Below are 56,740 nucleotides of genomic sequence, written 5' to 3'. Positions count from 1 at the left end.
TCGACCTGACCCTCGATCCGGCCACCCAGAGCGCCTACTTCGGCGGGCAATACAACGAACCGGATACGTACGAGGCTTACGCCGGATACTGGACCAGCCCGACGCCCGGGCTGCTCTACATAAACTGGCGCCAGCGGCTTCCAGACAGTCCGAACCCGAACAACACCGCCTTCTACAACGACCCGCACCTGCAGGGCGTCATCGAGGCGGCGAACGAATCGGTCGACGCGACGCGCCGCCGCGAGCTGTACCGGCAGGCACAGCGGATCATCTCCGACCGTGCACTGACAATCGGCCTGTACACGCAGACCACATCCATCGCAGCATCCCCCGAGCTCCACGACGTGTGGATCGAGAAGTCTCAAGGCGAACCGGTGTTCGCCGATGCGAGGTTCGTCCGATGATCTTTGCCGAGAACTTTGCCGAGGCCATCGGCGAGACCATCGCCGACTCGGGACACGGCCCATCACCGACTTCTGCATCCACCGAATCTGGCGACACCGGGTATTCGTCCCATCGTCCGCGAGGCGTGCTCCGCTGGCTCGCGAAAGCGGCATCGGCGATCATCGTGCTGTTCGTGGCCGCATCGATCACCTTCCTGCTGCAGACCTTCGCGCCAGGAGACCGGGCAACTCTGCTCCTGAACCTCGCCGAGGGCACCGCGAAAGAACGGACCCCGGAGGAACTCGCGCCGGTGAACGCCGCGCACGGATTCGACGATTCGGTGTGGAAGCAGTATCTGCGCTACATCGGCGGTATAGCTCGCGGAGACTTGGGGACCTCCTACCAACTCCAGGAGCCGGTCACGTCGGTCATCACCGAACAAGTGGCGCCGACCCTCATCCTCACCGTTTCCGCGCTCGTCGTCGCATGGTTGTTCGTACTTGTTCTGACCACGCTGACGGCGGGACGACGTGGCGTGTGGGGTGCCATCGGGTCATTGATCGAGACGGTGAGCGCCGGATTGCCGCAGTACTGGGTCGGCTCTATCCTGCTCGTGGTCTTCGCCATCGGGGCCGGGTGGTTCCCGGTCGAGAGCGGGTCGGGCCTACCCGGACTTATCCTTCCCGTCTTGACCTTGGCAATACCACTCGCCGGGTTTCTCGGGCAGACAACGAGGGCCGAGTTCGAGCGCGCAATCGACCAGCCGTTCGTCTTGACCGCACGGAGCCGTGGCCTCAGCGATGTCGCAGTGCGGGCACGACATGTCCTGCGTCATTCCATCCTGCCTGCGGTCACGGTGTCCGGGTGGGCGTTGGGAGCACTGCTCTCCGGTGCGGTGATCGCCGAGACCGTGTTCGCTCGCGCCGGAATCGGTCAGACGCTCGTATCGGCGGCGTCCGCTCGGGATGTTCCACTCGTGAGCGGAATCGTCATCTTCGTGGCAGTCGTCTACATCGTCGCCAACTTGGTGGTGGACGCGCTGTACACACTCATCGACCCACGGATCGAGGTTCCATGACCGACACCGTTTCCCTGCCGGAGGCCCTTCGAACGCGGAATCCACTTCCCGCGGTCGAGCGCCGCAGTCTTCGCATACCGCCTGGTCTCGCCGCCGCCCTCGTCGTCATCGTCCTTCTGCTCGTCGCGATCATCGCGCCGACACTGCTCGCACCGCAGGACCCGCTCGCGATCGACTTGGACGAGGTCCTGGCCCCGCCGAGCCTCGCTCACCCGTTCGGCACCGACCTCAACGGGCGCGATCTGTTCAGTCGAGTCGTCGCCGGGACCCGGCAGTCCCTCGGAATCGGGTTCGGCGCGGTCACGGTCGCGGCGCTCATCGCCGTGTCCCTGGGGATCGTCGCAGGCCTGTCCAGCCGGGTCGCGGGCATGCTGGCCAACCGGTGGATAGAGGTCCTGTTCGCCTTCCCGACGATCCTCCTCGGGTTGCTGCTGGTGTCAGTCTTCGGCCCAGGGGCGACGACGCTGATCTTCGCGGTCGGCATCGGGATCGCGCCCGGTTACGCGCGCATAGTCCGAGGCCAGGTCCTCGCCGTCCGGACTGCACCGTACGTCGAGGCGGCCACGGCGCTTGGACACTCGAGAACTCGAATCCTGTTGCAGCACATCGCGCCGAACTCGCTGCGTCCGCTGATCGTCACGGTGACCCTCGGCGTCGGTCAATCGATCATCTGGGCGTCTGGCCTCGCCTATCTTGGGCTCGGCGTACCGCCGCCCGCTGCGGAATGGGGAGCGCTTCTCGACTCGGGCCGCACGTATATCACGGTCGCCTGGTGGCTGGAGATCCTCCCGGGACTCGTCATCGTGATCGTCGCCCTCGCTTTCACCACCGTGGGGCGTCACCTCGGCGCCCGAATGGAAGGAACTCGCCGATGAGTATCGATGTCAATCCCAGGGCCGCCGCCCAATCGGTACCCGATGCCCGACCTCTCGCCGAGGTCTCCGATCTGCATGTGTCGTTCAACGGCACCGAAGTCGTCAAAGGAGTGTCGTTCACCGTCGAGCCAGGACGGTGCCTCGCGATCGTCGGAGAGTCGGGATCGGGCAAATCGGTGACGGCGCGCACACTCGTCGGACTGGCGGGAAACGCCGCTGAGATCACCGCAGGCAGAGTCGAGTTCGACGGGCGATCACTCTTGGGACTGGGAGACCGCCAGTGGCGCAGCCTGCGTGGCCGCGAGATCGGTTTCGTTCTCCAAGATGCGCTCGTGTCTCTCGACCCGCTGCGCCCGGTGGGTCGCGAGATCGGTGAGTCGTTGGACACGCACAGACGGCGACGGCTCGGTCGATCCGCGCGGGCCGACCGGGCGGGAGAGGTCGTCGGCCTGCTCGACCTTGTCGGCGTCCCCGAACCCGATGTGCGGGCGCGACAACGTCCGCACGAACTGTCCGGAGGTCTCCGGCAGCGCGCGCTCATCGCATCAGGCCTCGCGAACGACCCTCGCCTTCTGATCGCTGACGAACCGACGACCGCTCTCGACGCCACTGTGCAATCGCAGATCCTGGACGTGCTCGGCGACGCCAAGCAGCGCGGCAACGGTCTGATTCTCATCTCGCACGACCTCGCGGTCGTCGGTCGACTCGCCGACACCGTCGCCGTGATGCGTGCCGGGGAGATCGTCGAGTACGGGCCCGCTCGGCAGATACTGACCGCGCCGACGCACGAGTACACCGAGGGGCTGCTGTCGTCGGTCCCGTCACGTGCGTCCAAAGGCACGCTGCTCACAACCGGGGCCCGGCTGCCCGAGAGGAGTCTCGACAACGTCGCACCTCCTGCTGTCCGCGTGCGCGACCTGCGAAAGTCATTCTCGGGCAAGAACGCCACGAGCAAGGCGGCGGTGCGGGGAGTGAGTTTCGACCTGCGGCCGGGCCAGACTCTCGGCATCGTCGGCGAATCGGGATCGGGCAAGACGACGACCGCCCGCATGGTCCTCGGATTGACCGAACCGGACTCAGGGACTGTGGAACTCGGCGGCCGTCCGTGGAGCGCGTCGACCGCCGCCGAGCGACGGTCTCGTCGGAGGGATATATCGGTCATCTACCAGGATCCGTTGAGTTCATTCGATCCGCGGTGGACGGTCGAGCACATCGTCGCCGATGCATTGCGCGGTACCGGTGTACGCGGCGCGGCTCTCGACGAACGGATCGGACGGCTGCTCGATCACGTAGGGTTGTCCGACGGCTTCCGCACTCGACACCCGCTGCGGCTGTCGGGCGGGCAACGGCAACGCGTCGCGATCGCGCGGGCGCTGGCGCCGAATCCGTCGGTGATCGTCTGTGACGAACCGGTCTCAGCTCTCGACGTCTCGATCCAGGCGCGCATCCTCGATCTTCTGGCGACCTTGCAGGCCGAGAGCGGCCTCGCCCTTCTGTTCATCTCTCACGACCTCGGCGTCATCCACCACATCAGTGACGACATCCTGGTGATGCGTGACGGCGAAGTCGTCGAGCACGGGCGCGCGGATGACGTGTTCGAGCGTCCCCGCCACGCATATACGAGGGAGTTGTTGGCCGCCGTACCTCGGATCGATCAGAAGTAGCCGTTGGCCGGGAGCGGCCGTCCGGTGAGGACGTCCGCCCCGACCGCCTGCGCTTTGAGCCTCGCTGGATTATGCAGGGTGATGGTCCGGATGTTCCGCCAGTGGCGGTCGAGGTCCTTGGCGCGGCTCGACGCAGATGCGCCGCCGACCTCGAACAGTACGGTTGCGGCGCGCGTACCGAGGTCGTCGAGTACGACTTTCGTCTTCGACACCGCCACGGCGGCCTCGTGAGCAAGTCGTGCGTCCGGCACACCGTGCACCGCGGAGTCGGCGGCCGCATCGAGCGTCTCGGCCGCGACGAGAACGGTGGCCTCGGCGACGAAGGCAAAAGACGCGAGTTCGCCGACCACCTGCTGCAGAGTCGGATCGTCGACGGGATCGGGGGAGTTCGCGTGCGAGAAGGTGCGCGTGCGTGAAGTGACGAGGGCCTTGGCGTCGGACACCACAGTGCGCAGAATGCCCGCGACGATGGCGTGCAGATACAACTGGACGAACGCACCGTGCGTCGAAGGCGGGCGATGGTCGCTGTCGGCGCGCCGCACGATCTCGTCCGGGCGCACGAGTACGTCGGTGAACAGTGTCGTCCCCGACCCGGTGCGCCGCTGTCCGAAACCGTCCCAGTCGTCGAGGATCTGTACCCCCGCCCGATCGGTGGGCACAACCACCGCAGTCGGGGTCGCGCCATCGGCCGCCCAGACGCAGACGAAATCGGCGAACAGCGTTCCGGTCGTGTAGAACTTCTCCCCGTTGAGACGGTAGCTGTCGCCATCCTGGGTGAGGGTCGTAGAGAAGTCCTGACTTCCCGCGGGACGTCCTCCTCGCTCACTCGTCGCGTTGCCGAAGACGTTCCCGTCGGCAACGAGGCGTAGGAGACGGTCGGCAGTCGGCCCGCTCTCGGACAGGAAGTCCTCGGTCAACCAGAAATGTGTCCGGTAGATGTGGGCGACAGTCGGGTCGGCTTCGGCGACATCGATGATCGCCGCGAACAACTCGCGCAGACTCGATCCGGCGCCGCCCCGTTCGACGGGCAGACGGAGCCGTCCGAACCCCGCGGCGGCCACGGCGCGGACTTGCTCGAACGGGTTGACGTCTGCGATCTCACGGTCGACCGCGCCACGCGCCAGGTCGGCGAGAATCTCGGAGAAGGCTGTCGGGGCGACGCTGTCGACGCTGGTCACGAGGGATCTCCTTATCGGTCGGGTCGAGACGGTTTAACCGCAGCCCGACCGTACGATCTCCATGTGGAGCCGTGAAGGCATTGAGGCGACGTGGGTTAAACGGGTACCACTGGACGGCGGCGTCCGCCTGCGGCGTGGAGGCGCCGGTACTCATGAGCCAGCGTGCTGAGCCATTGTTCTTCGCAGTTCCGGTCCGCGAGGACGAGGCCGCTCCGATCCATCCGTTCCGCCACAGTCGAGACGGTGACAGAGTCCGCCGTGTCGAGGGCGTACTGCACTTGCTGTGCCACTCGGGCGGCGCTCCCGTTCGCTTCCCGCATGTCGGTCGTCTCGTCGGGGAAACGGTGCGACAGGGCGAGGAGCCCGTCTCGGATGTCGACCATTCGGCGATAGACGAGGTAGTTGACATCTCGAATGCCCGTGCCCGGGGTGTGTGTCGTCGACACGAACGGTCGCAGGTCGAGCCATAGAGGCTCGAGCCGCCGGTAGAGGCGACGCGCGCGCCACTTGGTGCGGACACGGACTATTTCGGGGACCACCATCGGCATCGTCAGACCGATCATCATCAACACGGTTCCGGTCCCGGTCATCATCGGACTGGCGACCGGCCACGAGTGGAGGAGATCCAACCCGACCCGATCTCCTGCGATGGACACCGCGCGGTGCACCGTGAACGAGAGATAGCAGCAGGCTCCGGTCGCGGTCGTCGCCATGGCGACCCGGAAGACGGTAAGTCTCGTCAGGCGCGCGAACCGGATGCAGCACAGCGCGACCGCGATGAGTGCGGCGGCAACCATCAGGTGGTACACGAGCATCAGAGCGGCGGCCGCTCCACTGTCGCCCGCGTGCTCGTCCGAGAATCCGCGAGCCGTCTCGGGCACCGAGAGAACCGACCACAGTGTGACGCTGATCGCGAGCGCCGCGAGGACGATCAGTCGGCAGTAGCGGATCACCGTCCTCGCCCGCTCGGGTCGAAGGCTCCAATGCGCGACCGCCGTCAGGATCAGTGCACTCCATACGATCATCGTCGAGTTGATCAACAGTCGCGCCAGGTTCGTCGTCGACGAGAAGTGGTTGACCGCGTGGTACACGTGCGGCGCGCCGGCGAGGGAGGCGATGCCGCGTGCGATGAAGGCCGCCAGAATCGCGGTGATCGCTGGATCTCGGGGGCGGTCCCGTTGCCAGGAGAGGCAGTACAGAGAACTCAACCAGCATGCCGCGGCGGGTAGAAGGAATCCGGTCGTAACGTCTGCGTGCACGTCGGTCTATCCCTCCAGCAGCCCGAACGAACGCATCACCTGGAGAAGCTTGTGGTCAGGCGTCGCGTCGGCCCGCGTCGGTCGGGCCGGCTCCGATATGAACATCCCCAGTAGCGACGCCATCAGCTCGGCTTCCTCCTCGTCGGCGTCGGAGGAGTGAGAGTCGATGGCCGCCGACCGCCCCAGCGCGTTGGTCGACTCGTCCCGTCCGATCTGGCCTCGGTGGCCGCACAGTTGGTGGCTGAGTTCATGCAATGCGATGTGATCGCGATGGAATTGCGAGGTCTCCGATTCGTAGACGATGTAGTCGACGGTGTCGGTGCGGACCAGTAGACCGTGCATGTGGCGGTGTCCCAACCGCATCGGCGACATGACGATCTGCCTTCCGATGTGCGCGCTCACCTTCTCGCAGATCTCGTCCACACTCGAGCACCGCCACAACCCGGCGTCGGTCAACGTTCGCCGGCACGCCTGATACAGGTCTCCGTCGGGTAGGTGGTAGTTGGTGGTTCTCGTGCGTCGTCGAAGTCGCCGCACGTCACTGCTCGGGATGCTGCCGGGATGGGGAGTTCAAGGCGTCGCTGACCTCGGGAAGCCCCTGGAGACGTCGGACGTGATCGAGGACCGCGGCGACGGTGAGCAGGCTCTCGTTGTCGAGGCCGACGGCGCGGGTCGCGATCGAACGCACGCCGAGGTCGTCCATCTGGTCGGCATTCAAGATGTGCCCGGCGTCCTCGACATCCATCAGATCGGTGACCGGCACGCCGAAATGGCGTGCCAGAGCAACCTGCAGTTCCATGGACGGTCGGGACCGCTTCCCTGTGCGTAGTGCGGACAGGTACGCGCCGCTGACCCGGAGTTCGGGGTCGTCGGCCTTCAGTGCAGCGGCCAACTGCTCATTGGTCATCGTCCCGTCTCTCGCGGTCTTTCGGCGAATCAGTAGATTCAACTGTTCGGCGAATCCCTTCTTTGCTTGCGGAGAGCCACCCTCGATCATGGTTGTCAGTATGCTCCTCGTTTGGTGTGTCAGCAATAGGAAACCTTGTGAAAACACGGCGTTCACCTGCAGTTTCTGTGCTTCGGGTCACGTTGACGCTCTCCTCCGGATGCAGATAGCGTCAGAGTCGAATTCAACTGATAGTTGAATTCGTCACGCAGACGTCGCCGGACACCTCAGCCGGCTCGGGCCGCCCGACCGAATTCGTGTGGGCGGCGAACTGAACTCGATTCGGACGGATAACAGCCTGATGCTCGTTTCAATTCCAGCCATGATGATGCGCGGTGGGACCTCGCGCGGGATGTACTTTGTGAAGTCGGAACTGGCCAGTCCCGGTGTGGAACTCGACAGGGTCCTGCCCGCACTGATGGGCTCGCCCGGGCCGGGCCAGATAGACGGACTCGGCGGCGGGTCGACGACGACCAGCAAAGTCGCGGTCGTCAGTCGGTCCGCCGATCCGAACGTCGACGTCGACTATCTGTTCGCCCAGGTGGACCCGCTGTCCGGGCGGGTCGACTGGCGGCCCACGTGTGGAAACGTGCTGGCCGGTGTCGCGCCGTTCGCCATCGAACGCGGGATGGTCGTCGCCGGTCCGGAACGGACACGCGTCCGGGTGCGTCTGGTCAATACCAACGCTCACGCGGTGTGCACGGTGCCCACCCCGGGCGGCTCGATTCGGTACGACTTCGACGAATCCGCTGTCACGGCCATCCATCCATCCGTGCCCGTGCGAGTCGAGTTCCGGGGCTTCATCGGCGGTTCCACCGGGGCGTTGCTTCCGACCGGCAACGCATGCGACACCGTCGACGGAGTCGAGTTCAGCGCGGTCGACGCGGGAGTGTGCGCGGTGATCGTGCGCGCAGCCGACGTCGGACTGCAAGGCGACGAGCCCCAGGCCGAGATCAATGCGAACCCGATTCTGCTGCAGCGTATTGCCAATATTCGCGCGAAAGCAGCCGAACTGATGGGGATGGGCGATGTCTGCGACTCCGTTCTCCCGAAGGTGATGGTGACCTCGGTCGGTTCTACGGACCATGCGGACATTACTTCCCGCTACTTCGTCCCCGCCACCTGTCATCCGGCGCACGCGGTGTCCGGAGGGGTGTGCCTGGCGACGGCCGCACGAACCCCGGGCACAGTGGTCGCGTCCCAGATCGGCGATTGTCGGAACGAGTCCGGTGACTTCACTGTTGCGCATCCGTCCGGCAAGCTGTGTCTCAAAGTCGCCGGAGCCGGCACGGAGACCAGCGTGACGATCGATCGGACGGCGCGGAAGCTGTTCGACGGGCAGGTGTTCGCTTCCTTGCACGAGGTGGCGTGTTGAGAATGGCGTTCGCTGATCACCGGCGGGAGATCGACTGCGCGGCCGTTGTCCGCTGGCTGGTGTGTGTGACCGGCACCGCCATCATCGGTGAGGTGCTGTCGGCTGTCCACTGCCCGGCCGCATGGCTGATCGCCGGACTCGTCGTGTCGGCAGCGACTGCATTGGCATCCGGGCATGAGCTCACCCCGCATCGCCACCTGCTTCGGCCCGCACAGGGAACCATCGGAGTAGTGGCCGCCGCGCCTCTGGCGATGATCTCCGGAGGGGAACTGATCGGAAACCTCGGCGTTTCGCTGGGCACCGCGTTCGCGACTCTGGTCCTCTGCCTGTTCAGTGCGTTCATCCTGTACCGGATGGCACGGGAGATGGACCCGCCGACCGCCGTCCTGTCCACCCTCGCTGGAGGTGCCAGCGGAATATCCACGATGGCTCCAGAGCTGGGCGTCGATCATCGGTACGTGTCGATGTCCCAGTACTTCAGACTGGTGATAGTGACCTTGACTCTGCCTGCCCTGCTGGTCGTCGCAGGAGGCCACGAGGGGACGTCGCACGCCGACGATGCGAGTCTCACGCCATTCACGGCGCTACTGCTGGTCGTGCTGATCGTCGGCGTCGGGCACGTCGGCAAATGGTTACACCTGCCCTCGCCATTTCTCCTCGCGCCGCTGATCGTGACTCTCGTGCTCGGCGTATTCAGCGATGTGACACCTGTCCCGACCGGCGCAGTGACCGCGCTGGCGTACGTGGTGATCGGGTGGCAGGCGGGAGGGTCCCTCTCTCGCGCGAGCGTTCGCGCCTTCGGACGACTGCTCCCGGTGACTCTCAGTATTATCGCCCTGACGATCCTCGGATGCCTCGCGATGGCGTGGGCGATGTCCGCGACGATGTCACTCTCGTTCAGCGATGCGTACCTGGCCACGACGCCCGGTGGCATCTATGCCGCGCTGGCGGTGGCGCAGAGCGCCGGAGCCGGACCGATCGTCACCACTGCGCAGGTCGTTCGCCTCATCGTCATGCTGATCACGGCGATCGCCGTCGCCAGGTACTTCGCCCGGAAGCACGCAAAGGACGTCGACTCTGTCGCGTCGGCGGCGGTGTCGGAACGCCTCGTGCGATGAGCTGATCGCGGTGCGGTCCGGTCCGCTGCCGCGACCCGCACCTGTTAGCCGCGATGGACTGTGCGGTCCGCGAAGTCTCGGTACTCTCCAATCCGTAGTCTCGAACGCGTGCACATCCCCGCCGCGTTGGACGAGCAGCGTCGCCTCGGCGATGACTGGGCGCACTGGCTCGATCGGCTCCCTCGCCTGTGCGACGATCTCCTCGACGAGTGGCGACTGACACCGACGGGTGATCCGATGCACGGGTTCGCCTCCGTCGTCGTTCCGGTCCGAGGCGCTGACGGTGCGGCGGTTCTCAAGGTCGGGTTCGACGGTTCGCCCGAGACAGCTCAGGAACATCTCGCTCTCCAACACTGGGCGGGCGACGGGGCGGTCACGATGTTCCGGGCCGATCCCCGTCGCCGGGCTCTGCTGCTCGAGCGGCTTCACAGCCAGAATCTGACGCAGGAGTGGGACCTGCAGGCGTGTGAGATCGTCGCAGACCTGTACGGGCGCCTGCATCGTCAGGCTCCGCCTCGGCTGGCGCCGCTCTCCGGATTCCTGAGGCCGTGGCTCGACGCCCTCGAACGTGATGCCGCCGACGTTCCGATGCCGCCGCGACTGGTCGCGCACGCACTGGCGCGGGGGCGTGCCTTCGCCGACGACATGGCGTGCGACGGCGTGATGATCCACGGCGATCTGCACTACGAGAACGTCCTCGCCGCCGACCGCGAACCGTGGCTGGCGATCGACCCGCAGCCGATGTCCGGCGACCCGCACTACGAGATCGCTCCGCTCCTGTGGAACAGGTGGGACGAGATGTCGGGCTACCTGCGCGAATCGATCCAGCGACGCTTCTACACCACGGTCGAGGCCGCGGGCTTGGACGACGAACGCGCCCGCGACTGGGTCATCGTCCGCATGGTCCTCAATGCACACTGGACCGTCGTCGACGCCAAACGCTTGCATCATTCGCTCACCGACGCTGACCGGACATGGATCACCACCTGCATCAGCGTCGCAAAGGCGGTACAGCGGTAGAGGATCGTTTTACCTTCCGGTTGGTAAAGTTGATGCATGACTGCCGACACCAAGGAACGCATACTGCGCGGCGCGAGTGAGTTGGCGGCCGAGAACGACTCGATCCAGGGAGTGACGATCTCGTTGGAGTCGGTCGCTCGGCAAGCGGGACTGACTAAACCCGGCCTCATGTATCACTTCCCGACCAAGGAAGCGCTCATGATCGGCCTCGTGGAGTACGCGGCGCGACGCTGGCACGATCTGTTGCGCGAGCACTGCGACGCCGAGCCCGAGACCCTCACGGCCTTCGAGCGCACTCGCGCCTATGTGACCGTGTGGACCACCGCCGAGGTCTCGCGTGCCGACTACTGGATCTTCACCGATGCGCAGTACCACCCACGACTGGCACAGGAGTGGCGCCGCAAACTCAGCCCGTGGAACGACGTCGAAGGACTGCCGGGTGAGGTGAAATCGCTGCTGACCGCCGCGCGATTCTGCGCCGACGGCGCCTGGATGTCCGAGGCGACCGGCGTATTCCGTGCCGACGACCTCGCTGCCGTCCGCCTGCATGCTCTCGGTCTCGTCGACGCCGCCGAGGGACTCTCATGAGTGCACGAGGACTCCTCGCGGGCGCGATCGTCGCCGAAGTGGCCGCGACCCTGGCTCTGCGTGCGAGCGTCGATCATGTGGCGTGGACCATCGCGGTCGTCGCGGGCTACGTCGCAGCGTTCATCCTTCTCGGACTCACCCTGCGAGCCGGGATGGCCATCGGAGCCGTCTACGGGATCTGGGGTGCGTGCGGTGTCTGCCTCGTCGCAGTCCTTGGCATCCTCGTGTTCAACGAGACCCTCAGCGGTGCGGCGCTAGCCGGGATCGGGTTGATCGTGGTCGGGGTGCTCCTCATCGAGACTGATCCGCGGCGATCGGAGCCCGGTGTGCCCGAAGAGGTGGGCCTGTGACGTGGCTGTGGCTCGCGGCGGCCATCGTCAGTGAGGTCGCGGCGACGCTCAGCCTGCGCGCGTCCGACGGTCTCCGCCGACGTCGCTGGTTGATCCTTGTCGTCATCGGCTACGTCGCTGCATTCGGATCTCTCGCGATGTCCCTGTCGGCGGGCATGGCGATCGGCGTCGCCTACGGCGTGTGGACGGCCACCGGGATCGTGCTCGTCGCACTGTTGGCGCGGGCGATCTGGCGCGACCCGATCACCCCGCGGATGCTCCTCGGCATGGCGGTCATCATCGCCGGTGTGCTGCTCGTCGAACTCGGGTAGCGACTAGCGGCGACGGAAGTCGATCGGGAGGCCGTCGGCGGGGGTGGGGCCCGTGCCGTACTCGAGGTCGAGCCGGTAGTCGTCGGGGACGGACCACTCGAAGGCGAGCAGCAACTGGTGCATGATCGCCTTGACCTCCATCCCGCCGAAGTACAGGCCGATGCACTTGTGTGCGCCGCCGCCGAACGGCGACCATGCGAATCGGTGCACCTTGTCTTCACGCCGTTCCGGGGAGAACCTTTCAGGGTCGAACTTCGTCGGCTCGGGCCACCACTCCTCGCGCAGCATCGTGGCCCACGGGTGGATCGAGATCAGTGTGTCGGCCGGGATGTAGTGGCCGAGGATCTCGGTGTCCTCGATCGTCTTGCGGAACAGCATGCCGACCGGGGCGTTGAGTCGCAGGGTCTCTTTGAACGCCATATCCAGGCTCGGCAGTGCGTCCTGGTCCTCGTAGGCGAGCGTCGGCTTCCCGAGCGCAAGTGACTCCTTGCGCAGGCGCTCCTGCCATTCGGGGTTGCGCCCCAGGTAGTGGGTCAGCATCGACAACGCGATGGTGCTCGTATCGTGGGCCGCCATCATCACGAAGATCATGTGGTTGACGATGTCCTCGTCGTCGAACGTGTTGCCCTCGTCGTCTTCGCTGTTACACAGGACGGAGAACAGGTCGTCGCCGTCGCTGCCGCGTCGCGCCGGGATCTCCGAACGGAAGTACTCCTGGAGTAGTTCGCGTCCGCGCAGCCCGCGTGCCCATGTGAAGTTCGCGACGTCCTGTCGGATGATGGCCTGCCCGCCGTGGACCGCGGCCTCGAACGCGTCCTCGAGCTTGTGGTTCTCCGACTCGGACAGCGACGATCCGAGGAACACTTCGGACGCGAGAGACAGCAGAAGCTTCTTGGTGGTCGAGTACATCGCAAAGCCGTCGCCGACCTCCCACGTCGCGAGCGACTTCTCGATGAACGGATTCATCAGGTCGAGGTATCCGATGAGGCGGTTCTTGGCGAACGCCTGCTGCATGATGCGTCGGTGATGCATGTGCTCGGGCTGATCCATCAGCATGATTCCGCGGTGGAAGAACGGCCCGATCATCACCTCCCAGCCACGTTCGCTGGAGAACGCCTTCGTCTTGTTCATCCACGCGACTTCGACGGCATCGGGGCCGATGAGCGTCACCAGTTCGATGTTGAGCATGCGCGTCCACGAGACCGGTCCGAACTCTTCGAACTGCTCCATCGCCTTCGTCAACGGATCGCTGAGGAAATCGAACGTCGCGCCGATGAACGGTGCCCCGGCGGTGCCCATGACCGGCTTGAGTCCCGAACCTGCGGGTGGTTCGGCCAGTGGGGTCGGGGGGCTCGGGTAGGCGGCCGCCGCTCTGGCCAGCGCCGACTGCACCGTCTTGGTCGCTGTCCTGGTCAATTCTGTCTTGGTGGGCATCGACATCGCTGCCTCCGAACCTGTTTCGCCGAGTTGGTCCTTGGAACGTAACTAAAGTTACGTTCCAAGTCCAGGGAACGGCGGAACTCGCCTACCCTTCGGGAATCTCGCCCTTCCGATACCCGGGCAGGCGAGAGGCCGGGATGATCGCCGTCGCGCTGATACCGGCGAGGATCAGCAGCCCGTACTTCAACGTCGAGAGTCGTGAGTCCTCGTTGACCTCGATCGCAGCGTCGATCTGTTGAGGGCTGGCCGTCGTCTGCGTTGAGAGGGTCTCGCGCAGACCGTCGTTGCTGACGAAGTTGACGTTGTCGAGGTCCACCTGCGAGACGAGGTCGTCCGGCAGTTCGGGGTGCGAAGCGACCGACGAGGCGACGGCGAACCCGAGGATCGACACCAGGAGCGCGCCGATCGTCGCCGTTCCGACCGCCGACGCCAGGTTCTGGGTGGTGCCTCGGATCGATCCGACGTCGCCCGCGCGTGCCTTCGGCGCCGACGTGACGAGCACGTTGAACACGAGAGTGACCAGAGCGCCTTGACCGATGCCGAACACGATCAGGCCGATGATGGTCGACATCGTCTGCCAGTTGTTCGTCACGACGAACGCCAGCCACACCAGCGCGATGGTCGTGAGGATGAATGCGGCCGTGCCGATGATGCGCGGACTGTAGGTCTTGTAGACCCGGACCACGAGCATCGCCGTCACGAACACCGTCAAGTTGAACGGAATCATCGCCAGCGAGGTGTCGAACGGACTGCGACCCTGCACGATCTGGATGTACAGCGGCACAGTGAAATTGAGGGCCGCCTCCATCGCGACGACGATGAACATCGCGTAGACGGCTGCGCGTTCACGGGAACTGCCGAGGACAGACAGGTCCACCAGCGGGACCCGGCCGCTGCGCTGTCGCCGTCGCGTCCACAGGAAGAACGCCTGGCCGATGACCAGTCCGACGATGATGAGGACCGGGGCCGGGGAGACCCCCACGAGGTCGAACGGCGCGGCGTCGTCGGCGAAGAACACGCCCCACGCGTTCAGGTTGTTGAAGCCGACGGTCAACAAGACGACGGCGATACCGATCAGGACGGCGGCCACCACGTCGATGTCGATGCTGCGGTCACCGGTGTCGGGCCGCAACGTGAAGCTCAATGCGAACACGATCACCGCGAAGACCAAGACGATCATGAACACCGGGCGCCAGCCGACCAGGGAGCCGAGCGCGCCGCCGAGGAAGAACGCCGACATACCCGAGATGGCGCGCGCCGAGCCGAGTGACCCGACCGCGCTGGCCTGCTGGTCGCCCTTGTAGTTCTCGGCGATCAACGCGACGAGAGCGGGCACGATGAAGGCCGCGGACGCCCCGGCCACGGCTTGGCCCGCGATGGCCCACGTCACCGATTGTGAGACGATCATCAGCACCGACGAGCACGCGAATGTGAAGACGACGATCCGGAAGATCTTCACCCAGCCGACGCGTTGGCCGAGCTTGCCACCCAGCATGACCAGGGCGGCGACCGCGATGCCGTACGCGACGATCGTCGTGCTGACCGCCGTCGGCGCGACGTCGAAGTCGTCGACCATGCCGCCGATCGAGACCGGCAGTGCCGCGACGTTGAACGACATCAAGACCTGGGCGAAGAAGAAGCAGACGAGGGGGAGCCACGAGGAGCGCTCCGAGGTCTCGGGCGGGCGCGCTTGATCGGTGGTCATTGGTCGTCTCCGTTCGACCGGGCACTGTCGACGTTCGAGGCGAAGACATTGAGTCCAAGCGCTCGCGAGAGGTGGGCCGTTGCCTGCTGTCCGCGGATGCTGTTGCCCGCCGAGTCGAGGAGAGGGGAGAAGGTTCCGATGGCGCCCTTGCCCGGTGCGATGGCGACGATGCCCCCGGAGACTCCGGACTTCGCGGGCAGCCCGACCTCGAACAGCCAGTCGCCCGAACGCTCGTACAGCCCGGTGGAGGCCAGCACGGCGAGTGTGTCACGGCAGACGTCGGGGGAGACGACGCGCGCGCCCGTCACCGGGTTGATCCCGCCTGCCGACAGCGTCGCCCCCATCACCGCGAGGTCGCGGGTGGTGACCAGCAGCGAGCACTGGCGCGTGTAGACGTCGACGGCGTCCATCGGGTCGCCGGTGATCTGGTGGTAGCTCTCCAGAAGACGGGCCAGGGCCTTGTTGCGCTGGTTGTTCGCGATCTCCGAGCGATAGACGGCGCCGTCGAGCTCGATCGAGCGCCCGGCGAACCGGGACATGCCGGTGCGGATGTTCTCCCACTGCTCGACGGACGTGTCACCCGGCATGAACGATGTCGTCGCGATTGCACCGGCGTTCACCATCGGGTTCATCGGGTGGCCGTCGTTGAGCTCGATAGCCATCACCGAGTTGAACGAGAGACCCGTGTTGTTCACGCCGATATGCTCGCGGACCACGTTGTGTCCGAGGGCCTCGCCGACGAGTGCGTAGACGAAGGCCTTCGAGATCGACTGGATCGAGAACGCGACGTCGGCGTCGCCCGCGCTGTAGAGACCACCGGACGCGTCGGCGACGGTGATTCCGAACAGCGATGGGTCAGCGTTGGCCAGCTGTGGAATGTAGTCGGCGACCTGCCCGCCCTCATGCTCGGAGTAGCTCTCGTGCGCGTACTCCACGATGGTCTTGATCCGGTCGCCGGCAGGCATGTTTCCGGTCGAGACCCGTTGGGGCACTGGCTCGATGGCGGCGGCGTCGAGCGGTGGTAGATCAGGCCCTGTCATCACTCAAGGGAAACACACGTCGAGCCGCTTCGTTCGGTCACCGAGACTTCTGTCCGGCGCGTCAGTGCATGGTCGTCTCGACGGCCTGTTCGACGTCGTCGGTTCGCTGCGGTCGACGCACCAGAAGCGACAGGACGACGGCGAGGACCGCGAAGCCCGCTCCCCAGTAGAAGGCTTGGTGAATGCCGTGCGCTTGAGCCTGGACGGGGTCGACGCCGTCATTGATCTCGGCCGTCATTCCCCGCGTCATCACCGTGATGAACAGTGCGGTGCCCGCGGCTCCGGCGAGTTGCTGCAGGGTGTTCTGGATGGCGCTCGCATGCGAATACATCATGGGCGGCACCGAACCGAGTGCAGACGTCATCAGCGGAGTCATCATCGAACCGAGCCCCAGGCTCAGAAGCACGTGGATGCCGACGACCTTCCACTCCTGGTTGGTGAACATCGCGAACTCGGACGTCGCGGGCTCGGCGTTGAGCGTGGTCAGCAGGATCAGAGCGATGGTCACCAGAATCGCGCCGGGTGTGACGAGCGGCCGCGGACCGACCTTGTCGTAGAGCGCGCCGATGAAGGGAGCGATCAGTCCCATCACAAGACCGCCGGGCAGCAGAACCAGGCCGGTCTCCATGGTGCTCGCGTGCCACACGTTCTGCATGAACAGCGGCAACAGCATGATCGCGCCGAACAACGCCGCCATCGCGACCAACAGAATGATGATGCCGACGGTGAAGGTGCGGGTCTTGAACGGGCGGAGGTCCAGGAGCGCGGATTCGGTGGCCTGCAGGCTGATCTGGCGCCAGACGAACAGTGCGAGGCCGGCGACGCCGATGACGATCGGGACCCACGGCGGCACCGCGGTGTCGCCGGTCGCGGCCTCGCCGATGCTGTTGAGCCCGTAGATGAGGCCGGCGAACGCGATCACCGACAGCAAGACGGAGGCGAAGTCGAACGGTGCCTTGCGTGGAGTCGTGATGTTGCGGACCAACACGATTCCCAGGAGCAGTGCGACGACGGCGATCGGCAGCATGAAGTAGAACATCCACCGCCAGTCGAGGTGGTCGAGGATCGCTCCGGAGATCGTCGGACCGATCGCAGGCGCGACCGCGATGACGATCGAGATGAACCCCATCACGGTTCCGCGCCGATGCTCGGGGATGAAGGTCAGGACGGTCGTGATCATCAGCGGGATCATCACTGCGGTGCCCGACGCCTGGATGACGCGGCCGATCACGAGGATCCCGAAACCGGGGGATAGCGCGGCGAGAACGGTGCCCGCGGTGAACAACGACATCGCGGTTATGAACACCGCACGCGTCGAGAAGCGTTGCAGCAGAAAGCCGGTTGTCGGGATGACGACGGCCATCGTCAGCATGAACGCGGTGGTCAACCACTGTGCGGTGCTGGCGGTGATCTCCAGGTCCACCATCAGGACCGGGATGGCGACGCTCATGATCGTCTCGTTGAGGATCATCACGAACGTGGCGACCAACAGGAGCACGATGACGAGGTTCACCGATGCAGGCGGCGGTGCGGTGGGGGCCGCGGTCGAGTGTGCGGTGGAGTTTTCCTGGCTGGCCGCGTCGGGTGTGCGGTCGTCGAGACTCACGACGAGTCCTCTCGAATAGTTGTCTGCGTGCGGTGGCACGCGAGAAGCAGAAAGGGTTCCTGGAAAGAATCCATTGTTCGGACTACCAGTGTCAATCGGATTCTCCGGCGAGCGGCATGGCACGTCTGTGATGTGTCGAGGTCGCATCTGTGCCAGATCGGCGCGAGTCCCACATGCCCGGACTAACAATGGAAGCCGGGAGAAGCGTCGGCCGAATCGTGTCGGGTGGCGTGCGACGACACGCTGAGATAGGGAGTTTTGATTTCAATGCCAGAGAATTTCGACGGACAGGTCGTCTTGATCACCGGTGGTGCACGTGGCCAGGGACGGGCGCACGCGCTGGCGTTCGCCGCGCGGGGCGCCGACATCGTCCTGTGCGACCGCTGCGCGGACTCGGCTGCTGTCCGGTATCCGCTGGCGACCGAAGCCGATCTCGCCGAGACCGTCCGGATGGTCGAGTCCACCGGACGCCGATGCGTCTCGGCCGTCCTCGACACCGCCGACCGGACTGCGCTCGATGCACTCGTCGCCCGCGCCGAATCGGAGTTGGGCCGTATCGACACCGCGGTCGCGAATGCGGGCGTCTCGGTCGTGGCCCCCGTCCAGTCGATGAGCGACGAGATGTGGTCGGAAGTGATCGGCTCCAACCTCACCGGTGTGTTCAACACTGTCGCAGCCGTGGCGCCGGGGATGATCCAGCGCGGCTACGGCCGCATCGTCACCATCTCGTCGATGCTCGGCCGTGCGGGCAATACGAACATGGTCGGCTACGCGGCCTCCAAGTGGGGAGTCATCGGACTCACCAAGAGTGCCGCTCTGGACCTCGCGGGTCACGGGATCACCGTCAACGCCATTGCGCCGGGCAATATCTCGACGCCCATGGTGCACAACGACGGGCTCTACGCGATGATGCGTCCCGATCTCGAACATCCCACGCGTGATGACGTCGCCCCGATCTTTGAGTCGTTGCACGCGCAGCCGGTGCCGTGGCTCGAACCCGAGGAGATCACCCGAGTGGTCCTCTTCCTCGCCGACCAGGGCAGCGCGCACATTAGCGGCATCGTCGTACCGGTCGATGCCGGCAACGCCGCGCGCGTCACGGGCTGATCCGTCAGACGGTGCGGCAACGCATCCTCCGGTGAGTCGTCGCACCATCATTGCGTCTTAGCAGCCTCCGCGGAGGCTGCTAAGACGCAATGAGCAGGCGAAACGGTATCCGAGGTTGCGGCGCAAAAGCCGAGGCGGCGGTCTCTCCGAGAGTCCGGGATTGTTCTGTAGACGAGGGAGTCGCGGAGGGCGCCTGACAGTCGCCAAGGCATAGTTGGTGACGGGGCTCGTTTCGCGGGCAAGGCGTCCGCGGCGTGAACAGCACTCAGAGAGTGAGGTTGTGGTGGCTAATGGCAAAGTCGTGTACTTCGATTCGAACCGTGGGTTCGGTTTCCTCGCGGCGGAGGGCGGTGGGGACGACGTGTTCCTGCACATCAATGACATCAGCATCGACGAGAGCCTGCTGTTGCCGGGCGCGGTAGTGGAGTTCGACGTCGAGAGCACCGAGCGCGGCTCCAAAGCGTTGAATTTGAGCGTCACGCAGGAGGCTCCGGCGGGCGGCGATCCTGCAGCTGAGCGCGGATTCCGCCGGGACCGTGGCCGCAGCGATCGCAGTGAGCATCCGGGCCGCCGCGATGAGCGTGGGCCGGCCCGAAATCTCGGTGGTTCGCTGTCCGACGACATCACCGAGTTGTTGCTCGATGCGTCGCCCGACCTGGCTGCGCGCCAGGTGACAGCGATCCGTTCGCGGATTCTCGATTTCGCGACTGCCCGTGGGTGGTTGAACGACTGATCGTCGCAGGCCGGGCCCGTTGGCTTTTCATTTCGCCCAGGCGGGCGCGAACGTATGGGACCGTGCCGCCAGGACATCAGAACGCCCAGTGGTTCCCGAATCAGGAGCCATCGGACGGCGATGCTTCTGGAGGGGTCGCGCGTGCGCACTCCCACCCGTCCGGGATGGTTCCATCGACGAGGAAGTCGCGGAGGAACGCCCGGGAGCCATCGTCCATGTCGGCGTCCATGTGCGGGTAGATCACCGGCTCCTCTTTGCTGTTGTGATTGGCCAGCAACTCCAACATCGTGGTGCACTCGGCGATCAACTCGGCACGCCGCGGGGACTGGTCGACGTCATCGGCCGCCAACCGACGGTCGAGATCGGCCATCCGCCGCCACATCTCGCCGTGCTCACCGAGCATCACCATGATCGGCATCATCAATGGGCCATTGCGCAGCTGAGGGAAGACGAGCTCTTCTTCGAGATAGATGTGCCGTCGGAGTGCCTGCATTGCTTGCTTGAGTGGCGTCGACCAGGCTTGAACCGAGTCGCCGGGCTTCGAAGCAGTGAACGTCGCGATGCCGTCGTCAATGGCGTGATGCTCTTCGGTGAGTGCTTCGGCGAGAGTCGAATCTGACACGGTGCTCCCTCTTTTTTTGGATATTCGATCGGGGCGGGCGGGCGCGGTCTGCGACTCAGACGCGGGACAGTCGCAGGCGCCACGCCTCGGGACCCTGTTCGAGATATTCCACCCGGATGTGGCCGCCGCTGCGATCGGCGAGCTGGTGTAGCAGGGGGACAGGGTCGTGGTGGGCCACCAGGATCATGGACTCACCCGGGGCGACGGCGTCGAATGCGCCGAATACCGTTGCATGGCGGATGGCGTGCGGGATCTCGCGGACGTCGAGTTCGGGTTCTCCGTGATCGTGCTCGCCGCACGAGCATCCGCTTGAACCCGAAGCTTCGGCGGCAGGCGCGGCGGCGGGGAGATCGGTGATCAGGTCCGCGAGCGACACGGAGGCGTCCTCCGCGAGTGCAGGCAGGAGCAGGTCGCCGACATTACCGAAGAATGCTTCCGCCAGGACGCGCAGCGCGCTCACATCGACGGCAGTGTGCACGGCGTCCGATCCGGAGGCGTTGACTCGCTCGACCAGTTGAGTGAGCATCCGTGACTCTGCGGCGAGGCCGTCCACCAGGAGGCGTGCGTGGTCGACCGCCGCAGCTTCCGGGAACAGACGACGCTGAGCGACGTCGAGCCACGCACCCACGTTGTTCGAGGCGAACGCGGACGCCGCGGTGCGTGCCTCGTCGAGCCCCGCCCCGGACGCGGCGGCTCGTAGAACAGCCGAATCGACCGCCGACATGCGGCCCGTCAGTTCGGCGATCGCCTGCCGTTGCTGCTCGAGTGCGTCCGCGTCTGCGGCATTCGAGGCCATGGTCATGTCGTTGCTCGTCATTCCGAAGTGTCCTTCCGCAAGTGTCGGCTGTCTCGGGAGTTTCGTTGTAGCCGATTGCCCTTCCATTTAATACACTAATAGCCGTGAATAATAGTCCACGGCCGCTCGGACCTGATCCGACGCCGAACACCGCGCCCGATCTGACCGCTGCTCAGCGCGCGACACTGGACATGCTTCGTGGTGCGAGTGAACCCGCACGCGTTCGGGACGTTGCCGCGCGGTTGGGGCTGCACACCAACACCGTCCGCGAGCATCTCGACGCTCTCGTGGGTGTCGGTCTGGCGACGCGTATCCGGGCCGAGGCCGTCGGTCGAGGGCGGCCAGCGTGGAGGTACGCGGCAGTCGCGGCCGACGACGTTGCCGTGCGTGCGTACACCGGGATGGCCGTCGCGTTGGCCGGTCATCTGCGTCGCACGGCCGACGACCCCGCCGCGCAAGCGCTAGAGCTGGGACGGTCCTGGGGGAGTGACCTGGCGAGCGGACGTCCGCGAACCGGAGGCGACAGCCGGACGCAGGTCCTGGCGCACCTCACTGATTTCGGTTTCGCGCCGGTTGACGAGTCCACCACCATCGCACTCACGCGCTGCCCGCTGCTCGACGCCGCGCGCCGCTACCCGGACATCACCTGCCAGATCCATCGGGGTCTCGTCCAGGGGGCGCTCGACGCGCTCGGCGATACCCGCACGCGTCCGGTGCTGATTCCGTTCGCGGCGCGTGGTTCGTGCACACTGCGGCTCGATCACCTGCAGGTGCCCGAGCGCAACGAATCGTGATTCTCGAGCGCAGAGACCGATGAACACCGAGCGCAGCACAGCGACACCGAATGTCGTTCGGCTCGCGTTGCTGGCCTGTGGCGGTGCCGCCCTACTCGCCGGACTCGATGCCGCGTTGCTCCTGCTCGGTGTCGGCGCCCCGGTCAGCGTCGGGCGTCTCGCCGATGTCCATGGCTTACTCATGGTCTACGGCTTCGTCGGCACGTTGGTGTCTCTTGAGCGCGCCGTCGCACTCGGCAAGACGTGGGCGTTCCTGGCGCCGGTCGGGCTGGGTCTCGGTGGACTGGCATTGGTGCTGGTCGAGCCATCGGCGGTCGGTGGCGGCCTTCTTGTCTTCGGGTCCGTGGTGTTGGCTGCAACGTATGTGCCGCTCTGGCAACGCAATTCCGCGACTTCCGTGCTGTTGCAAGCGGCAGGCGCCGTGCTTGCGGCCGGCGGAGCAGTGCTGTTCGCGGCGGGTATCCCGGTCCCGTGGCTGTTGCCGTGGATGGCCGGTTTCCTGGTACTCACCATCGGAGGCGAGCGGCTGGAGTTGGCGCGTGTGGCGTTCGGCGTGAGCCACACCGAGACCGGTGCGTTGGTCACTTGCAGCGCTCTGATGCTTGCGGTTCCCGCATCCCTGCTGTGGTCGGTGGCCGGCTACCGCGTCCTCGGCGGGGCCCTCCTCATCGTGACCGGGTGGCTGGGCCGGTACGACATAGCCCGCCGGACCGTTCACGCCGCCGGATTGGCACGGTTCAGTGCCTACTGCCTGCTGGGCGGCTATCTGTGGCTGGTGGTCGCGGGCGGTGTCTGGCTCATCGGTGGACCGGTCCGGTCGGGCGCCGGGTACGACGCCGCTGCGCACGCGGTGTTCCTCGGATTCGTGATGTCGATGATCTTCGCGCATGCGCCGATCATTCTGCCCGCGGTGCTGCGTCGGCCGTTGCCGTACCACCCGATCATGTACGTCCCCGCCGGGTTGTTGCACCTGTCACTCGCGGTGCGGATCGTCGTAGGCGACGGCGCAGACCAACGCTGGGCGGTGGAGGCAGGCGGTATCGGCAACGTGGTCGCGATCCTCGCTTTCCTGGTCATCGCCGTGGGATCGGCGCTCTCGGCGCGCGGCGAGACCCAGGCGAAGCGGGAGGCCGGCACATGACTCTCCGGACCTGGAATCTTCGCGTCGGCGTCGTCGTGTTCATCTGGCTGTCGGCGCTGTTGGGAGTAGCTCTCGCAGGAGACGCCGTGACCGGCAGACCCTGGCTGATTATCCATCTGCTCGGCCTCGGTGCCGCCAGCAATGCGATCCTCATCTGGAGCTGGTACTTCACCGAGGCCGTTCTGCGGCTCTCGCATTCGGACCATCGCATTCTGCACGCCGCGCGGCTGACGATGTTCAACGTCGGAGCCGGCACCGTTGTCGTCTCATACGGGGTCATCAGCGTTCGGGAGGGCGAGGTCTCGGCCGGTCTGTGGTCCGCGGTCCTGGCCGGGGCGGTCGTCGCGTTCGCCGCGATCGCGTGGCACAGCATCGCGTTGCTGTGCCGCGTTCGGGCCGCGCTGTCGGCGCGGTTCGCGGTGATGGTGCACTTCTATGTCGCTGCAGGTGTCGCCTTGTTGGTCGGTATCGGGTTCGGTGCCGCTAGTGCCCGCGGTGACCTGCCCGGCGACTGGCCCGCCCGACTCGCCGTCGCGCATTCGACCCTCAACGTATTCGGGTGGGTCGGTCTCACCGTCATCGGCACGCTCGTCACCTTCTGGCCCACCATCCTCCGGACCCGAATGGCCGTCGGCGTCGAGGAGGCGGCTGCCCGCGGATTACCGCTGTTGTGCAGTTCGATCGCCGTGACCGTGGTCGGCGCGCTCATCGGGGTGCAGTCGGTGGCCGCGATCGGGCTGGCCGTGTACGCAGCCGCGCTGGCCTACGTGGTGTGGGCACACGCCGACGAGGTGCGTCGTAAACCGCCGACCAGTTTCGCTGGGCTCTCGGTGCTCGCCGGTGTGATCTGGCTGCTCGTCGCGCTCGTCGTCGGTGCCGTCGCCTACTTCACCGCGCCCGACTGGATCGCCGTACACGACCGGTTGAACGACCTGACGACCGCGCTCCTCGGCGGGTTCTTGGCGCAGGTGCTTCTCGGCGCACTCAGTTACCTCGTCCCGGTGGTCCTCGGCAGAAAGCCGTCGGCCACACAGGCCGGAACACGGATGCTCGACATCGCAGGTCCCGCTCGCGTCGGCGCAGCCAACGCCGGACTGTTGGTGTGGACGTTGCCCGGATCCGGCTGGCCGCACACACTTTCGGCAGCCGTCGCGGTCGTTGCGCTGGGGTCATTCATCCCGCTCGTCATCTGGGCGACGGTCGCATCGTCCCGCAGGCAGATCGCGGCGCGACCGCGGGCCACCGCTCGGCCCAGCGGAGTCGTCCTCGGGTCGATGGCCGCCGGGGTCGCTGCGGTCGTGGTGGCTGCCGCCGTCGGCGTGGCCGTCGATCCAGCTGCTGTCGGACTTCCGGCGCGCAGCGACGGCGCCCCGCCGCTGCGACCGGGCAGACCACTAGCGTACAAATCGGCATTACCGGCATGCGGTTCACACCGGGGCGCATCGAGGTTCCGCGCGGCAACCGGTTGGTGATCGACCTGGCCAACACTGGTACTGAAACCCACGATCTCGTTTTGGCAGACGGCCACAGCACTCCGCGTCTTGCGCCGGGGGAGAAGGCCACTCTGGACGCCGGGGTCATCGGCGGCGACGAGCAAGGGTGGTGTTCGCTGCCCGGGCACCGACAGATGGGCATGGTGCTCGACGTCGTCGCGACGGGCAGCGGCGGCCCGGCAACAGATCCGCCCGCAGATCACCACACGCCGTCCGCGACTCCAGACCTCGCGGCAGACCCGGGTCCCAGCTTCGTCGCTCGCGACCCGCGCCTTCCCGCAGCATCCCCGGAGACGTTGCACCGTTACAGATTCGACGTCCGCGATGTGCAACGGGAGGTGGCCCCCGCTGTCACCGTGACCGAATGGCCGTATGGGACGGTCGCCGCTGACGGCTCGTACAGCGGTAGCGCACCTGGCCCCACCCTGCGTGGCAAGGTGGGCGACACGTTCGAGATCACCTTGGTCAACAACGCGACAATGGGACACTCGATCGACTTTCACGCCGGTGCTCTGGCACCCGACGGACCGATGCGGACCATCGAGCCCGGACAGTCGCTCATCTATCGATTCACCGCCAAGCACAGCGGCGTCTGGCTCTATCACTGCTCGACGATGCCGATGTCGTTGCACGCCGCCAACGGCATGTTCGGTGCGGTGATCATCGACCCGCCCGATTTGCCGCCCGTCGATCAGGAATACGTGCTGGTGCAGTCGGAGATGTTCTACGGCGGCGCCGACGGTGCAGACCCCGCCGCGGTGGCCGACGACCGCGCCGATCTCATCGTGTTCAACGGCTACGCCAACCAGTACGACCATACGCCGCTCACCGCGAGAGTCGGTCAGCGCGTGCGTATCTGGGTGTTAGCGGCCGGCCCGAACCGGGGTAGCGCATTTCATGTGGTCGGTGGACAGTTCGACACAGTCTTCAAAGAGGGCGCTTACCTGCTGCGGCCTGGCAACGCGGAGTCGGGTGGGAGTCAGGTGCTCGACCTCGCACCCGCACAAGGCGGCTTCGTCGAACTGACTTTCCCCGAAGCTGGCCGGTATCCGTTCGTGACGCATGCGATGGCCGACGCCGAGAAAGGCGCCCACGGGATCGTGGTGGTCGAGTGACGGGCGGCAGGCCACTGCCTCTCACCTGCAACTTCGGTTCGAGGCCTGACCGTTGACCAGTGCCCCCAGTCGGGCTCGAACCGACACTGGGCGGATTTTAAGTCCGCTGCCTCTGCCAATTGGGCTATGGGGGCGCGATAGACAGCATGCCAGGTCGGTCGGATGCGTAGTGTCAACGGCTACCTGTTCTGACTGCTGAGGGAGATTCATCGTGACTGACATTAAGAAGGTAGTTGTTCTCGGTACGGGTGTTCTCGGATCGCAGATCGCGTTCCAGACCGCGTACAGCGGATTTCAGGTGACCGCCTACGACATCAACGACGAGGCGATCGCGACGGCGAAGGAGCGGTTCGCGGGGCTCGTCGAGACGTACAAGAACGAGGTGAAGGGAGCGGCGGACGGGAAAGCGGAAGCCGCACTCGACAACCTGGGCTACGCTACTGATCTCGCCGAGGCCACGGTCGACGCCGACCTCGTCATCGAGGCCGTTCCGGAGATCCTCGACCTGAAACGGAAGATCTACGCCGATCTCGGTCAGGTGGCTCCCGACAAGACGATCTTCGCGACCAACTCGTCGACCCTCCTCCCCAGCGACATCGCCCACGCCACCGGCCGTCCCGATCGATTCCTCGCAATGCATTTCGCCAACCGCGTCTGGTCGTCGAACACCGCCGAAGTGATGGGCACCAGTCAGACGTCGCCCGACATCTTCGACACCGTCGTCGAGTTCGCGACCGAAATCGGCATGGTTCCGATCCCGATCCACAAGGAGAAGGCGGGCTACGTTCTCAATTCGCTTCTCGTCCCGTTCCTCAACGCTGCACTCGACCTCGCTGCGGGCGACTACGCGGCGCCCGCCGACGTCGACAAGACCTGGCGCATTGGTACGGGTTCGCCGCTCGGACCGTTCCAGATCTACGACATCGTCGGCCTCAACACGCCGTACAACATTCTCATCCACGGCGGCGCCCACGAGCAGGAGCTCGCCGCGTGGCTCAAGAGCAACTACATCGACCAGGGAAAGCTCGGCATCGCGGCAGGCGAAGGGTTCTACAAGTACAACTAACGAGCCGTGACCAACGGAAGGAACACCTCGTCGACGATTGCCTTCAACGTCTCGTCGGGGACTGCCTGCAACCTCATCATCACCTCGTGTCGGTAGAGGCTGTACGGGACGGTACGGACCAACGGGGTGAGGCGGGCCGGATCGATCTCACCGCGTTCGACGCCGCGGTCGAGGATGTCGTCGGTCGCCAGACGCGAATGTCCGAGTAGGAGGTCGCGAACCTCGCTCGGCGTCGAGCCGGTCTCTGCGTAGTAGCCGCCCAGACTCGCGCTGAGCAGGACGAGGAAGTCGGACCGCTGACGGTTGGAACGACGCAGTGCCGCGAGCAGGTCACCGCGAACGCTGCCGGTGTCTGGGGTGCTCGTGTCCTCAGTGGCCCCGTGATGTCGAATGGTGGCCTGTAAGAGTTCGGCGCGAGTGGCCCATCGGCGATACAGGACCGGCCGACTGGTTCCGGCGCGCTCGGCGACCGCCTCGAACGTGAAGCCCTCGTAGCCGCGATCGGTCAACTGACTCCACGCCGCGTCGAGGATCGCCGTCTCCAACTCGGTGCCTCGGCGGCGCGTCGCCCTACCTTCATTAAGACTCACTTGCGCATCTTAACTCATGGCCGTAGTCTCGGCGGTGAACTTAAGATACGAAATTGAATCTAAGGGGATGTGTGGTGACGACGACGGTCAAGGACGAAGTCCCCGCTGAGGCGAAGCGTGTTGCCGTCGCCGTGATCGCGGGTCTCATCGCGCCGATCCTCGACACGACCATCGTGACCATCGCGTTCGACGAACTCACCCGGGATCTCGACGCGGGTGTCGACACCGTCCAGTGGACCAGCACCGCGTATCTCCTCGCGCTCGCCGTCGCTGTGCCACTCGCCGGATGGGCGGCCACCCGATACGGCTCGCGTCGCGCATGGCAGACCGGTGTCGTCGCGTTCCTTCTCGGCTCGCTCCTCTGTGCCGCCGCGTGGAATGTGCAGGCACTCATCGCGTTTCGCGTGATACAGGGATTCGGTGCAGGACTACTGTTCCCGTTGATGACCTCGATCCTCGTCGCAGCCGGCGGTGGCCGCGCCCTCGGGCGACTCGTCGCCATGGTGTCGCTGCCGACGGCACTCGGTCCCATCCTCGGCCCGGTGATCGGCGGTCTCATCCTGCACTGGCTCGACTGGCACTGGCTGTTCTTGGTCAACGTGCCCGTCTGTGTGGTCGCGCTGGCGTTCTCACGCCGCATCCCCGACGACCGCCGCGCCGACGCGCCCCGCCTGGATTGGATCGGGTTGCTGCTGATGGCCCCGGGCGTCGCGGCACTCCTTCTCGGATTGTCGAACGCGCACACCGGGATCGTCCACAACGCAGTCCTGGTCCCCGCGGCGATCGGCGTCGCACTGCTCGCCGTGTTCGCGGTGAGATCCATGAGGGCGAGAGGCGCGACCCTCCTGGACGTCGGTGTTCTCGCAGTGCGGAACGTCGCAGCGTCGTCGATCGGACTGTTCTTCTTCGGCCTCGCCACCTTCGGCGCGATGCTCGCACTGCCGCTCTACTTCCAGCAGGTGCGTGGCGAGACCGTCCTGGGAGCCGCGCTCATCCTCATCCCTCAGGGTGTCGGCGCGCTCGCGAGCCGGTCGATCGCCGGCCGGTTCACCGACAGTATCGGCGCACGGTCGGTCGCCGTCGCGGGCTTCGCCGTGGTCGCCGTCGCCACCGTGCCGTTCGCTCTCGCCGACGACGCGACCAGTCTCATCTGGCTCGGCGGGGCACTGTTCGTTCGTGGACTCGGACTGGGCATGCTTCTCAGCCCGGTCATGGCGTCCGCGTTCGTCGGACTCTCGAACGACTACCGGCATGACGCATCCATGGCGACCCGGACTTTTCAGCAGCTCGGCGGATCGGTCGGTACGGCGATGGTGGCCGTCGTGATCACGGCGGGGGCGACGGTCTCGGCAGGCTTCCGTGACGCCTTCTGGTGGACGGCCGCTCTCACTGTCGTCGGCGGCGTGCTCGCCGTGCTGTTGCCGGGTCGATCGTCGAGTGTCTGAAGACTTCGGCACTCGAGTTCGGCCCTACGCCGATACAAGGTGCCGAAGTTCTGGTCGGTCCGGAACAACCGGAGCACCCGGTGGTGAGCCTTTGCGAACGCCGATCCAGCGGAGGCTTGCATCATGCGGGTCGAGATCTGGACCGACATCAACGGCCCGTTCTGCTACCTCGGGAAGAAGCACGGACGCAGTCTTGCCCAGGCCGCCGACGGGGAACGACAACTCGGCGCAGCGGCCAACGAGGCGAGCCTGGAGTACGTGACGTCGGGGCGCGACGTGGGCAACTCCTTCGACATGCATCGACTGCTGCACTGGGCGGCCGAGCTCGGTCGCCGTGGCCTGGGGCGATCGCCCAGCGGTCCCAGAGATGTTGAACGCCGACGGCGACGCGTGTGGCCCCGACGGATGCGCTGTGCCCCAGTAACGGAGCAGTCGACGAGTTATGGGGCGGTCGCCAGATAGTCGGGGAAGCCGTACTGATCGTGGGGGCCGATGACGGCGAACTCGAAAAGACCATCGCCGGACGCGACGTGTTCGCCGTCGGTGAAGACGAATGTCGAGTAGTGATCGACAGGGCAGAACATCTTCATCGTCGGATCGAGTTCGGAGACCTTGTTCCGCAGGGCCTCGACCTTTTCGTCGCCCTGCCACATCCCGTGCCGCCAGTCCTGTTCTAACCCGTAGCCGGTGCCGAAGCCGATGTAGTTGGCCACCTGCGGCGTGCACCGCACGCTCGAGGCTGATCCGTCCGGCTTCACAAAGCGCAGTGTCGCACCCGCGGGTTCTCGTGTGCCGGAAATGAATTCGACGTCGTGCTCCACGCGGCCCAGCCATTCCGGCTCGCGCGTCGCGTCGTTCCAGACTCGTCTCGCATCGCCCATGATTCGTTCGCCCGTCCGCAACTCTTGGACGATAACGACGATCGAGTACTCGTCGAACCGCATCACCGAGTAGATCCAGAAGAACGACGCGGCGTCGCTCTCGGCAGCGCGACGGCCCGCGGGTTCGGCCTCGCCGACCGGTCGAACACCCCACGAGCGGTCCCGGTTTCCTCGCCACAAGTCCGGTTGGACGTCGTAGTCGACGCCGTCCACCGACAGCGCACCCGTCCATGTCCCGGTCTGAACGAACCGCATCGTGTCGAACGTGACCCGCTCCAACTGGCGCTGAAAATGCCGCGGCTCCAATTGGGCAGGCCCTTCGGCGTCGAAGACCAGATCGAAACTGATGTCGCCGTGCCCGGGCTCCAGCGACATCCGCAGACGCGCAAGCCCATCGAGGACTTCGACTTTCAACGGCCCGATGGCGAGGTCGTTCCGGTTGTCGCCCAACGCTTTCGAAGCTCGGACGACGATGTGTTCGTCACCGCGTCGGACCACCGCGAAGCCGTCGACCACACCGAGGTTCGGATAAACGCCCAGCCCGACGATCAACCACGGGTCTGGGCCGTCGCCGCGCATGTCCCCGTGGCAGTTGAAGTAGTAGCGATCGTAGAAGTTGCGGTCCGACGTCCCGACGTGACGCACCACCTCGGCGACCTGGTGGATCGGGTAGTCGTCCATCTCGGAGAGACTCATGATCTCGACTCCGCTCGATCAGCGGTGGAAGAGGCTCGATCAGCGGTGGAAGAGGCTCCATCAGCGGTGGAAGAGGCTCGATCGGCCTCAGCGGTGGAGGAGGCCCGATCGGCCCGAGCGGTGGAAGAGGCTCGATCGGCCTCAGCGGTGGAGGAGGCCCGATCGGCCTGAGCGGCGGAAGAGGCCACGGAATCCCAGTAGGTACCGGCCATCATGGCGTCGAGGGTGGCGCGGTGCAGGATCATATCGTCCGGATCGGCCGGCTGTTCCGCTTGGCCGAAATGGATGGCGCGGCAATTGATTCGATACATGATGACGGCGTGTATCAAGGCGGCGTACAGCGTGTAGAAGTCGAGGTCGGCCGGAGCATGGCCGGTCTGGCGCTCGTACTCCGCGGCGACGTCGTCGCGCGTCAAGAAGTCAGGCAGCCCGTCCAGTTCGGCCATCTCGGTGATGTCCTGGAAGAACCGGTGGATGAAGATCATCCACGCGACGTCGAGTTCACGCGGGCCGATGGTCGCCATCTCCCAGTCGAGGACGGCGACCGGCGTGAAGTCTTGGTACACGATGTTGCCGATCCGGGCGTCGCCCCACGACAGCACCGGGTCGGACGGCGCGGGCACATGCTCCTCGACCCACGCGAACCCGCGCTCGATCAGCGGCGCACCGGCACGGCCGGCGGACGCCCAACGGTAGAAGTCGCGTAATCGACGGATATGCGCACGCAACGGATCCTCGCCCGGCTCGGGTAGGGCCACGCCTACATCGGGCAGGGGAGCGGCGTGGATCTTCGCGAGCACCCCGACGGATTCGGTCAACAACCTGCGCTGCTCGTCGTCAGTGCCTTCGGACACCCACGAGCCGAACGTGTACGGCATCACGTCCGGCGGGACCTCTCCGTCGACGCGACTCATCACGAAGAACGGTGCGCCGAGGGCGGCCGAATCCGGTTCGGACCACCACAGCCGTGGCACCGGAACGTCCGTGTGCTCGGCGACGTGGCCGATCAGCTGGAACTGTCCGTCCAGATCGTATGAGGGGAACACCGGGTCGCTGTCGGGCATCGGCGCGACGCGGGCCACGAGTTCGTGGTCGATTCCGTCGACCCGCGCTGACACGAGCAACGTCTCGCTCGACATCCCGTTGGCCGACGGGATCTCGACCGACGTGACCTCGGCTCGGGGCCCTTCGTGTGATTTGATCCAAGTGTTGAGGCGTTCGCGGAGCCATTCGGGATCGCGGCGCGACTCGCTAGGCCGCGCTACCTGGGCTCCGTCATTCTCTGTGATAGGTGACACAACTGAATTAGAACACGTTTCAGTTCACTGCGGGTCGGATGGTGCGGAATGGATCTCATCGGGCGGGTCTTTCGTGCGATACCTGGCTAAGTTATCGTCGTTAACATAACGATGGAAACGTAAGGAGAACTCGTGCTGTCACGTGTTGCGGAGCGAGTGGTCGCCGCGCCGAGAATCGTCCTGGCCATCGCAGTGGTGATTGTCGCTCTCAGCGGTGTGTACGGGCTCGGTGCCGCGCAGAAGATGCTGTCGGGCGGTTTCGACGATCCGTCCGCCGAATCGAGCCACGCGACCGAAGTTCTCGACGAGACGTTCGACCGCGGGGGCATGCAGTTCGTCGTCAAACTCGACGGCGACGCCGACATCACCACCAACGCCGACGCGATCGCGGCGCGTGACGAGATCCTCGCGATTCTCGACGAGAAGTCCGTCGCCCACGGCGGGTACGTCCAACAACCCGTCCTGACCGTATGGAACACACCGAATCTCGCGGGTGAGCTCCTCAGCACCGACAAGACCTCGACCCAGATCGTCACGTCCGTCGGAGGAGGCGACGAGCACGCTCCCGGCAACGCCGAAGAACTCGCGGACGTGATCGGCGCGCAGCGGCACGGCGTCGACATCTCCACCGGCGGGATGGCGCTCGTGTACGGCCAGATCAGCGAGCAGACGTCGAAAGACCTCGCCGTCGCCGAATCCATCGCCATCCCGATCAGCTTCCTGCTGTTGATCGTGGTGTTCGGCGGCGTCGTCGCGGCGTTGCTGCCCGTGCTGATCGGCGGCGTCGCGATCGTTGGCACCCTCGCCCTGCTGCGCCTGATGACGTCGGTCGTGGATGTCTCGATCTTCGCACTCAACCTCACCACCGCGATGGGGCTGGCGCTCGCGATCGACTACACCCTGCTGATCGTGACCCGGTACCGAGAAGAGGTCGGGCGCGGACTGGACCGTCGCGCCGCGATCGTCCGCACCGTCGACACCGCGGGCCGCACCGTGGCGTTCTCGGCGGTCACGGTGGCCCTCGCGCTGGCGGCCCTCGCGATCTTCCCGATGTACTTCCTACGATCCTTCGCCTACGCGGGCGTCGGTGTGGTGGTGGTCGCCGCGATCGCCGCGCTGGTCGTCACACCCGCGCTGCTCATGGTCCTCGGCGACCGCGTGGAGGCACTCAACGTCCGCCGGTCGTTCCACAGACTGTTCCGCCTGCCCGACCCGGTTGACGCCGCGGCGACTCCGATCGAGAGGACCGGCTGGTACCGGCTCGCGAGTGCTGTCCTGCGCCGTGCCGTCCCGGTTGCCGTCATCGTTCCCGCCTTGCTCCTCGTCCTGGGCGCTCCGTTCGTGAACCTCAAGTTCGGATTCACCGATGAACGCGTCCTCCCCAAGGACGCCGCGGTTCACGAGATGGCCGACGAGCTGCGCACCGACTTCGCACAGAATTCGGGTGGCGGGGTTATCGCCGTCGTCGAGGGCGACGTCTCACAGACCGGCGTGCAGCATTACGCCGCCGAGGTCTCAAAGGTCGACGCCGTCGGCGCGGTGACCACCCCGTTCGGCGCGTTCGTCCACGGGAATCCGGTGGGCCCCGGCGACCCGTCGAGCGTGCGGGACGGCGTCGCGCTCCTGTCGATCTCGAGTGAGGTCGATCCGATGAGCGATGCGGGCACCGACCAGATCGAGAAGCTGCGCGCGGTCGTGACGCCGACGGAGTCGACCGTTTCCTACACCGGTCTGGCTGCGATAAGCGCCGACGCCGTCGACTCGATGTTCGCGCACCTGCCGTGGGTGCTGATCGTCATCGCCGTCGCAACGTACATTCTGCTGTTCCTGTTCACGGGCAGCGTGCTGCTACCTCTCAAAGCACTCGTGGTGAACGTGTTGTCGTTGTCGGCGACCTTCGGCGCGATGGTGTGGATCTTCCAGGACGGCCACCTAGGCGCCCTCGGCACCACGCCGCTGGGCTACCTCGTCGCCACCATGCCCGTCCTGATGTTCTGCATCGCTTTCGGACTGTCGATGGACTACGAGGTGTTTCTTCTCGGCCGCATCCGCGAGGAATGGCTCGCCTCCGACCGGAGCAAGTCCGCCAACGACCATGCAGTCGCCGTCGGGCTCGCCCGGACCGGCCGGGTGGTCACCGCTGCCGCGCTGTTGATGGCCATCGTCTTCGCTGGGATCGCCGCGTCGGAGGTCTCGTTCATGAGAATGTTCGGGGTGGGCCTGACTCTTGCGGTGCTCATGGACGCCACCGTGATCCGCATGTTCTTGGTGCCTGCGTTCATGCGGCTGATGGGGGAGTGGAACTGGTGGGCGCCCGCGCCGCTTCGCAGACTGCACGACCGCATCGGACTGAGGGAGGAGTGATCGGCCATGACCGACCCAGTCGAGCCTCGCCCCAGGTCCCCGCGCGGCAGCGGTGACCAGCTCGCAGCCGAGATCATCGACGCCACAACGGAACTCCTGATCTCGCTGGGCAGCGCCGACGCCGTGTCGATTCGGGCCGTCGCACAGCGCGTCGGGGTCACGGCGCCGTCGATCTACCGACACTTCGACGACAAGGACGAACTTCTCGACGCGGTGTGCGCCCACTACTTCGAACGGCTTGCCGACGTTATGAAGCAAGCGTCCGAGGGCGTCGCCGACCTGTGGGACCGCGCGCTGGCCCAAGGCCTGGCGTATATCCGCTTCGCTATCGACAACGACGTCGTCTACCGGACGGCGTTTGTGCGCATCACCGAGCCGGGCAGGCCGTCGAAGACCGACGAGATGCTGCTGTCGTCGGCGTTCGTGTATTTCTCCGACACTGTCGAGCAGATGATGGCGCAGGGAGTACTCGAGCCCGGCGATCCGGTGACGACCGTCATGAAGTTGTGGTCGGCGGCGCACGGCTTCGCGTCACTGATGATCTCGAAACCCGGTCTGCCGTGGGGTGACGGTCTCGAACTGGCCGAGCAGACACTGCGCGCCGTGGCCGACGGGATGGGAGCGCAGGCGGCCGCCCACCCGAACGACACAAGAAACGCCCATTCAGTCAAGAACCGGTAAAGTGGGGAACACAGCGGGTCCGACGTTCGTTGATCCATCGAAGCAGTCGTTCGCAGACATTTGTTGCGCACCGTAACGGTTAAGGAGCACACGTGCGAGAGAGTAGTAACCCGATCATGCGAGGCGTGGTCCGCGACAACAAGAAGGACGCGTCCGGCTACGCGAACTTCGGAACCGGCATGGCCGGCGTGGGTCAGGCATCGATGATGCAGGGACAGCAGCAGCACGCGGATCAGTACACGCAGCCGGGCTACACCCCCTCGACCACGACGCGCACCCTCACCATCGACGACGTCGTCACCAAGACCGCGATGACCGTCGGCGTCGTGATCGCGTTCGCCATCGCGACGTACTTCGTCATCAGCGGTCGCGACACCGTCGACGCACAGATCGCGCTCGCCGCGCCGATCATGGGCGTCGGCGCCATCGCAGGTCTCGTCCTCGTCCTCGTCGCGAGCTTCGGTCGCAAGCAGGACAACCCCGCGATCGTTCTGGCGTACGCAGCGTTCGAGGGCCTGTTCGTCGGTGCCATCTCGTTCGTCTTCGCCAACCTCCGGGTCAGTGACGTCTCGGCTGGATCGCTCATCGGCCAGGCGGTGCTCGGCACGATCGGCGTCTTCGTCGGCATGCTCGTGGTCTACAAGGTCGGCGCTATCCGCGTCACCCCGCGCTTCACTCGCATGCTGATGGCAGGCATCTTCGGCGTTCTCGCGCTGGTGATCGGCAACTTCGTGATCAGCATGTTCACCGGCGGCGACGCCTTCGGCATCTACTCGGGCGGACCGATCGCGATCATCTTCTCGCTGGTCTGCATCGCCCTCGCCGCGTTCTCGTTCCTCATCGACTTCGACTCCGCAGATCAGCTGATCCGCGCGGGTGCGCCGGCGAAGGCCGCATGGGGCGTCGCCCTCGGCCTCACCGTCACCCTGGTGTGGCTGTACGTCGAGATCCTGCGACTGCTGAGCTACTTGAACAGCGACTAGTTTCGATCTCGACCACGTTTGAACGAGCCCGGGCCGCGGATCACTCCGCGGCCCGGGCTCCTTCGTTCGGTCAGGCGACGACGAGGCCGATCGACGCGATGAGGAAGAACACCGAGATGGCGACGAGGAATACCCGCTCGGCGATCCCGAAGAAGCGTCGTCGGACGTTCGGAACGATCAGTGCGACCACGAGTGCGATCAGCGACACCAGCGCGACGATGTGCAGCACATGGCCGATCGCGGCGAGCGGCCCGTCGACGGCGTCGTCCATCCAGCGGCTGAAGTCGCCGGTCAGCGAGTAGGAGATCGCAAACCACGCGATCGCTAGAACATAGTGCAGCCGTCCGATCGTGGTCGTTGGCCCGCCTTCGATGTCGGTCGGTACGAAGGGGAGGGCGACGAAGACGACCGCGAGGATCACGAGCAGCACGACGACTGGTGTGCGCCCGGTCCAGCCGTCGAGTCGGCCGTAGGCGGCTCCGGCGATCGTGAGCCAACTGGCGGCGGTCACGGTCGTCATCGCGGCGGACAGTTTGCGGGTGGGGCCGACCGCGTAGTCGCTGACCGCGTGCTCCACCGCGTTGTAGGGGCTCGGTGCGATATGGAGTGCGGCGAACAGGATCAGTCGTACCGCGCACAGGACGACGGATGCGATGGCGAGTGCTGTGGTCATGACTGTCCTTCGATTCGGCGTGCGCGCACAGCGTCGTGCAGTGCGCGGATGGTTGATGCCAGCGTCGCGGTGTCGATTCCGGCCGCGGCGGCGGTGGTGTCGAGGGAGTCGCCGAGTAGGCGTTCGCAGCGGGCGTGCTTGGCGACTCCCGCTTCGGTTAACCGCCAGCGTCGGACGCGGCCGGTGCCCGGCAGATCGAGTTCGTCGATCAGACCCGCGTCGTGCAGCTTGCGGACGATCCCGCTGACCGCGGCGTCGCTGACACCGAGGGCTCCGGCGAGTTCTCGCCCGCTGATCCCGGGGTGCTCGTCGACGATGATGAGCGCGACGTACCGGTTGTAGCCGAGACTCTCGGCGCGCAGCTTCTCGTCCGCATGCCGGTCAAGGGTGCGGACGAGATCGTGAAGTTCGTAAGCGAGATCCACGAGAGTGAGTTAACTAGTTAAATCACTCGGTGTCAATGTTCGAGGGCCACGTCTGCCGCGGACTCCGCAGTCTCAACTCCCGCTCCGCGGCCTCAACTAAGCCGTCACACCCTCAATGCGTCTCCGCAGCCTCCGCCCAGGCTGCGGAGACGCAATGAGGCTGCGGAGCGGGAGTTCAGGCTGCGCCGTGGAAGCCGAGACTGCGTCGACAACGCAAATCGCCCGCCGCCCGTCGTCCCGGCATCTTTCGAACCGAAGAACCGCGCAAGCGGACGCACAGAATCAACGCGACCGGGGTAGCGCCAATGCGCCAACCCCACCCCAAACGCATACGATCAGTTCGGCTCGATGAGCTTCGCGTCGACCAGCCAGTCGTATGCGACGTCGCTCGGATCCTCGCCCTTGATGTCGACCCGCCCGTTGAGGTCGCGCATTACGTCGTCGTTGAGCTTCGCCGACACCGTGTCCATGAGCTTCTGGATCTCAGGATGCGCGTCGAGCACCGGCTTTCGGACGACGACGCTGCCGCTGTAGGGGAGGAAGTATTTGCGGTCGTCGTCGAGTACGCGAAGGTTCAGGTTCGGGATCCGGCCGTCGGTGGAGAACACCATGCCGAAGTTGCATGGCGAGCCCTTGGCCGTCGCCGTGTAGATGACACCCGAATCCATCCGGGTCACGTTGCTCTGCGGAACGCCCTGCGCGGTGTCGAAGGGGATTCCGTAGGCTTTCAACATCGGTAGGAAGCCATCCGACCGGCTGAAGAACTCGTCGTCGATGCAGAAGGTGCGTTCGTTGACCGGCAGCGCAGCTACGTCCGACAACGAGGTGACGCCGAGACGTTTCGCGGTGTCCGGCGACGCGGCGAATGCGTAGGTGTTGTTGAGTGTCGACGGCGGCAGCCAGACGAGATCGTTCTCGTCCGCTTCGATGTCGCGGACCTTGGTCCACAGTTCGTTCGGGTCGCTGATCGAATCGGTGCGTTCGTGATAGACGACCCACCCTGTTCCGGTGTACTCCCACTGGAGGTCGGTCTCGCCGCGCAGTTGAGCCTGCCGCGACGATGCCGCACCGGGCGCTCCGGTCATATCTTTGATGTCGGCGCCTGCCGCGGCCAGGTAGGTTGCGGCGATCTTCCCGAGGACGACCTGCTCGGTGAATGCCTTGGATGTCACTGTGATGCTCGCGCCGTCCAGAGGTTTGTCACCGCCCGGAAGATGACCGGCGCGCAGCGTTCCGGACGAACTGATCAGACCGCACGCAGGCAGCGCCATCGTCGCGATCGCGAGGAGGAGCACGATCAGGCGTCGTCGGAGAGAGCGACTCATCGCATTCCCTTCGGTGTGGCGACGTACTCGACCAGTCGGCCGATCCAGTCGACGGTGAGAGCGAGAAGTGCGACCAAGATGGCGCCTGCGATCAGGACGCGCGGCAGGAACACTGTGATGCCGGTTGTGATCAGCGTTCCGAGACTGGTCGCACCGATGAACGTGCTCAGAGTGGCGGTGCCGACGAGGATCACCAGCGCGGTCCGGACGCCGTTGAGGATCACCGGTACTGCGAGAGGCAGTTCCACTTGGACGAGGGTGCGGGCGGCCGAGTACCCGATACCTCGGGATGCTTCGATCACACGCCGGTCCACCTGGCGCAGGCCGGCGATGGTGTTCTGCAGGATTGGAAGCACCGCATAGACGATCAAACCCAGTGCCGCGGTTCGGAATCCGGTGCCGAGCCAGAAAGTCAGGAGGACGAGCAGTCCCACTGCGGGCGCCGACTGTCCGATGTTTCCGAGGCCGATGGCTATCGGCGTCAGCTTGGTCATCGACGGACGCGTGAGAAGGATGCCGAGCGGAATGGCGATCGCCAGCACGACGACGGCGGCGACCACGGTGAGCTTCACGTGGGCGATGGTTGTGTCCACCAGAACAGAAGTGTCGAGTTGGGCCGACTCGTTCGCGGTGAAGTCGGTCAGCGCGTGCCAGGTGATGAAGCCGGCACCGACGATGACGATCACGAGCGGTTCGAGCCACACGTCAATGGGGAGTCGCCGAAACCACGCCCAGAATCCGGTGCCCTTGGCTCGAGGGGGAGTGGTCTCCGCGGTCGGTGCGGGAGCGACGGGCGATGCGGTGTCGACGACGCTGTCGGTCTGGTCGCTCATGACCGATCGCCGCCAGTGTCGGGTCCGCCTGTGCCGAGCCCATCGGGGTTGAGCTCGCCGGTGTTGGGTCCGCCGTTGTCTGCTTCGGCCTCGGCGAACTCCGCGTAGCCGACCTCGTCGGGCTGTGCCTCGTCCAACTGGGTGCGGATGATGTCGATCACGCGGCTGATCCGCAGCCAGCCGATGAGTCCGCCCGTGCGGTCGGTCACCAGCGCGCCGCCCTGGCTGGCCGCGAGCATCACGTCGAGTGCGTCCTGGAGCGTCGAGGACGGTGCGACGAGCGGCAGGCGGGCGTCGATGTACGACGAGACGGTCGGCGCTGTCGCGATCTCGTCGACGGACGGCCATGCGCGCGGTTGCTTCTTATCGTCCACGACGACCACCCAGCTGGTCTTGGCGGCGCGTGCCCGGTCGATCACCCGGTCGGACGGTTCGTCGACCAGTGCGGTGGTGACCTGTTCGAGTTCGACGTCCTTGACTCGAGTCAGCGACAGTTGGGCGAGGGTGGCGCCCGAGCCGATGAACTCGCGGACGAAGTCGTTCGCGGGGTTGGCGAGGATCTCGGCGGGTGTGCCGTACTGCTCGATGTGCCCGCCGCGCGAGAAGATGACGACCCGGTCGCCGAGCTTGGTCGCCTCCTCGAAGTCGTGCGTCACGATGACGATCGTCTTGCCGACCTTCTTCTGGATGTCGATCAGACTGTCCTGCAGTCGGACTCGCGTGATCGGATCCACCGCGCTGAACGGCTCGTCCATGAGGAGAACGGGAGGATCGGCGGCGAGTGCTCGTGCCACACCGACGCGCTGTTGCTGACCGCCGGACATGTCCTTGGGGAGCCGCTTACCGAACTCGTCGGGGTCCAGTCCGACGAGGCGGAGGAGGTCGGTGGTGCGCTCGGCGATCTTCGCCTTGTTCCATCCGAGGACACGCGGGATGGCACCGACGTTGCGTTCGACGGTCCAGTGCGGGAACAGCCCACCGGACTGGATGACGTATCCGATCGACTGCCGGAGCTCGTCGGGATTCTCGTGCGTCACATCGCGATCACCGATGTAGATGCGGCCGTTCGTGGGTTCGACGAGCCGGTTGATCATCTTGAGCGTCGTGGTCTTGCCGCAGCCGGACGGACCGACGAAGGCTACGATCTCACCGGCCGCGATATCGAGGTCGAGGTCGGCGACTGCGGGCTCGCCTTGCCCCTTGTACTGTTTGCGGACCTGTTCGAGCCGAATCGAGGCTCCGGTGATATCCGGTCCGGCGTTCGGATGTTCGGTCGTGGTCATGAGAGTCCCCTCGGGGTCGTCAGCCGTCCGAGCAGGACCAGCAGCAAGTCGAAGATCAGGGCGATCAGGACGATGAGAACAGTTCCGGTGAGCGCCATCTCGAGCGCGTTGGCGCCGCCGAGGCGCGCGAGGCCGTTGAAGATTAGCGAGCCGAGTCCCGGGCCGAGGACGTATGCCACGATCGCCGCGACACCGACGATCATCTGCGTCGATACTCGGATACCGGTGAGGATTACCGGCCACGCGAGCGGCAGTTCCACGGTCAGTAGGATGCGGCCGCGCGAGAAGCCGATTCCCCGTGCCGATTCGACGACTTCGGGCGGAACGGACCGGAGCCCGACGATGGCGTTTCCGACGACCGGCATCGCGGCGAAGAACGCCAGCATGATGAACGACGACACGACGCCAAGCCCGAACGGAACGATCAGCAACGCGAGGAGCGCGAGCGTCGGGATGGTCAGTGCGATGCGGCTCGCCGTGATGGTCAACGCCGAACCGAGTGGCAGTCGGTAGACGAGCAACGCCACGACGATCGCCACCACCGAGCCGACGAGCACCGTCTGGAAGGCGAGGGACGCGTGCTGGTACGACAAGAACGCTATCGTCCCCTCACGACCCTGTATGTAGCTCCAGATGTTCACAGCTCATCTGTCTACTTGCGTCGAAGCGCAGGGCATATAGTTGCGATCACAGTGAGTCGAATTACCAGACCGGCTACCGATTCGCGAAGAAATGTGCGTCAGTCGAGTACGTCGACCGCGAGGTGCATGGCGGCGTTGACGGTGAGTTCCCGGACCTGCTGTCGATTACCGGGGAACGTCCGCGTGACGGTGACGGGGTCGCGTCCCGCGACGTGGATGCCGATGCAGACCGTGCCGACCGGTTTTCCCGGAACCGCCCCTCCCGGTCCGGCGATGCCGGTCGTCGAGATCGCGACGTCGGCGTTGAGCCGGCTAGCGGCACCGTCGGCCATTGCCGCGGCGACTTCTTCGCTGACTGCGCCGTGTGTCTCGATCAGTTCGGCTGGAACGTCGATGGCACCGATTTTCACATCGTTCGAGTACGAGACGACTCCGCCGAGCATGTACGCCGACGATCCCGGACGGTCGGTGAGCCGGGCGGCGACGAGGCCGCCGGTGCACGATTCGGCCGTGACGATGGTGCGGTCGGCGAGCCGCTCGATGAGAAGGTCGTCGATCTCGCGGCCGTCGGTGGAGTAGATACGGTCGCGGTGCCGGGCGAGTAGGAACTCGGCGAGAGCGTCGTACGCTGCGGACTGCTCCGCGGGGAACTGGGTGCTGATCTCCACTTCGCCGCCGCGCATGCACGTGGTGATCTCGAGTTCGTCGAAGCCGCCGACAGTGCTCTCCGCGTCGGTGAGCGATACAGCGAGATCGGGTTCGGAGAGCCCGTACGCGCGGATGGTCTTGAGGACGGCGGGCACTCGATTCCGCAGGGCCTCGCTGACCGCGTCCGTCGCGAGCGCCGTCGGCCACATCGCTTGGAGCTCACGCGGGGGACCGGGCAGGACCAGAACTGCGGGCCGTCCGTCGGCGGCCGGGACGGCGACGCCGGGCGCGGTTCCGGTCGGTGGAACGGCCTCGGCCCCGTCTGGGACCAGCGACTGCTTATCGATGGAGGCGACGAGCGACGCGGGGAGTTCGTCGACATCGGAATACTTGCGCCACGAACGGATCACCGATTCGATGGTCCGCCCCATCTCGGGATCGCGCGCGAGGCGACGTCCGGTGAACTCGGCGACCGTCGCGACGGTCAGATCGTCGGCGGTCGGACCGAGCCCGCCCGTCGTCACGATCAGGTCGACGCCTTGGGCGGCGAGGAACTCGAGTTGCGCACGCAGATCGTCGGGGCGGTCAGCGCACACCGTGATGTGGCCGACGTCGACGCCGAGTTCGAGGAGACGCTGCGACACCCACGGACCGTTACGGTCGGCGATCCATCCACTCAGAACTTCGGTCCCGGTAACGACGATCCCCGCGCGTGCACTCACGGAGTCGAGAGTACCCGCGCGGGGATCGAGGCGTAGGTCGAGAAGACCGGTCAGCCGAGGCTGAAGGGCTTGCCGTACAGCGTGATGTTGCCCTGGAAGGTGTCGGTCGAGGCCTGAACCTTCACGATGGCGCGCGCCGATGCGTGGCCCGCGCAGCCGTCGACGCCGAAGCGCTCCTGGCTGTAGGCGAGGCCACCGCGGCCCTTGGTGAAGCTGATGGCGTTGATGTCGTCGTCGTCGCCGGAGACATTGATGATCGGCTTGAACGCGGTGTCGCCTGGTCCGAGGGTGAAGCCGCCGCCGACATTGCCGGTAGCCGAGGGGCCTTCCTCGCCCGGTGCCTGGGTCGCGTCTGCTCCGCCGTCTGCCGACGCGCCGAAGTTCACCTGGCAGCCGACCTGGTAGCCGGCCGTGAGGGTTGCGCCCTTGATGTCACCCTTGGTGCTGATCGCGATCTTGCCGGAGACCCATGCCTCGCGGCTGGTCGGCACGTTGGTGGTGGCGCGAGCGCGGGTCACCGACTCGTCGTAGAGGCGGATCTGGATGCTGTTGCCGTCGCCCAGGTTCTTGCTCTTGTAGCCGCCGGGCAGCTTGCCCGCGTCGGCGGTGCCGGCCATGGTGCCGGAGGCGGCGATGAGTGCTGCGCCCGCGATAGCGGCGCCTGCTGCGATACGAGAATTCTTCTTCATGTCAGTTCAGTCCTTGTGCAGAAGTCGTCGGGAGGTCAGTTGAGGCTGAACGGCTTGCCGTACAGGGTGGACTGGACGTAGCCGCTGTCCGCGGAGATCGCGTCGTCCTCGTTGGTGAAGCCGTCGGCGGCCAGCACCTGGACCACCGAGCGGGCCGATGCGTATCCACCGCACTGCTCGACGTTGATGTTGAACGAGTCGACCATCACGGTGCCTTTGCCCTTCTTGAGGGACAGGCTGTCGCCGGAAACGAGCTTCACTTCGCCCGGCTTCAGGGGCACGGTGAGCGCGCCGTTGAGCGCGGGGCCGTCAGCGGAGAGCGAGCCGGACAGGCCGCCTTCGAGGCCGGTGATGTCGACCTGGCACCCCACGAGGTAGCCGACCTTCATCGTGCCGACACCCTTGCTGAGAGTGGCCTTATAGGTACCTGAGACGGCGGCCGAGCGGCCTGCGCCGTTGTTCGCGACCGAGTGGAGTCCGCGCGCGCTCTCAGCTGTGCGCTTGATTTTGACGACCTGGCCGTCGATTCCGGTCGACGTCTTGCTGCCGCTGGGCAGGCGCGCTGCGTCGGCGTCACCTGCGCCGATCATCAGACCGGCAGCGCCGACTGCGGAAACAGCGGCGACCGCGGCGGCGCGGCGTGCCATCGTTGTGGCCTTCTTGCTCATTCAGGTCTCCTACAAAATTTACGGGGAGGGTCGGTCGTTCATGTGGTTTCCCCGGGGAACCTTAACGTAAGGTGACCCTCAGAGCGACCGCTCAGAACCAGGCTGAGCGCAAAGAACCCGCTGAATTTCTTAGAATTGGCATGGTTTTAACGTTGTCGACGCCTCCAGACCTGGATCTTGTCCGGTATGACGGAAAAATCCTCTTGCCCCAAAGGTTGCAAGTGAAAGTGGTCACAAAAGTGAATTCTTGGTTTCGTACGGGAGTCTTGCGGCGATAGGTGTGCCGCAGAACGACGAAGGGCGAACCCGGAGAACCGGATCCGCCCTTCGTGTGGGTGCTTCAGGTCAGCTGAGGCGCTCGATGATCATCGCCATTCCCTGGCCGCCGCCGACACACATGGTCTCCAGGCCGAACTGGCCGTCGTACGTGTTCAGGTTGTTCAGCAGGGTCGTCGTGATACGGGCGCCGGTCATGCCGAACGGGTGGCCGAGCGCGATCGCGCCGCCCGACACGTTCAGCTTGTCGTGGTCGATACCCAACTCTGCGGCCGAACCGAGAACCTGGACGGCGAACGCCTCGTTGAGTTCGGTCAGGTCGATGTCGTTGATCGACATGCCTGCCACGCGCAGTACCTTGCGGACCGCCTCGATCGGGCCGAGGCCCATGATCTCCGGACTCAGACCGGTGGCCGCAGTCGCCACGATGCGGGCGAGCGGCTTGAGGCCGAGTTCCTTGGCCTTGGTGTCGCTCATGACGACGAGAGCGGCGGCGCCGTCGTTCAACGGGCACGCATTGCCGGCGGTGATCGTGCCGTCCGGACGGAACACCGGCTTCAGCTGGGAGATCTTCTCGTAGGTTGTGCCTGCGCGGGGGCCGTCGTCGGCGGTCACCTGGGTGCCGTCGGCCAAGGTGATCGGGTCGATCTCGCGGGCGAAGAAGCCGTCGTTGATCGCCTTCTCGGTGCGGTTCTGCGACAGGACGCCCCAGCGGTCCTGGTCTTCACGCGAGATGCCGGTGTAGCTGGCGACGTTCTCGGCGGTCTGGCCCATCGCGATGTAGACGTCGGGGATGAGGCCGTCCTCGCGGGGATCGTGCCATGCGCCCGCGCCGCCCTCGGCAGTCTTGGCGGTACGTGCCTCGGCATCGGCGAAGACCGGGTTCTTCGAGTCCGGTGCGCCGTCGGCCGCACCCGACACGGCGAAGCTCGAGACACTCTCGACACCGCCCGAGATGAAGACGTCGCCCTCGCCGGCCTTGATGGCGTGGAACGCCATGCGCGTGGTCTGCAACGACGACGAGCAGTAGCGGTTCACTGACACACCGGGGATGTGGTCGTAGCCGAGCTGGACGGCGACGCTGCGGGCGATGTTGTAACCGCCCTGACCACCGGGCTGGCCGATGCCGAGGTGAAGATCTTCGATGAGCGACGGGTCGAGCTCGGGCACCTTCGCCAGTGCCGTAGCCACCATCTGGCGAGCCAACTCGTCCGGTCGTACGTCCTTCAACGATCCCTTGCCTGCGCGGCCGATCGGGGAACGGGCTGTTGCAACAATCACTGCTTCTGTCATGCGCGCCACGGTACCCCTGTTACAAGAACTCGTCGTGCGTTCAGTCCGCACGGAGCCGGCGTTCGGTCCGCTCGGCGGGCCGGTCAGGTGAGAACGCCGCGAAGGTGCGAACATGGACGGTATGCGCATTGCGAATCACGTCGTCGACCTGGTCGGAAACACTCCGCTCGTGAAGCTCAACTCGGTTGTGAAGCCGGGCGCGGGCCTCGTCGCAGCGAAGATCGAGTACCTCAACCCCGGCGGCAGCTCCAAAGACCGCATCGCCACCCGCATGATCGACGCGGCCGAGGCCTCTGGCGAACTGAAGCCCGGCGGCACCATCGTCGAGCCGACCTCCGGCAACACCGGTGTCGGTCTGGCGCTCGTCGCCCAGCAGCGCGGCTACAAGTGTGTGTTCGTGTGCCCCGACAAGGTGGCCGAAGACAAGCGGAACGTGTTGCGCGCGTACGGTGCCGACGTCGTCGTGTGTCCTACCGCTGTCCCACCGGAGCACCCCGACAGCTACTACTCGGTCTCCGACCGGTTGACGCGTGAGACGCCCGGCGGCTGGAAGCCCAACCAGTACGCGAATCCGAACGGGCCGCTGTCGCACTACGAGACCACCGGCCCCGAGATCTGGAACGACACCGACGGTAAGGTGACGCACTTCGTCGCGGGCGTCGGCACCGGCGGCACCATCACCGGGACCGGCCGGTACCTCAAAGAGGTCTCGGACGGCGCAGTGAAGGTCGTCGGCGTCGACCCGGAGGGCTCCGTCTACTCGGGCGGCTCCGGCCGCCCGTACCTCGTCGAAGGTGTCGGCGAAGACTTCTGGCCGGACGCCTACGACCCGACTATCCCTGACGAGATCATCGCCGTGAGCGACTCCGACTCGTTCGAGATGACCCGTCGCCTGGCCCGCGAAGAGGGACTCCTCGTCGGCGGCTCGTGCGGCATGGCGGTCGTGGCCGCTCTCGAAGTGGCCGAACGTGAAGGCCCCGACGCGCTCGTCGTCGTCCTGCTGCCCGACGGCGGACGCGGCTACATGTCGAAGATCTTCAACGATGACTGGATGAGCAGCTACGGCTTCTTGCGCACGCCGCTCGACGGTCGGGAGATACCGGAGTCGACGGTCGGCGACCTCCTGCGCGACAAGGCCGGTTCGCTGCCCGACCTGGTCCACACGCACCCGCAGGAGACGTTGCGCGACGCCATCGAGATCCTCCGCGAGTACGGGGTGTCGCAGATGCCCGTCGTCGGAGCCGAGCCGCCGATCATGGCGGGCGAGATCAGCGGCGCCGTCAACGAACGCGACCTGCTGTCGGCCGTATTCGAAGGCCGCGCGAGCCTCGCCGATCCGGTGTCGGAGCACATGGGTGAGGCGTTCCCGTTGATCGGCGCAGGCGAACCCGTCGCCGCGGCGATGCAAGCGCTCGGCGAGTCCGGTGCGTTGATGGTCGTCGAAGAGGGCAAGCCCGTCGGCGTCATTACTCGCCACGACCTCCTCGCATTCGCGAGCACCAATCCGATCCCGGCACACAAGGAAGGCTGACGACATGGGTGATCACGGTTTCTCCACGAAGGCGATCCACGCGGGCTGGGATCCGGACCCGCGGACCGGCGCGGTTAACGTACCGATCGTCGCGAGCTCGACGTTCGCGCAGGACGGTGTCGGCGGTATGCGCGACGGTTTCGAATACGCGCGGACCGGCAATCCGACCCGTCGTGCGCTCGAAGCCAATATGGCGGCGATCGAGGGCGGTACGTACGGGCGCGGATTCTCCTCCGGCATGGCGGCCACCGACGCGATGCTGCGCGCCGCGCTGCGCCCCGGCGACCACATCGTGATCCCGAACGACGCGTACGGCGGGACGTTCCGCCTCATCGACAAAGTGTTCACCCAATGGGGGATCACCTACTCGGTCGCGCCCGTCATCGACCCCGACGCCGTCGCCGCAGCGATGACGCCGCAGACCAAGCTCGTGTGGATCGAGACGCCGACCAACCCGCTCCTCAACGTCGGCGACATCGCCAAACTCGCCGACGTCGCCCACGCGGGCGGCGCGCGACTCGTGGTCGACAACACCTTCGCCACCCCGTACCTGCAGCAGCCACTGGCACTCGGTGCGGATGTCGTCCTGCACTCGACCACCAAGTACCTCGGCGGTCACTCGGATGTGGTCGGCGGTGCCATCGTCACGAACGACGAGCAGACCGACGCCGACATCGCGTTCCTGCAGAACGGATCCGGCGGCGTGCCGGGGCCGTTCGACGCGTACCTCACGATGCGCGGCATCAAGACCTTGTCCGTCCGGATGGACCGGCACTGCGACAATGCGGAGAACCTCGTCGACTTCCTGGTGTCTCACAAGGCGATCGACGCTGTTCTCTACCCGGGACTCGACGGGCACCCCGGCCATGCAACAGCCGCTACGCAGATGCGTCGTTTCGGCGGCATGATCTCCGTCCGACTCGCTGGCGGACGCCAGGCCGCGCTCGACTTCTGCGCGAAGACCAAGGTCTTCACGCTCGCCGAATCGCTCGGCGGCATCGAATCGCTCATCGAGCACCCGGGCGCCATGACGCACGCGTCCACCGCGGGCTCTCTCCTGGAGGTCCCCGACGACCTCGTCCGCCTCTCGGTCGGCATCGAAGACATCGACGACATCCTCGCGGACGTAGACCAAGCCCTGGGCTGAGCCTCGCTTTTCGAATCGGGCACTTTTCATCGGCGCAGCGCCGATGTAAAGTGCCCGATTCGTCAGCCGACGTTCTGCCGCAGCTCGATCGCGCCGCCCACCTCGTCGGGGGCGAACTCAAGTCGCTTCCAGGTGAAGATCAGTGGCAGCCACCCGATGTTGACCAGCATGTTCGTGATCTCCTGATCGCGTTCCCACTGGGCGTGCGCGTGGTGGAACGCCCATCCGTGCAGTTGCACCGCGATCCGTTCCTCGGGCCAGACGAAATCGATACGCCTGCCGCCGACGTAGCGCTGCTGCAACCAGCCGCCGATTCGATGCTTACGCAAGAAGCGGACGAACTTGCGCTCCAGCTCGGACTCGGACATGTCCTCGGCCGAGGCCAGCAGCTTCTTGGCCTTCGCCATTCCGCGTGCGCCCGTGTTGCGGTCGGCGGCTGCGCGCAGTTCTTTGAGGGTCACTCGTCTGCGGAGCAGCGCGGCATCCATCATGTCGATGCCGTCCCGGAGTTCGGCAGCGCCGAGTAGCACCGTCAGCGGGCGGGCGGTGGTGACGATGCCCCGCACCCTGGTGGTGTCCTCGGACGGAAAGGTGCGACGGCAGACCTGGGTGTCCACTGTGCACGCCGCCCCGTGTCCGGTCCGGGGAACCGACAGCGTGATCGGGGTCGGCAGGTCGTCGGTGAGGCCGTGTAACCAGACCGCCGACGACCGGTCGATCACTCCGCCGTGCGCAAGCGCTGCGATCCGGATCATTGCGATGTCGGACATGCGGTGCTCCGCCGACATGAACGTCGACTTCGCGTGCGGAATCCACAGTCCGGCAGTGGTCCTCCCGTAGATCGCGTCGTTCGACATCCCCAGCGTCTTCGCCTGATCGGTCGAGATGACGCCGTCGTGGTCGGCCAAGAACTCGGCCACCCTCACCGCTTTTGCCCGTCGTTCCCCCATACTCGGTCAGACGCAGCGATGCTCCACCTGGTTCCACAGCGGCGATTCGGGTGTGTCGAACCGGCACGCACCCCGCCCCGAACACTTCGGCACTTTTCATCGGCCCTGCGCCGATTAAAAGTGCCCGATTCCTCAGAACGTCGCGAAGTGTTTAATCGTGTCCGTCCGGACGGTGCCGAATGCGGCGCTGGCGATGCGGCCGGAGAACGCGGGCGGCAGGCCGACGCCTGCCAGTTCCATCGCGAACTTCCACACGAGGCGGCTGCCGTGGTCGGCGGGGGAGACCTCCGTGTACTCGCCGAACTTGCGCAGGCCGGGGATGTTGGCGCGGACACCGCGGAAACCGTTGCGGTACGTCGACGTCGCCGGGTCTTCGTCCCAGATGAAGAACTCCTCGTCCATCTTGATGAACCCCGGGGCCAGGACCACCGAGCGTGTGGTGCCGACGTGGTGCGGCGGCGCAGACGTGAAGGTGACCGACGCTAGCGCACGACACCAGTCGAGTGTGTTCTGTCGGGTGAACTCCGCCCAGGCAGCCTCGGGCGAGACGGGCACCGTCACGTCGATCTCGTAGCGCATGGTCGCCGCGTCGTAGAACGGCTCGTCGAAGGATTCCAGTTCGTAGGCCATGCCGCAGTGTATCGACGGAGGCCCTCGGACATCGAGTGGAACCGAATCGGGGTCTGATGCGTCTAACTGAGTAGAGGAACTTCACTGGCGTGGGGGATCGGTCGGGGCAGGGCCGCAGACATCGGGGGATGTGCGGCTCTGCCCCGGCACGAAGGCTTGGCGACCCGAGAGATCGTCCGAATCATGTTCTGCTACACCACGATTCACAACATGTTGTGCGGACAATGCGTTGTGAATCAAGCAGTGTTGAACGGGTGGACGAGACGCGGTGGGGTGCCCTGGAGTGGGGCACGTACGCGTACTCGTTCGGCCATCGCCTCGTCGTGATCCGCAAGGCGCGCGGCTATTCACAAGAAGTGCTCGCCGAACGTTCCGGGCTTCATCGCAACCAGATCTCGAACCTCGAACGCGGCACGAGCAATCGCGAACCGCACGTCGCGGATCCGCTGCTCTCGACGGTGTATCGGTTGGCAGGCGCACTGGGAGTCCCGCCCGCCTATCTGTTGCCCGACCTCCGGTCGCAGGTGGCGCCGGTATCGTTCGAGCAGTCCTCATCCGCGGAACTGTCCGCTGTGGAACAGGCGCTGCGCGATCTACTTGAGCATCAGGCCCACTGATCCTGCAGATGTGCGAAGCGGCACCGGACCCGTCGGGTCCGGTGCCGCTCAAGACTTCCCGATCAGGAGTGGTACGGCTCCGCGCTCACGAGCGTCACCTTGATCGTCGCGCCGCTCGGCACGGTGTACTCGCGGCTGTCGCCGACCTTGGCGTCGATGATCGCGGCCCCGAGCGGTGAGCTCGGCGAGTAGATCTCCAGATCGCTGGACGCGCCTTCTTCGCGCGTCGCGATGAGGAAGGTCTCCTTGTCGGACTCGTCGCCGTCGTAGTACACGGTGACGACGGATCCGGGCAGTGCGACACCCGACTCGGCGGGGGCCTCGCCGACCTTCGCGTTGTTCAACAGGTCCTGCAGCTGGCGGATACGCGCCTCCTGCTGTCCCTGCTCCTCGCGGGCCGCGTGGTAGCCGCCGTTCTCCTTGAGATCGCCCTCTTCGCGACGCTCATTGATCTCGGCGGCAATGACTGGTCGGTTCGCGATAAGCGAATCCAGCTCACCCTTCAGGCGCTCGTACGACTCCGGCGTCAACCAGGTCACCCGAGTATCAGTCATTGTGGTCTCCTTTGCTGTCCGCGAATGGACTGCTCTAAATGCAGCAACACGACCCCTCGCGAGGTCGTGCACAGTGCAGTCTATCAGTTCGTGTGTTTTATGGCACATGCGTCGCGCCGGCGTCCCCCGCTTCGAGGCCCTCCCGGTACGACGGCTCGGCTCGTTTCAAGTAGGCCACGATAGCGTACGTCGCCGGCATGACGACAATCTCGACGAGTGTCTTCCACACGAAACCGATCACCACGTAGTTGATGAAGTCCGACCACGTCGAGATGCCGATCGCAGTTGCGGCGATCGAGCAGAACACCAAGGTGTCGAAGAACTCGCCGACGACGGTCGACGTGATCAGGCGGACCCACAGGTGACGTTCTCCCGCGCGCTCCTTCATCTTGACCAGCACATACGAGTTCAAAAGCTCGCCGACCACGTATCCGGCGAGGCCGGCGGCCACGATCTGCGGAACTGCCCCGAGGACGGTCTCGAACGACGACTGACCGTCGTAGAAGTCGGCGGCCGGAAGCTCGATCGCGAGCCAGAAGCACAACGACGCCAACAGGATGACGACGAAACCGGCGCCGACCGTGCGCCGCATCGCGCGGAACCCGTAGACCTCGCTGATCACGTCGCCGATCACGTAGCTGAGCGGAAACAAGAAGAACGCGCCGTCGGTCACCAGGCCGTTCACGTGGAGAGGCCCGAGGTCGAATTGCAGCCAGTCGAACAGGACGACTGCTTTGGTGGCGGCGATGTTGCTGATCAGCATGACCCCGACGAAGACGGCGGTCAGGACCGGGAAGTACGGACTCGACACCCGTGCGAAGACGGCGCGGTTGATCGTCGTCGTCATGCTGCGGGCTCCAGGTACGGCGGGATGTTGGTGGTGCAGCCGAACACCTCGCCGATCACGGCGGGCTCGGAGGTGAGGACCTCGGTCTTCGCGCCGACTTGGGTCTCGCCGCCGGCGGGGACCATGACCTCGCGGCGTCCCACTTCTGATCCGTCGTCGGCGCGGGCCCGTACGACACATGAGACGGCGTCGTCGGGATTGCTGCGGTTGACCGTGTACTGGACCGACACTGTGTCGGACGAGACGATCTCGAACGCGGTCGCGTCGCCGGAGACGTCGGGGTCGGCGAACTGCTTGTAACCGAGAACGGCGATGCCCAGGCCGAGGAGGACGACGACGACCGATGCGACGTAAAACCAACGTCGGCGGCTCGACGGTGTCCGTTCGGTCGGGTATGTGGCGCGGGGACCGCTGTGCGGAGCGCGGTCGTTGCCGCCCCCGTCTGAACTGCTCACGTGTCAATACCTACCATGAGTAGTAACAGCGAGCGAAGGTGAGGAAGCGTGAGCGAACACGCGAACGGTCTGCGTCTCATGGCCGTGCACGCACATCCCGACGACGAATCGAGCAAGGGCGCAGCGACCTTGGCGAAATACGTCGCTGAGGGTCACGACGTGATGGTGGTGACGCTCACCGGTGGGGAACGCGGCGACGTGCTGAACCCGGCCATGGACCGACCCGGAATCTTGGACAACCTGACCCAGGTTCGCCGCGACGAGATGGCCGAGGCCGCCGCAGCGCTCGGCGTCGAGCACCACTGGCTCGGGTACATGGACTCCGGTCTGCCCGAAGGGGATCCGAAGCCGCCGCTGCCCGACGACTGCTTCGCGTTGGTTCCGCTCGAGGAGTCCACCGGTCGGCTCGTCGAGGTGATCCGGTCGTTCAAACCGCATGTGATCGTCACCTACGACGAGAACGGCGGCTACCCGCACCCCGACCACATCCGGTGTCACGAGGTGTCGGTCGCCGCATACGACGCCGCCGGAGACCCGGACCAGTATCCGGACGCGGGCGAGCCGTGGACGCCGCTGAAGCTGTACTACACGCACGGCTTCATCCGGGCCCGGATCCTGCGGTTCTCCGAAGCGTTCGAGAAGGAGGGCGGGGACAACCCGTTCGCGGAGTGGCTCAGCAAGTGGAAGACCGACCAGGGCGACCTCATGGCGCGGGTCACCACGCAGGTCACATGCGGCGACTACTTCGCGCAGCGCGACGACGCGCTCCGCGCCCATGCCACCCAGGTGGATCCGAACGGCTTCTTCTTCGCGGTGCCGCTGTCGTGGCAGCAGGAGCTGTGGCCGACCGAGGAGTTCGAGCTCGCGCAGACTCGAGTGAAGACGTCGATCCCCGAGGATGATCTCTTCTCCGGAATCGAGCAGCCATGACGATCGCCGCATGGGCCACGAACGCTGTGGTCTTGGCCGCCGACCAGGAGCCGAAGGGCCCCGAGTTCGGCAAGGCGTCGCCGCTCGGTCTGCTCATCATCATCGTGTTGCTGATCGCGGTCTTCTTGTTGATCCGGTCCATGAATCGTCAGCTCAAGAAGCTGCCGGAGAGCTTCGATACCGAGCATCCCGAGGCCGACCAGGCGTTCGACGAGGGCACCGAGACGTCGGCGGCCGACGACGCGGCCGCTCGTCCTGACTCCGAGCCCGGCGCCGACCCCGAAGTCCGGGACGGCGCGAGTGACGACGGGACTTCGCCGTCGTAGAACTCGTGTGACCGGTGCGCGCGGGTGCGGACGTGGCACGCTGGAGGCCATGGCGAATCGTCTTCAGCAGAGCAATTCTCCGTACCTGCGCCAGCACGCGGACAATCCCGTCGACTGGCAGGAGTGGGGCGACGAGGCGTTCGCGCAGGCGCGCGAGCGCGATGTGCCGATCCTCTTGTCCGTCGGATACGCCGCCTGCCACTGGTGTCATGTGATGGCGCACGAGACATTCGAGGACCCTGACCTCGCCGCCCAGATGAACGCAAGTTTCGTATGCGTGAAAGTCGACCGCGAGGAACGCCCGGACATCGATTCGATCTATATGGCGGCGACCGTCGCGATGACCGGGCAGGGCGGCTGGCCGATGACCTGCTTCCTGACCCCGGGCGGCGACCCGTTCTACTGCGGAACCTACTTTCCGCCGCGCTCGCGTAACGGTCAGGCCGGTTTCGCCGAGCTCCTCGACGCCGTCCACGGGACCTGGACCACGCGCCGCGACGAGGTCGAGGTGGCCGGCTCCAAGATCACCGAGCATCTGCGAGCCACCGCGCAGACGCTCCCGGAGGGGCCGCGACTGGACATCCAACTCCTCGCGGACGCGACCGCTTCGATTCTTGCCGATGAGGATCGGGCGCACGCGGGTTTCGGACGGGCGCCCAAGTTCCCGCCGTCTGCGCTGCTCGAAGGGCTGCTCCGGTCAACCGAGTACACCGGCGAGGACACCGCGCTCGACGCGGCGACCCGCACCCTGCACGCGATGGCGCGCGGTGGGATCTACGACCAGCTCGCGGGTGGATTCGCGCGCTACGCAGTCGACGAACAGTGGGTCATCCCGCACTTCGAGAAGATGCTCTACGACAACGCCCTCCTATTGCGCGCCTACGCCCACCACGCACGACGCACCGGCGACGCTCTCTCCCTTCGGGTAACCGCCGAGACCGTCGCCTTCCTCGACGAGTATCTGTGGACGGGGAGCGGCTATGCGTCGTCGTTGGACGCCGACACCGAAGGCGTCGAAGGACTGACCTACGTGTGGCGTCCCGACGAGTTCGCCGAGATCCTCGGCGACGATGCGGCGTGGGCGGCCGAACTGTTCACCGTCACCGACACCGGGACGTTCGAGCAGGGCTCATCGACGCTCCGATTGCCGTGCGACCCCGACGACGCAGAACGCTACGAATCGGTGCGCGCCCGACTGTCGACGGCGCGCGCGCAGCGCCCGCAACCCGACCGCGACGACAAGGTCGTGACCGGGTGGAACGCGTTCGCGATCACCGCGCTCGCCGAAGCCGGAGCGAGCCTCGACCGCCCCGAATGGATCGGCCGGGCCCGCGAGATCGCGAACGGTCTCTGCGACGTCCACCTCGTCGACGGGGATCTGCACCGGTCGTCGCTCGACGGCGTCGTCGGCACCCCGCTCGGCGCGCTGGAGGACTACGCGGCATTCACGACAGCTCTCTTCACTCTGCATTCGGTGACCGGCGAAGAGCGTTGGCGCACAGTGGGTCTGGAGATTCTCGACCGTGCGATCACGGTGTTCGCCGACCCCGACGAGACGGGCGCGTGGTTCGACGCCCACCCGGGAGGACTGCTCCTGCGCCCCCGTGACCCGGTGGACGGCGCGACCCCGGCCGGAGCGTCGCTCATCGCCGAAGCGCTCGTCGCATCGGCCGCGGTGGCCGACGTCGACGCACAGCAACGGTATGCCGACCTCGCCGACGCCACTCTCGCTCGCGCCGGGATCATCCTCGCGAAAGCCCCTCGGTCGGCTGGGCACTGGCTCGCTGTGGCCCAGGCCTACGTCGCCGGACCCGTCCAGGTCGCGGTAGCGCAGGCCCCCGACTGCGACGGCGCGATGGCGGCGCAACTACGGAGACGAGCGCCAGGCGGTGTCCTGGTGATCGCGGGCGAGCAGGACTCGGGGCCGCTGTTGCAAGAGCGCGGTCCGGTCCCGACCGGTGGCCGGCTCCGTGACGCCGCATATGTGTGCCGTGGGCGCGTCTGCGACCTTCCGGTCACGACGGCCGACGCCGCACGGCTGTAAAGGGTTCGTTCTCCTCCGTGGCGGCCGCGTTCGACACGTCGCCGAGCCGGTGCTACCGTCGACGACGTGTCGACGACCTCGTATTGGCGTTTCTTTATCCAGGCTCCGGGTGAGCCTGCGATGAAGCGGTAATACGCGCGTCGAAGATCCCGGAGCCTGAAGCAGTGACCGATTCGGTCGCTGCTTCTGTCGTTTCCGGGATGAGCTGCGCCAGCAGGAGCGTTCTCGGAGGCGGCACCCGGACACCATCGCCCCCGCGACAACGCACTGAAAGGCCAGAGAACGTGACCACCACGACCTCACCAGCATCGAGTACTGCCACCTCCGACCGACGGGTGACGGCGTTCTCGCCGATCCCGTCACCGGAGGCGCTGCGCACCGAACTTCCGCTGACCGATCGTCGCGCCGAGATCGTCGCCCGGGACCGTGACGAGATCGCCGCGATCCTCGCCGGTCGCGACGATCGACTGATCGTCGTCGTCGGACCGTGCTCGGTGCACGACCCCGAAGCCGCCCTCGACTACGCGCGTCGTCTCGCGCCGCTGGCCGTCGAGTACGCGGACTCGCTGAAGATCGTGATGCGCGTGTACTTCGAGAAGCCGCGGACCACGGTCGGGTGGAAGGGCCTCATCAACGATCCGGGCATGGACGAGACATACGACGTGGAGCGCGGACTGCGCACCGCTCGCCGACTCCTGCTTGACGTGATCGACCTCGGCCTGCCCGTTGGCTGCGAGTTCCTGGAGCCGACGAGCCCCCAGTACATCGCCGACACCGTCGCGTGGGGCGCGATCGGTGCGCGGACCACCGAGTCGCAGGTGCACCGTCAGCTGGCGTCGGGACTGTCGATGCCGATCGGATTCAAGAACGGGACCGACGGCAACGTGAAGGTCGCGATCGACGGCGCGCAGGCGGCCGCTGCCCCGCACGTGTTCTTCGGCATCGACGATCAGGGACGCGGCTCCGTGGTCCAGACGTCGGGCAACGAGGACTGCCACATCATTCTGCGTGGCGGCACGCCCGGACCGAACTACGATGCGGCGTCGGTGCTCTCGGCCGCCGATGCGCTGACGAAGGCAGGTCAGTCGCCGAAGGTGATGGTCGACTGCTCGCACGCCAACTCGGGCAAGGACCACGAGCGGCAGGCCGTCGTCGCCGTCGAGGTCGCGCAGGCGTTCGCCGCCCGCCGTGCCGCAGGCGAGCCCGTCGTCCTGTCCGGCGTCATGCTGGAGAGCTTCATCGAGCCGGGCAACCAGGCCGTCCCCGACGACGCCGCGGGCCGCGCCGCCCTCGTCTACGGCAAATCTGTCACCGACAAGTGCATGGGGTGGGACGCCAGCGTCGACGTCCTCGCTGCCTTGGCTGGAGCGTCCACGCCACCTTACGAGCAGTAGACCCCTACCCGTCTCGTTGGTGTCACCAGGTGACACCAGCGAGAGGGTCTCGACTCCGCTCGACCAGCGTGAGGGTCTCGACTCCGCTCGACCAGCG

General features: G+C 65.8%; 55 protein-coding genes, 1 tRNA gene and 2 pseudogenes (1 of these 58 cut by a window edge). 29 read left to right on the top strand and 29 right to left on the bottom strand.

Going from position 1 to position 56,740, the window contains the following annotated elements; translation table 11 throughout:
• The 4 genes in view from ACTIMF_RS04240 to ACTIMF_RS04225 are tightly spaced (each overlapping or abutting the next) and all read left to right on the top strand, a layout consistent with a single transcriptional unit that may run on beyond the window.
• Positions 1–404: the final stretch of an ABC transporter substrate-binding protein gene (locus ACTIMF_RS04240; protein ID WP_442349029.1), read on the top strand. Its footprint begins 1,267 nt before the window's first position; only the last 404 of its 1,671 coding nucleotides appear in the window; its start codon lies beyond the left edge, outside the window; it ends in the stop codon at positions 402–404.
• On the top strand, positions 401–1,462 hold the full coding sequence (locus tag ACTIMF_RS04235; RefSeq protein WP_442349028.1) for an ABC transporter permease: 1,062 nt from the start codon (positions 401–403) through the stop codon (positions 1,460–1,462). The genes ACTIMF_RS04240 and ACTIMF_RS04235 overlap by 4 nt, the downstream gene beginning before the upstream one ends.
• Entirely contained in the window at positions 1,459–2,337 is an 879-nt protein-coding gene (locus ACTIMF_RS04230; RefSeq protein ID WP_442349027.1) for an ABC transporter permease, read from the top strand. Before ACTIMF_RS04235 ends, ACTIMF_RS04230 begins: the two co-directional genes overlap by 4 nt.
• A complete protein-coding gene (locus ACTIMF_RS04225) occupies positions 2,334–4,001 on the top strand; it encodes a dipeptide ABC transporter ATP-binding protein (RefSeq protein WP_442349026.1) in 1,668 nt (555 codons plus the stop codon). The genes ACTIMF_RS04230 and ACTIMF_RS04225 overlap by 4 nt, the downstream gene beginning before the upstream one ends.
• On the opposite strand, the gene ACTIMF_RS04220 is transcribed toward ACTIMF_RS04225, so the two are convergent.
• From ACTIMF_RS04220 to ACTIMF_RS04205, 4 genes are all read right to left on the bottom strand, one after another.
• A complete protein-coding gene (locus ACTIMF_RS04220) occupies positions 3,992–5,179 on the bottom strand; it encodes an acyl-CoA dehydrogenase family protein (protein ID WP_442349025.1) in 1,188 nt (395 codons plus the stop codon). The genes ACTIMF_RS04225 and ACTIMF_RS04220 overlap by 10 nt on opposite strands.
• Positions 5,180–5,274: 95 nt before the next feature.
• On the bottom strand, positions 5,275–6,438 hold the full coding sequence (locus ACTIMF_RS04215; protein WP_442349024.1) for an MAB_1171c family putative transporter: 1,164 nt from the start codon (positions 6,436–6,438) through the stop codon (positions 5,275–5,277).
• 6 nt (positions 6,439–6,444) lie between these two features.
• Positions 6,445–6,861 carry a hypothetical protein gene (locus ACTIMF_RS04210; protein WP_442349023.1) on the bottom strand — a complete coding sequence of 139 codons (417 nt, stop codon included), beginning with the start codon at positions 6,859–6,861 and terminating at the stop codon, positions 6,445–6,447.
• Between the two features lie 115 nt (positions 6,862–6,976).
• Positions 6,977–7,345 carry a helix-turn-helix transcriptional regulator gene (locus ACTIMF_RS04205; RefSeq protein WP_442349022.1) on the bottom strand — a complete coding sequence of 123 codons (369 nt, stop codon included), beginning with the start codon at positions 7,343–7,345 and terminating at the stop codon, positions 6,977–6,979.
• A 340-nt stretch (positions 7,346–7,685) separates the two neighbouring features.
• Here ACTIMF_RS04205 and ACTIMF_RS04200 point away from each other — a divergent pair, with 340 nt between their 5' ends.
• The 6 genes from ACTIMF_RS04200 to ACTIMF_RS04175 all read left to right on the top strand — a co-directional run bounded on the left by ACTIMF_RS04200 (position 7,686) and on the right by ACTIMF_RS04175 (position 12,146).
• Complete coding sequence (locus ACTIMF_RS04200; protein WP_442349021.1) at positions 7,686–8,759, top strand: PrpF domain-containing protein; 1,074 nt, start codon at positions 7,686–7,688, stop codon at positions 8,757–8,759.
• Between the two features lie 2 nt (positions 8,760–8,761).
• A complete protein-coding gene (locus ACTIMF_RS04195) occupies positions 8,762–9,877 on the top strand; it encodes an AbrB family transcriptional regulator (RefSeq protein WP_442349020.1) in 1,116 nt (371 codons plus the stop codon).
• Between the two features lie 108 nt (positions 9,878–9,985).
• Positions 9,986–10,897 carry an aminoglycoside phosphotransferase family protein gene (locus ACTIMF_RS04190; RefSeq protein ID WP_442349019.1) on the top strand — a complete coding sequence of 304 codons (912 nt, stop codon included), beginning with the start codon at positions 9,986–9,988 and terminating at the stop codon, positions 10,895–10,897.
• Positions 10,898–10,933: 36 nt separating this feature from the next.
• Positions 10,934–11,485: a TetR/AcrR family transcriptional regulator gene (locus ACTIMF_RS04185; RefSeq protein WP_442349018.1), complete on the top strand. Its 552-nt coding sequence runs from the start codon at positions 10,934–10,936 to the stop codon at positions 11,483–11,485.
• Complete coding sequence (locus ACTIMF_RS04180) at positions 11,482–11,835, top strand: DMT family transporter (protein ID WP_442349017.1); 354 nt, start codon at positions 11,482–11,484, stop codon at positions 11,833–11,835. Before ACTIMF_RS04185 ends, ACTIMF_RS04180 begins: the two co-directional genes overlap by 4 nt.
• A complete protein-coding gene (locus ACTIMF_RS04175; protein WP_442349016.1) occupies positions 11,832–12,146 on the top strand; it encodes a DMT family transporter in 315 nt (104 codons plus the stop codon). The genes ACTIMF_RS04180 and ACTIMF_RS04175 overlap by 4 nt, the downstream gene beginning before the upstream one ends.
• Before the next feature lie 3 nt (positions 12,147–12,149).
• Here ACTIMF_RS04175 and ACTIMF_RS04170 read toward each other — a convergent pair whose 3' ends face one another.
• The 4 genes from ACTIMF_RS04170 to ACTIMF_RS04155 all read right to left on the bottom strand — a co-directional run bounded on the left by ACTIMF_RS04170 (position 12,150) and on the right by ACTIMF_RS04155 (position 17,937).
• Complete coding sequence (locus tag ACTIMF_RS04170) at positions 12,150–13,580, bottom strand: cytochrome P450 (RefSeq protein WP_442349015.1); 1,431 nt, start codon at positions 13,578–13,580, stop codon at positions 12,150–12,152.
• Positions 13,581–13,671: 91 nt separating this feature from the next.
• The gene (locus ACTIMF_RS04165; protein WP_442349014.1) at positions 13,672–15,291 is read right to left on the bottom strand and encodes an MFS transporter; all 1,620 of its coding nucleotides are present in this window, start codon (positions 15,289–15,291) and stop codon (positions 13,672–13,674) included.
• Positions 15,288–16,331 (bottom strand): glutaminase A, encoded by a 1,044-nt coding sequence (gene glsA, locus ACTIMF_RS04160; protein WP_442349013.1) that lies wholly within the window; start codon positions 16,329–16,331, stop codon positions 15,288–15,290. Before glsA ends, ACTIMF_RS04165 begins: the two co-directional genes overlap by 4 nt.
• Before the next feature lie 61 nt (positions 16,332–16,392).
• Positions 16,393–17,937, bottom strand: a complete 1,545-nt coding sequence (locus ACTIMF_RS04155) for an MDR family MFS transporter (RefSeq protein ID WP_442349012.1) — start codon at positions 17,935–17,937, stop codon at positions 16,393–16,395.
• Positions 17,938–18,204: 267 nt separating this feature from the next.
• On the opposite strand from ACTIMF_RS04155, the gene ACTIMF_RS04150 reads away from it, so the two are divergent.
• Both ACTIMF_RS04150 and ACTIMF_RS04145 read left to right on the top strand, forming a co-directional pair.
• Positions 18,205–19,044, top strand: coding sequence for a mycofactocin-coupled SDR family oxidoreductase (locus ACTIMF_RS04150; RefSeq protein ID WP_442349011.1), 840 nt, complete (start codon positions 18,205–18,207; stop codon positions 19,042–19,044).
• A gap of 280 nt (positions 19,045–19,324) precedes the next feature.
• Positions 19,325–19,777, top strand: coding sequence for a cold-shock protein (locus ACTIMF_RS04145; RefSeq protein ID WP_442349010.1), 453 nt, complete (start codon positions 19,325–19,327; stop codon positions 19,775–19,777).
• 100 nt (positions 19,778–19,877) lie between these two features.
• Here ACTIMF_RS04145 and ACTIMF_RS04140 read toward each other — a convergent pair whose 3' ends face one another.
• Together ACTIMF_RS04140 and ACTIMF_RS04135 are read right to left on the bottom strand one after the other, a co-directional pair.
• Positions 19,878–20,399 carry a hemerythrin domain-containing protein gene (locus ACTIMF_RS04140; protein WP_442349009.1) on the bottom strand — a complete coding sequence of 174 codons (522 nt, stop codon included), beginning with the start codon at positions 20,397–20,399 and terminating at the stop codon, positions 19,878–19,880.
• 55 nt (positions 20,400–20,454) lie between these two features.
• Positions 20,455–21,216 carry a DUF2249 domain-containing protein gene (locus tag ACTIMF_RS04135; protein ID WP_442349008.1) on the bottom strand — a complete coding sequence of 254 codons (762 nt, stop codon included), beginning with the start codon at positions 21,214–21,216 and terminating at the stop codon, positions 20,455–20,457.
• Positions 21,217–21,299: 83 nt separating this feature from the next.
• Here ACTIMF_RS04135 and ACTIMF_RS04130 point away from each other — a divergent pair, with 83 nt between their 5' ends.
• From ACTIMF_RS04130 to ACTIMF_RS04115, 4 genes are read left to right on the top strand one after another with little or no spacing between them, the layout of a single operon-like run.
• Entirely contained in the window at positions 21,300–21,989 is a 690-nt protein-coding gene (locus ACTIMF_RS04130) for a helix-turn-helix transcriptional regulator (protein WP_442349007.1), read from the top strand.
• 19 nt (positions 21,990–22,008) lie between these two features.
• Positions 22,009–23,130, top strand: coding sequence for a hypothetical protein (locus ACTIMF_RS04125; protein ID WP_442349006.1), 1,122 nt, complete (start codon positions 22,009–22,011; stop codon positions 23,128–23,130).
• The gene (locus ACTIMF_RS04120; RefSeq protein ID WP_442349005.1) at positions 23,127–24,602 is read left to right on the top strand and encodes a hypothetical protein; all 1,476 of its coding nucleotides are present in this window, start codon (positions 23,127–23,129) and stop codon (positions 24,600–24,602) included. Before ACTIMF_RS04125 ends, ACTIMF_RS04120 begins: the two co-directional genes overlap by 4 nt.
• Positions 24,551–25,738 (top strand): multicopper oxidase domain-containing protein, encoded by a 1,188-nt coding sequence (locus ACTIMF_RS04115; protein WP_442349004.1) that lies wholly within the window; start codon positions 24,551–24,553, stop codon positions 25,736–25,738. Before ACTIMF_RS04120 ends, ACTIMF_RS04115 begins: the two co-directional genes overlap by 52 nt.
• Before the next feature lie 60 nt (positions 25,739–25,798).
• Here ACTIMF_RS04115 and ACTIMF_RS04110 read toward each other — a convergent pair.
• Positions 25,799–25,872 (bottom strand) — tRNA-Leu (locus ACTIMF_RS04110).
• A 77-nt stretch (positions 25,873–25,949) separates the two neighbouring features.
• Between ACTIMF_RS04110 and ACTIMF_RS04105 the strand changes: the two genes are divergently transcribed.
• Complete coding sequence (locus ACTIMF_RS04105; protein ID WP_442349003.1) at positions 25,950–26,804, top strand: 3-hydroxyacyl-CoA dehydrogenase; 855 nt, start codon at positions 25,950–25,952, stop codon at positions 26,802–26,804.
• On the opposite strand, the gene ACTIMF_RS04100 is transcribed toward ACTIMF_RS04105, so the two are convergent.
• Positions 26,801–27,394, bottom strand: coding sequence for a TetR/AcrR family transcriptional regulator (locus ACTIMF_RS04100; protein ID WP_442349002.1), 594 nt, complete (start codon positions 27,392–27,394; stop codon positions 26,801–26,803). The two genes, ACTIMF_RS04105 and ACTIMF_RS04100, sit on opposite strands and share 4 nt — an antisense overlap.
• Before the next feature lie 74 nt (positions 27,395–27,468).
• Between ACTIMF_RS04100 and ACTIMF_RS04095 the strand changes: the two genes are divergently transcribed.
• Both ACTIMF_RS04095 and ACTIMF_RS04090 read left to right on the top strand, forming a co-directional pair.
• Complete coding sequence (locus ACTIMF_RS04095; protein WP_442349001.1) at positions 27,469–28,839, top strand: DHA2 family efflux MFS transporter permease subunit; 1,371 nt, start codon at positions 27,469–27,471, stop codon at positions 28,837–28,839.
• 123 nt (positions 28,840–28,962) lie between these two features.
• Positions 28,963–29,175: pseudogene (locus ACTIMF_RS04090) on the top strand (DsbA family oxidoreductase); the annotation flags it as partial.
• A gap of 104 nt (positions 29,176–29,279) precedes the next feature.
• Here ACTIMF_RS04090 and ACTIMF_RS04085 read toward each other — a convergent pair.
• Both ACTIMF_RS04085 and ACTIMF_RS04080 read right to left on the bottom strand, forming a co-directional pair.
• Entirely contained in the window at positions 29,280–30,416 is a 1,137-nt protein-coding gene (locus tag ACTIMF_RS04085) for a hypothetical protein (protein WP_442349000.1), read from the bottom strand.
• 182 nt (positions 30,417–30,598) lie between these two features.
• A pseudogene (locus ACTIMF_RS04080) lies at positions 30,599–31,714 on the bottom strand (phosphotransferase family protein); the annotation flags it as partial.
• 132 nt (positions 31,715–31,846) lie between these two features.
• Between ACTIMF_RS04080 and ACTIMF_RS04075 the strand changes: the two are divergent.
• The 3 genes from ACTIMF_RS04075 (at position 31,847) to ACTIMF_RS04065 (ending at position 35,742) form a co-directional block, all read left to right on the top strand.
• Positions 31,847–34,078 carry an MMPL family transporter gene (locus ACTIMF_RS04075; RefSeq protein WP_442348999.1) on the top strand — a complete coding sequence of 744 codons (2,232 nt, stop codon included), beginning with the start codon at positions 31,847–31,849 and terminating at the stop codon, positions 34,076–34,078.
• Between the two features lie 6 nt (positions 34,079–34,084).
• On the top strand, positions 34,085–34,759 hold the full coding sequence (locus ACTIMF_RS04070; protein WP_442348998.1) for a TetR/AcrR family transcriptional regulator: 675 nt from the start codon (positions 34,085–34,087) through the stop codon (positions 34,757–34,759).
• Between the two features lie 92 nt (positions 34,760–34,851).
• On the top strand, positions 34,852–35,742 hold the full coding sequence (locus tag ACTIMF_RS04065; RefSeq protein ID WP_442348997.1) for a Bax inhibitor-1/YccA family protein: 891 nt from the start codon (positions 34,852–34,854) through the stop codon (positions 35,740–35,742).
• A gap of 70 nt (positions 35,743–35,812) precedes the next feature.
• Here ACTIMF_RS04065 and ACTIMF_RS04060 read toward each other — a convergent pair whose 3' ends face one another.
• The 10 genes from ACTIMF_RS04060 to ACTIMF_RS04015 all read right to left on the bottom strand — a co-directional run bounded on the left by ACTIMF_RS04060 (position 35,813) and on the right by ACTIMF_RS04015 (position 45,218).
• Positions 35,813–36,415 (bottom strand): DUF998 domain-containing protein, encoded by a 603-nt coding sequence (locus ACTIMF_RS04060; protein WP_442348996.1) that lies wholly within the window; start codon positions 36,413–36,415, stop codon positions 35,813–35,815.
• Positions 36,412–36,840, bottom strand: coding sequence for a MarR family winged helix-turn-helix transcriptional regulator (locus ACTIMF_RS04055; protein ID WP_442348995.1), 429 nt, complete (start codon positions 36,838–36,840; stop codon positions 36,412–36,414). Before ACTIMF_RS04055 ends, ACTIMF_RS04060 begins: the two co-directional genes overlap by 4 nt.
• Positions 36,841–37,175: 335 nt before the next feature.
• Positions 37,176–38,165, bottom strand: a complete 990-nt coding sequence (locus ACTIMF_RS04050) for a glycine betaine ABC transporter substrate-binding protein (protein WP_442348994.1) — start codon at positions 38,163–38,165, stop codon at positions 37,176–37,178.
• Entirely contained in the window at positions 38,162–38,998 is an 837-nt protein-coding gene (locus ACTIMF_RS04045) for an ABC transporter permease (RefSeq protein ID WP_442348993.1), read from the bottom strand. Before ACTIMF_RS04045 ends, ACTIMF_RS04050 begins: the two co-directional genes overlap by 4 nt.
• The gene (locus ACTIMF_RS04040) at positions 38,995–40,281 is read right to left on the bottom strand and encodes an ATP-binding cassette domain-containing protein (RefSeq protein ID WP_442348992.1); all 1,287 of its coding nucleotides are present in this window, start codon (positions 40,279–40,281) and stop codon (positions 38,995–38,997) included. The genes ACTIMF_RS04045 and ACTIMF_RS04040 overlap by 4 nt, the downstream gene beginning before the upstream one ends.
• Positions 40,278–40,922, bottom strand: coding sequence for an ABC transporter permease (locus tag ACTIMF_RS04035; protein WP_442348991.1), 645 nt, complete (start codon positions 40,920–40,922; stop codon positions 40,278–40,280). The genes ACTIMF_RS04040 and ACTIMF_RS04035 overlap by 4 nt, the downstream gene beginning before the upstream one ends.
• A gap of 98 nt (positions 40,923–41,020) precedes the next feature.
• Positions 41,021–42,292 (bottom strand): competence/damage-inducible protein A, encoded by a 1,272-nt coding sequence (locus ACTIMF_RS04030; RefSeq protein WP_442348990.1) that lies wholly within the window; start codon positions 42,290–42,292, stop codon positions 41,021–41,023.
• A gap of 50 nt (positions 42,293–42,342) precedes the next feature.
• Positions 42,343–42,981, bottom strand: a complete 639-nt coding sequence (locus tag ACTIMF_RS04025) for an MspA family porin (RefSeq protein WP_442348989.1) — start codon at positions 42,979–42,981, stop codon at positions 42,343–42,345.
• A gap of 35 nt (positions 42,982–43,016) precedes the next feature.
• Positions 43,017–43,649, bottom strand: coding sequence for an MspA family porin (locus ACTIMF_RS04020; protein ID WP_442348988.1), 633 nt, complete (start codon positions 43,647–43,649; stop codon positions 43,017–43,019).
• A 345-nt stretch (positions 43,650–43,994) separates the two neighbouring features.
• Positions 43,995–45,218 (bottom strand): acetyl-CoA C-acetyltransferase, encoded by a 1,224-nt coding sequence (locus ACTIMF_RS04015; protein ID WP_442348987.1) that lies wholly within the window; start codon positions 45,216–45,218, stop codon positions 43,995–43,997.
• 121 nt (positions 45,219–45,339) lie between these two features.
• Between ACTIMF_RS04015 and ACTIMF_RS04010 the strand changes: the two genes are divergently transcribed.
• On the top strand, positions 45,340–46,749 hold the full coding sequence (locus tag ACTIMF_RS04010) for a cystathionine beta-synthase (protein ID WP_442348986.1): 1,410 nt from the start codon (positions 45,340–45,342) through the stop codon (positions 46,747–46,749).
• Between the two features lie 4 nt (positions 46,750–46,753).
• Entirely contained in the window at positions 46,754–47,896 is a 1,143-nt protein-coding gene (locus ACTIMF_RS04005; protein WP_442348985.1) for a cystathionine gamma-synthase, read from the top strand.
• 62 nt (positions 47,897–47,958) lie between these two features.
• On the opposite strand, the gene ACTIMF_RS04000 is transcribed toward ACTIMF_RS04005, so the two are convergent.
• Together ACTIMF_RS04000 and ACTIMF_RS03995 are read right to left on the bottom strand one after the other, a co-directional pair.
• Positions 47,959–48,816, bottom strand: coding sequence for a DUF559 domain-containing protein (locus ACTIMF_RS04000; RefSeq protein WP_442348984.1), 858 nt, complete (start codon positions 48,814–48,816; stop codon positions 47,959–47,961).
• Between the two features lie 162 nt (positions 48,817–48,978).
• Positions 48,979–49,476, bottom strand: a complete 498-nt coding sequence (locus ACTIMF_RS03995) for an SRPBCC family protein (protein WP_442348983.1) — start codon at positions 49,474–49,476, stop codon at positions 48,979–48,981.
• Positions 49,477–49,730: 254 nt separating this feature from the next.
• On the opposite strand from ACTIMF_RS03995, the gene ACTIMF_RS03990 reads away from it, so the two are divergent.
• On the top strand, positions 49,731–50,093 hold the full coding sequence (locus ACTIMF_RS03990; protein WP_442348982.1) for a helix-turn-helix domain-containing protein: 363 nt from the start codon (positions 49,731–49,733) through the stop codon (positions 50,091–50,093).
• Positions 50,094–50,155: 62 nt separating this feature from the next.
• On the opposite strand, the gene greA is transcribed toward ACTIMF_RS03990, so the two are convergent.
• The 3 genes from greA to ACTIMF_RS03975 form a co-directional block, all read right to left on the bottom strand.
• The gene (gene greA / locus ACTIMF_RS03985; protein WP_442348981.1) at positions 50,156–50,647 is read right to left on the bottom strand and encodes a transcription elongation factor GreA; all 492 of its coding nucleotides are present in this window, start codon (positions 50,645–50,647) and stop codon (positions 50,156–50,158) included.
• Positions 50,648–50,744: 97 nt separating this feature from the next.
• Complete coding sequence (locus ACTIMF_RS03980) at positions 50,745–51,494, bottom strand: queuosine precursor transporter (RefSeq protein WP_442348980.1); 750 nt, start codon at positions 51,492–51,494, stop codon at positions 50,745–50,747.
• Positions 51,491–51,949, bottom strand: coding sequence for a DUF4307 domain-containing protein (locus tag ACTIMF_RS03975; protein WP_442348979.1), 459 nt, complete (start codon positions 51,947–51,949; stop codon positions 51,491–51,493). The genes ACTIMF_RS03980 and ACTIMF_RS03975 overlap by 4 nt, the downstream gene beginning before the upstream one ends.
• Before the next feature lie 78 nt (positions 51,950–52,027).
• Between ACTIMF_RS03975 and mca the strand changes: the two genes are divergently transcribed.
• From mca to ACTIMF_RS03955, 4 genes are all read left to right on the top strand, one after another.
• On the top strand, positions 52,028–52,879 hold the full coding sequence (gene mca, locus ACTIMF_RS03970; RefSeq protein ID WP_442349080.1) for a mycothiol conjugate amidase Mca: 852 nt from the start codon (positions 52,028–52,030) through the stop codon (positions 52,877–52,879).
• Positions 52,876–53,205 carry a hypothetical protein gene (locus ACTIMF_RS03965; RefSeq protein ID WP_442348978.1) on the top strand — a complete coding sequence of 110 codons (330 nt, stop codon included), beginning with the start codon at positions 52,876–52,878 and terminating at the stop codon, positions 53,203–53,205. The genes mca and ACTIMF_RS03965 overlap by 4 nt, the downstream gene beginning before the upstream one ends.
• Before the next feature lie 49 nt (positions 53,206–53,254).
• Positions 53,255–55,249, top strand: coding sequence for a thioredoxin domain-containing protein (locus ACTIMF_RS03960; protein WP_442348977.1), 1,995 nt, complete (start codon positions 53,255–53,257; stop codon positions 55,247–55,249).
• 284 nt (positions 55,250–55,533) lie between these two features.
• Positions 55,534–56,643: a 3-deoxy-7-phosphoheptulonate synthase gene (locus ACTIMF_RS03955; RefSeq protein ID WP_442348976.1), complete on the top strand. Its 1,110-nt coding sequence runs from the start codon at positions 55,534–55,536 to the stop codon at positions 56,641–56,643.
• The last annotated feature ends 97 nt before the right edge of the window (positions 56,644–56,740 follow it).

Origin of the sequence: Gordonia sp. (in: high G+C Gram-positive bacteria), from assembly GCF_052106715.1 — a bacterium.
GTDB lineage: Bacteria > Actinomycetota > Actinomycetes > Mycobacteriales > Mycobacteriaceae > Gordonia.
Note: the sequence above shows the minus strand (reverse complement) of the source record. Positions and strands in the feature narration are given on the sequence as shown.

Coding starts and splice junctions, on each gene's coding strand:
- ACTIMF_RS04235 (WP_442349028.1), top strand. CDS start 401: ATGATCTTTGCCGAGAACTTTGCCGAGGCCATCGGCGAGACCATCGCC.
- ACTIMF_RS04230 (WP_442349027.1), top strand. CDS start 1,459: ATGACCGACACCGTTTCCCTGCCGGAGGCCCTTCGAACGCGGAATCCA.
- ACTIMF_RS04225 (WP_442349026.1), top strand. CDS start 2,334: ATGAGTATCGATGTCAATCCCAGGGCCGCCGCCCAATCGGTACCCGAT.
- ACTIMF_RS04205 (WP_442349022.1), bottom strand. CDS start 7,345: ATGACCAATGAGCAGTTGGCCGCTGCACTGAAGGCCGACGACCCCGAA.
- ACTIMF_RS04200 (WP_442349021.1), top strand. CDS start 7,686: ATGCTCGTTTCAATTCCAGCCATGATGATGCGCGGTGGGACCTCGCGC.
- ACTIMF_RS04195 (WP_442349020.1), top strand. CDS start 8,762: ATGGCGTTCGCTGATCACCGGCGGGAGATCGACTGCGCGGCCGTTGTC.
- ACTIMF_RS04185 (WP_442349018.1), top strand. CDS start 10,934: ATGACTGCCGACACCAAGGAACGCATACTGCGCGGCGCGAGTGAGTTG.
- ACTIMF_RS04180 (WP_442349017.1), top strand. CDS start 11,482: ATGAGTGCACGAGGACTCCTCGCGGGCGCGATCGTCGCCGAAGTGGCC.
- ACTIMF_RS04170 (WP_442349015.1), bottom strand. CDS start 13,580: ATGCCCACCAAGACAGAATTGACCAGGACAGCGACCAAGACGGTGCAG.
- ACTIMF_RS04165 (WP_442349014.1), bottom strand. CDS start 15,291: ATGACCACCGATCAAGCGCGCCCGCCCGAGACCTCGGAGCGCTCCTCG.
- glsA (WP_442349013.1), bottom strand. CDS start 16,331: ATGACAGGGCCTGATCTACCACCGCTCGACGCCGCCGCCATCGAGCCA.
- ACTIMF_RS04150 (WP_442349011.1), top strand. CDS start 18,205: ATGCCAGAGAATTTCGACGGACAGGTCGTCTTGATCACCGGTGGTGCA.
- ACTIMF_RS04135 (WP_442349008.1), bottom strand. CDS start 21,216: ATGACGAGCAACGACATGACCATGGCCTCGAATGCCGCAGACGCGGAC.
- ACTIMF_RS04125 (WP_442349006.1), top strand. CDS start 22,009: ATGAACACCGAGCGCAGCACAGCGACACCGAATGTCGTTCGGCTCGCG.
- ACTIMF_RS04120 (WP_442349005.1), top strand. CDS start 23,127: ATGACTCTCCGGACCTGGAATCTTCGCGTCGGCGTCGTCGTGTTCATC.
- ACTIMF_RS04115 (WP_442349004.1), top strand. CDS start 24,551: ATGCGGTTCACACCGGGGCGCATCGAGGTTCCGCGCGGCAACCGGTTG.
- ACTIMF_RS04085 (WP_442349000.1), bottom strand. CDS start 30,416: ATGAGTCTCTCCGAGATGGACGACTACCCGATCCACCAGGTCGCCGAG.
- ACTIMF_RS04070 (WP_442348998.1), top strand. CDS start 34,085: ATGACCGACCCAGTCGAGCCTCGCCCCAGGTCCCCGCGCGGCAGCGGT.
- ACTIMF_RS04060 (WP_442348996.1), bottom strand. CDS start 36,415: ATGACCACAGCACTCGCCATCGCATCCGTCGTCCTGTGCGCGGTACGA.
- ACTIMF_RS04050 (WP_442348994.1), bottom strand. CDS start 38,165: ATGAGTCGCTCTCTCCGACGACGCCTGATCGTGCTCCTCCTCGCGATC.
- ACTIMF_RS04045 (WP_442348993.1), bottom strand. CDS start 38,998: ATGAGCGACCAGACCGACAGCGTCGTCGACACCGCATCGCCCGTCGCT.
- ACTIMF_RS04040 (WP_442348992.1), bottom strand. CDS start 40,281: ATGACCACGACCGAACATCCGAACGCCGGACCGGATATCACCGGAGCC.
- ACTIMF_RS04025 (WP_442348989.1), bottom strand. CDS start 42,981: ATGAAGAAGAATTCTCGTATCGCAGCAGGCGCCGCTATCGCGGGCGCA.
- ACTIMF_RS04020 (WP_442348988.1), bottom strand. CDS start 43,649: ATGAGCAAGAAGGCCACAACGATGGCACGCCGCGCCGCCGCGGTCGCC.
- ACTIMF_RS04015 (WP_442348987.1), bottom strand. CDS start 45,218: ATGACAGAAGCAGTGATTGTTGCAACAGCCCGTTCCCCGATCGGCCGC.
- ACTIMF_RS04010 (WP_442348986.1), top strand. CDS start 45,340: ATGCGCATTGCGAATCACGTCGTCGACCTGGTCGGAAACACTCCGCTC.
- ACTIMF_RS04005 (WP_442348985.1), top strand. CDS start 46,754: ATGGGTGATCACGGTTTCTCCACGAAGGCGATCCACGCGGGCTGGGAT.
- ACTIMF_RS03995 (WP_442348983.1), bottom strand. CDS start 49,476: ATGGCCTACGAACTGGAATCCTTCGACGAGCCGTTCTACGACGCGGCG.
- greA (WP_442348981.1), bottom strand. CDS start 50,647: ATGACTGATACTCGGGTGACCTGGTTGACGCCGGAGTCGTACGAGCGC.
- ACTIMF_RS03980 (WP_442348980.1), bottom strand. CDS start 51,494: ATGACGACGACGATCAACCGCGCCGTCTTCGCACGGGTGTCGAGTCCG.
- mca (WP_442349080.1), top strand. CDS start 52,028: ATGGCCGTGCACGCACATCCCGACGACGAATCGAGCAAGGGCGCAGCG.
- ACTIMF_RS03965 (WP_442348978.1), top strand. CDS start 52,876: ATGACGATCGCCGCATGGGCCACGAACGCTGTGGTCTTGGCCGCCGAC.
- ACTIMF_RS03960 (WP_442348977.1), top strand. CDS start 53,255: ATGGCGAATCGTCTTCAGCAGAGCAATTCTCCGTACCTGCGCCAGCAC.